This window comes from Pasteurella skyensis (genome assembly GCF_013377295.1).
GTDB classification, from domain to species: domain Bacteria; phylum Pseudomonadota; class Gammaproteobacteria; order Enterobacterales; family Pasteurellaceae; genus Phocoenobacter; species Phocoenobacter skyensis.
The window spans coordinates 2,133,846-2,191,516 of the sequence record NZ_CP016180.1 but is presented as its reverse complement, the minus strand read 5'-3'; the positions used below and the strand labels follow the sequence as shown (position 1 = coordinate 2,191,516).

52 protein-coding genes, 1 tRNA gene and 2 pseudogenes (2 of these 55 cut by a window edge) are annotated in these 57,671 nt (G+C 34.0%); 12 read left to right on the top strand and 43 right to left on the bottom strand.

Annotated elements, in window-relative coordinates; all coding sequences use genetic code 11:
* From rpoB to dprA, 17 genes are all read right to left on the bottom strand, one after another.
* Nucleotides 1-1,262 carry the 5' end (the start) of a DNA-directed RNA polymerase subunit beta gene (rpoB, locus tag A6B44_RS10580; protein ID WP_090919785.1) on the bottom strand. Its footprint begins 2,770 nt before the window's first position, so 1,262 of the gene's 4,032 nt are visible here — the first part of the coding sequence; it begins with the start codon at nucleotides 1,260-1,262; the stop codon falls past the left edge of the window.
* A gap of 309 nt (nucleotides 1,263-1,571) precedes the next feature.
* On the bottom strand, nucleotides 1,572-1,940 hold the full coding sequence (gene rplL, locus A6B44_RS10575; RefSeq protein ID WP_090919782.1) for a 50S ribosomal protein L7/L12: 369 nt from the start codon (nucleotides 1,938-1,940) through the stop codon (nucleotides 1,572-1,574).
* A gap of 65 nt (nucleotides 1,941-2,005) precedes the next feature.
* Nucleotides 2,006-2,497, bottom strand: a complete 492-nt coding sequence (rplJ, locus tag A6B44_RS10570; RefSeq protein ID WP_090919779.1) for a 50S ribosomal protein L10 — start codon at nucleotides 2,495-2,497, stop codon at nucleotides 2,006-2,008.
* Nucleotides 2,498-2,838: 341 nt separating this feature from the next.
* Nucleotides 2,839-3,534: a 50S ribosomal protein L1 gene (gene rplA, locus A6B44_RS10565; RefSeq protein WP_090919776.1), complete on the bottom strand. Its 696-nt coding sequence runs from the start codon at nucleotides 3,532-3,534 to the stop codon at nucleotides 2,839-2,841.
* A 3-nt stretch (nucleotides 3,535-3,537) separates the two neighbouring features.
* Entirely contained in the window at nucleotides 3,538-3,966 is a 429-nt protein-coding gene (rplK, locus tag A6B44_RS10560; RefSeq protein WP_090919773.1) for a 50S ribosomal protein L11, read from the bottom strand.
* 188 nt (nucleotides 3,967-4,154) lie between these two features.
* On the bottom strand, nucleotides 4,155-4,742 hold the full coding sequence (gene nusG, locus A6B44_RS10555; protein ID WP_090919770.1) for a transcription termination/antitermination protein NusG: 588 nt from the start codon (nucleotides 4,740-4,742) through the stop codon (nucleotides 4,155-4,157).
* A 1-nt stretch (nucleotide 4,743) separates the two neighbouring features.
* Nucleotides 4,744-5,157, bottom strand: coding sequence for a preprotein translocase subunit SecE (gene secE / locus A6B44_RS10550; RefSeq protein ID WP_090920093.1), 414 nt, complete (start codon nucleotides 5,155-5,157; stop codon nucleotides 4,744-4,746).
* A gap of 119 nt (nucleotides 5,158-5,276) precedes the next feature.
* Nucleotides 5,277-5,978 (bottom strand): hypothetical protein, encoded by a 702-nt coding sequence (locus tag A6B44_RS10545; RefSeq protein WP_143054805.1) that lies wholly within the window; start codon nucleotides 5,976-5,978, stop codon nucleotides 5,277-5,279.
* 12 nt (nucleotides 5,979-5,990) lie between these two features.
* Nucleotides 5,991-7,196: a hypothetical protein gene (locus tag A6B44_RS10540; RefSeq protein WP_090919764.1), complete on the bottom strand. Its 1,206-nt coding sequence runs from the start codon at nucleotides 7,194-7,196 to the stop codon at nucleotides 5,991-5,993.
* 126 nt (nucleotides 7,197-7,322) lie between these two features.
* Complete coding sequence (locus A6B44_RS10535; protein ID WP_090919761.1) at nucleotides 7,323-7,613, bottom strand: hypothetical protein; 291 nt, start codon at nucleotides 7,611-7,613, stop codon at nucleotides 7,323-7,325.
* Between the two features lie 40 nt (nucleotides 7,614-7,653).
* The gene (locus A6B44_RS10530) at nucleotides 7,654-8,175 is read right to left on the bottom strand and encodes a hypothetical protein (protein WP_090919758.1); all 522 of its coding nucleotides are present in this window, start codon (nucleotides 8,173-8,175) and stop codon (nucleotides 7,654-7,656) included.
* 11 nt (nucleotides 8,176-8,186) lie between these two features.
* Nucleotides 8,187-8,807 (bottom strand): hypothetical protein, encoded by a 621-nt coding sequence (locus A6B44_RS10525; RefSeq protein ID WP_090919755.1) that lies wholly within the window; start codon nucleotides 8,805-8,807, stop codon nucleotides 8,187-8,189.
* Complete coding sequence (locus tag A6B44_RS10520; protein WP_090919753.1) at nucleotides 8,807-10,558, bottom strand: FtsK/SpoIIIE domain-containing protein; 1,752 nt, start codon at nucleotides 10,556-10,558, stop codon at nucleotides 8,807-8,809. Before A6B44_RS10520 ends, A6B44_RS10525 begins: the two co-directional genes overlap by 1 nt.
* Nucleotides 10,559-11,056: 498 nt before the next feature.
* A complete protein-coding gene (locus A6B44_RS10515; RefSeq protein ID WP_090919750.1) occupies nucleotides 11,057-11,362 on the bottom strand; it encodes a hypothetical protein in 306 nt (101 codons plus the stop codon).
* Nucleotides 11,359-11,769, bottom strand: coding sequence for a hypothetical protein (locus tag A6B44_RS10510; RefSeq protein ID WP_090919747.1), 411 nt, complete (start codon nucleotides 11,767-11,769; stop codon nucleotides 11,359-11,361). Before A6B44_RS10510 ends, A6B44_RS10515 begins: the two co-directional genes overlap by 4 nt.
* A 194-nt stretch (nucleotides 11,770-11,963) precedes the next feature.
* Nucleotides 11,964-12,143 (bottom strand): hypothetical protein, encoded by a 180-nt coding sequence (locus A6B44_RS10505; protein ID WP_090919744.1) that lies wholly within the window; start codon nucleotides 12,141-12,143, stop codon nucleotides 11,964-11,966.
* 167 nt (nucleotides 12,144-12,310) lie between these two features.
* Entirely contained in the window at nucleotides 12,311-13,435 is a 1,125-nt protein-coding gene (dprA, locus tag A6B44_RS10500) for a DNA-processing protein DprA (RefSeq protein ID WP_090919741.1), read from the bottom strand.
* 94 nt (nucleotides 13,436-13,529) lie between these two features.
* Between dprA and def the strand changes: the two genes are divergently transcribed.
* Both def and rfaD read left to right on the top strand, forming a co-directional pair.
* The gene (gene def / locus A6B44_RS10495; protein ID WP_090919738.1) at nucleotides 13,530-14,042 is read left to right on the top strand and encodes a peptide deformylase; all 513 of its coding nucleotides are present in this window, start codon (nucleotides 13,530-13,532) and stop codon (nucleotides 14,040-14,042) included.
* A 10-nt stretch (nucleotides 14,043-14,052) separates the two neighbouring features.
* Nucleotides 14,053-14,979, top strand: a complete 927-nt coding sequence (rfaD, locus tag A6B44_RS10490) for an ADP-glyceromanno-heptose 6-epimerase (RefSeq protein ID WP_090919736.1) — start codon at nucleotides 14,053-14,055, stop codon at nucleotides 14,977-14,979.
* A gap of 97 nt (nucleotides 14,980-15,076) precedes the next feature.
* Here the strand turns inward: rfaD and rho are convergent, their stop codons facing one another.
* The gene (rho, locus tag A6B44_RS10485; RefSeq protein ID WP_090919733.1) at nucleotides 15,077-16,339 is read right to left on the bottom strand and encodes a transcription termination factor Rho; all 1,263 of its coding nucleotides are present in this window, start codon (nucleotides 16,337-16,339) and stop codon (nucleotides 15,077-15,079) included.
* 348 nt (nucleotides 16,340-16,687) lie between these two features.
* Here rho and A6B44_RS10480 point away from each other — a divergent pair, with 348 nt between their 5' ends.
* The 3 genes from A6B44_RS10480 (at nucleotide 16,688) to A6B44_RS10470 (ending at nucleotide 18,767) form a co-directional block, all read left to right on the top strand.
* Nucleotides 16,688-18,196, top strand: coding sequence for a sodium-dependent transporter (locus A6B44_RS10480; RefSeq protein ID WP_090919730.1), 1,509 nt, complete (start codon nucleotides 16,688-16,690; stop codon nucleotides 18,194-18,196).
* Nucleotides 18,196-18,297 (top strand): methionine/alanine import family NSS transporter small subunit, encoded by a 102-nt coding sequence (locus A6B44_RS10475; RefSeq protein ID WP_090919727.1) that lies wholly within the window; start codon nucleotides 18,196-18,198, stop codon nucleotides 18,295-18,297. The genes A6B44_RS10480 and A6B44_RS10475 overlap by 1 nt, the downstream gene beginning before the upstream one ends.
* Before the next feature lie 113 nt (nucleotides 18,298-18,410).
* Nucleotides 18,411-18,767 (top strand): diacylglycerol kinase, encoded by a 357-nt coding sequence (locus A6B44_RS10470; protein ID WP_090919723.1) that lies wholly within the window; start codon nucleotides 18,411-18,413, stop codon nucleotides 18,765-18,767.
* A 105-nt stretch (nucleotides 18,768-18,872) separates the two neighbouring features.
* On the opposite strand, the gene A6B44_RS10465 is transcribed toward A6B44_RS10470, so the two are convergent.
* Both A6B44_RS10465 and A6B44_RS10460 read right to left on the bottom strand, forming a co-directional pair.
* Nucleotides 18,873-19,304, bottom strand: a complete 432-nt coding sequence (locus A6B44_RS10465) for a GTP pyrophosphokinase (RefSeq protein ID WP_090919720.1) — start codon at nucleotides 19,302-19,304, stop codon at nucleotides 18,873-18,875.
* Between the two features lie 15 nt (nucleotides 19,305-19,319).
* Nucleotides 19,320-20,585, bottom strand: coding sequence for an HlyC/CorC family transporter (locus tag A6B44_RS10460; protein WP_090919717.1), 1,266 nt, complete (start codon nucleotides 20,583-20,585; stop codon nucleotides 19,320-19,322).
* Between the two features lie 293 nt (nucleotides 20,586-20,878).
* On the opposite strand from A6B44_RS10460, the gene A6B44_RS10455 reads away from it, so the two are divergent.
* Nucleotides 20,879-20,968: transfer RNA gene (locus A6B44_RS10455), tRNA-Ser, on the top strand.
* 185 nt (nucleotides 20,969-21,153) lie between these two features.
* Here A6B44_RS10455 and A6B44_RS10450 read toward each other — a convergent pair.
* The 4 genes from A6B44_RS10450 to tpiA form a co-directional block, all read right to left on the bottom strand.
* The gene (locus A6B44_RS10450; protein ID WP_090919714.1) at nucleotides 21,154-23,283 is read right to left on the bottom strand and encodes an autotransporter outer membrane beta-barrel domain-containing protein; all 2,130 of its coding nucleotides are present in this window, start codon (nucleotides 23,281-23,283) and stop codon (nucleotides 21,154-21,156) included.
* Between the two features lie 699 nt (nucleotides 23,284-23,982).
* Nucleotides 23,983-25,473, bottom strand: a complete 1,491-nt coding sequence (putP, locus tag A6B44_RS10445) for a sodium/proline symporter PutP (RefSeq protein ID WP_090919711.1) — start codon at nucleotides 25,471-25,473, stop codon at nucleotides 23,983-23,985.
* Nucleotides 25,474-25,491: 18 nt separating this feature from the next.
* Nucleotides 25,492-28,947, bottom strand: a complete 3,456-nt coding sequence (gene putA, locus A6B44_RS10440; protein WP_090919708.1) for a bifunctional proline dehydrogenase/L-glutamate gamma-semialdehyde dehydrogenase PutA — start codon at nucleotides 28,945-28,947, stop codon at nucleotides 25,492-25,494.
* A 197-nt stretch (nucleotides 28,948-29,144) separates the two neighbouring features.
* Nucleotides 29,145-29,915, bottom strand: coding sequence for a triose-phosphate isomerase (gene tpiA / locus A6B44_RS10435; RefSeq protein ID WP_090919705.1), 771 nt, complete (start codon nucleotides 29,913-29,915; stop codon nucleotides 29,145-29,147).
* 240 nt (nucleotides 29,916-30,155) lie between these two features.
* Here tpiA and A6B44_RS10430 point away from each other — a divergent pair, with 240 nt between their 5' ends.
* A complete protein-coding gene (locus A6B44_RS10430; RefSeq protein ID WP_090919702.1) occupies nucleotides 30,156-31,511 on the top strand; it encodes a chloride channel protein in 1,356 nt (451 codons plus the stop codon).
* A gap of 6 nt (nucleotides 31,512-31,517) precedes the next feature.
* On the opposite strand, the gene oxyR is transcribed toward A6B44_RS10430, so the two are convergent.
* Nucleotides 31,518-32,408, bottom strand: a complete 891-nt coding sequence (oxyR, locus tag A6B44_RS10425) for a DNA-binding transcriptional regulator OxyR (RefSeq protein WP_090919699.1) — start codon at nucleotides 32,406-32,408, stop codon at nucleotides 31,518-31,520.
* A 110-nt stretch (nucleotides 32,409-32,518) separates the two neighbouring features.
* Between oxyR and A6B44_RS10420 the strand changes: the two genes are divergently transcribed.
* Complete coding sequence (locus tag A6B44_RS10420; RefSeq protein ID WP_090919696.1) at nucleotides 32,519-33,250, top strand: glutathione peroxidase; 732 nt, start codon at nucleotides 32,519-32,521, stop codon at nucleotides 33,248-33,250.
* Nucleotides 33,251-33,338: 88 nt separating this feature from the next.
* On the opposite strand, the gene fumC is transcribed toward A6B44_RS10420, so the two are convergent.
* The 3 genes and pseudogenes from fumC to rpoZ all read right to left on the bottom strand — a co-directional run bounded on the left by fumC (nucleotide 33,339) and on the right by rpoZ (nucleotide 36,627).
* Complete coding sequence (gene fumC, locus A6B44_RS10415) at nucleotides 33,339-34,733, bottom strand: class II fumarate hydratase (RefSeq protein ID WP_090919693.1); 1,395 nt, start codon at nucleotides 34,731-34,733, stop codon at nucleotides 33,339-33,341.
* A gap of 163 nt (nucleotides 34,734-34,896) precedes the next feature.
* A pseudogene (locus A6B44_RS10410) lies at nucleotides 34,897-36,318 on the bottom strand (RelA/SpoT family protein); the annotation flags it as partial.
* Between the two features lie 24 nt (nucleotides 36,319-36,342).
* On the bottom strand, nucleotides 36,343-36,627 hold the full coding sequence (rpoZ, locus tag A6B44_RS10405) for a DNA-directed RNA polymerase subunit omega (RefSeq protein ID WP_090919687.1): 285 nt from the start codon (nucleotides 36,625-36,627) through the stop codon (nucleotides 36,343-36,345).
* Between the two features lie 183 nt (nucleotides 36,628-36,810).
* Between rpoZ and rraA the strand changes: the two genes are divergently transcribed.
* Nucleotides 36,811-37,299 (top strand): ribonuclease E activity regulator RraA, encoded by a 489-nt coding sequence (gene rraA / locus A6B44_RS10400; RefSeq protein WP_090919684.1) that lies wholly within the window; start codon nucleotides 36,811-36,813, stop codon nucleotides 37,297-37,299.
* A gap of 135 nt (nucleotides 37,300-37,434) precedes the next feature.
* The gene (locus tag A6B44_RS10395; RefSeq protein ID WP_176673520.1) at nucleotides 37,435-38,373 is read left to right on the top strand and encodes an IS30 family transposase; all 939 of its coding nucleotides are present in this window, start codon (nucleotides 37,435-37,437) and stop codon (nucleotides 38,371-38,373) included.
* Nucleotides 38,374-38,450: 77 nt separating this feature from the next.
* On the opposite strand, the gene A6B44_RS10390 is transcribed toward A6B44_RS10395, so the two are convergent.
* From A6B44_RS10390 to mnmG, 3 genes are read right to left on the bottom strand one after another with little or no spacing between them, the layout of a single operon-like run.
* Nucleotides 38,451-38,912 carry a DMT family transporter gene (locus A6B44_RS10390; RefSeq protein WP_090923483.1) on the bottom strand — a complete coding sequence of 154 codons (462 nt, stop codon included), beginning with the start codon at nucleotides 38,910-38,912 and terminating at the stop codon, nucleotides 38,451-38,453.
* Nucleotides 38,913-38,940: 28 nt separating this feature from the next.
* The gene (gene rsmG / locus A6B44_RS10385; protein WP_090923485.1) at nucleotides 38,941-39,564 is read right to left on the bottom strand and encodes a 16S rRNA (guanine(527)-N(7))-methyltransferase RsmG; all 624 of its coding nucleotides are present in this window, start codon (nucleotides 39,562-39,564) and stop codon (nucleotides 38,941-38,943) included.
* Complete coding sequence (gene mnmG / locus A6B44_RS10380; protein WP_090923489.1) at nucleotides 39,564-41,456, bottom strand: tRNA uridine-5-carboxymethylaminomethyl(34) synthesis enzyme MnmG; 1,893 nt, start codon at nucleotides 41,454-41,456, stop codon at nucleotides 39,564-39,566. Before mnmG ends, rsmG begins: the two co-directional genes overlap by 1 nt.
* Before the next feature lie 662 nt (nucleotides 41,457-42,118).
* On the opposite strand from mnmG, the gene A6B44_RS10375 reads away from it, so the two are divergent.
* Nucleotides 42,119-42,574: a hypothetical protein gene (locus A6B44_RS10375; protein ID WP_090923491.1), complete on the top strand. Its 456-nt coding sequence runs from the start codon at nucleotides 42,119-42,121 to the stop codon at nucleotides 42,572-42,574.
* A 1-nt stretch (nucleotide 42,575) separates the two neighbouring features.
* Here the strand turns inward: A6B44_RS10375 and dxs are convergent, their stop codons facing one another.
* Complete coding sequence (gene dxs, locus A6B44_RS10370) at nucleotides 42,576-44,423, bottom strand: 1-deoxy-D-xylulose-5-phosphate synthase (protein WP_090923493.1); 1,848 nt, start codon at nucleotides 44,421-44,423, stop codon at nucleotides 42,576-42,578.
* Between the two features lie 81 nt (nucleotides 44,424-44,504).
* Entirely contained in the window at nucleotides 44,505-45,314 is an 810-nt protein-coding gene (gene suhB / locus A6B44_RS10365; protein ID WP_090923495.1) for an inositol-1-monophosphatase, read from the bottom strand.
* A 143-nt stretch (nucleotides 45,315-45,457) separates the two neighbouring features.
* Between suhB and A6B44_RS10360 the strand changes: the two genes are divergently transcribed.
* Nucleotides 45,458-46,249: a glycosyltransferase family 32 protein gene (locus tag A6B44_RS10360; RefSeq protein ID WP_090923497.1), complete on the top strand. Its 792-nt coding sequence runs from the start codon at nucleotides 45,458-45,460 to the stop codon at nucleotides 46,247-46,249.
* A gap of 155 nt (nucleotides 46,250-46,404) precedes the next feature.
* Here the strand turns inward: A6B44_RS10360 and A6B44_RS10355 are convergent.
* From A6B44_RS10355 to ilvC, 10 genes and pseudogenes are all read right to left on the bottom strand, one after another.
* Nucleotides 46,405-47,310, bottom strand: a pseudogene (locus A6B44_RS10355) (IS256 family transposase, variant Zn-binding type); the annotation flags it as partial.
* A gap of 99 nt (nucleotides 47,311-47,409) precedes the next feature.
* Complete coding sequence (gene pepE / locus A6B44_RS10350; RefSeq protein WP_090923354.1) at nucleotides 47,410-48,141, bottom strand: dipeptidase PepE; 732 nt, start codon at nucleotides 48,139-48,141, stop codon at nucleotides 47,410-47,412.
* Nucleotides 48,142-48,151: 10 nt separating this feature from the next.
* Nucleotides 48,152-49,531 (bottom strand): C4-dicarboxylate transporter DcuC, encoded by a 1,380-nt coding sequence (gene dcuC, locus A6B44_RS10345; protein WP_090923356.1) that lies wholly within the window; start codon nucleotides 49,529-49,531, stop codon nucleotides 48,152-48,154.
* 178 nt (nucleotides 49,532-49,709) lie between these two features.
* A complete protein-coding gene (locus A6B44_RS10340; RefSeq protein ID WP_090923358.1) occupies nucleotides 49,710-50,717 on the bottom strand; it encodes a nickel/cobalt transporter in 1,008 nt (335 codons plus the stop codon).
* On the bottom strand, nucleotides 50,705-51,337 hold the full coding sequence (locus A6B44_RS10335; protein ID WP_090923361.1) for a DUF1007 family protein: 633 nt from the start codon (nucleotides 51,335-51,337) through the stop codon (nucleotides 50,705-50,707). The genes A6B44_RS10340 and A6B44_RS10335 overlap by 13 nt, the downstream gene beginning before the upstream one ends.
* A gap of 142 nt (nucleotides 51,338-51,479) precedes the next feature.
* Entirely contained in the window at nucleotides 51,480-53,321 is a 1,842-nt protein-coding gene (ilvD, locus tag A6B44_RS10330; protein WP_090923363.1) for a dihydroxy-acid dehydratase, read from the bottom strand.
* A 110-nt stretch (nucleotides 53,322-53,431) separates the two neighbouring features.
* Nucleotides 53,432-53,650 carry an acetolactate synthase 2 small subunit gene (gene ilvM, locus A6B44_RS10325; RefSeq protein ID WP_090923364.1) on the bottom strand — a complete coding sequence of 73 codons (219 nt, stop codon included), beginning with the start codon at nucleotides 53,648-53,650 and terminating at the stop codon, nucleotides 53,432-53,434.
* 19 nt (nucleotides 53,651-53,669) lie between these two features.
* A complete protein-coding gene (gene ilvG / locus A6B44_RS10320; RefSeq protein WP_090923365.1) occupies nucleotides 53,670-55,337 on the bottom strand; it encodes an acetolactate synthase 2 catalytic subunit in 1,668 nt (555 codons plus the stop codon).
* A 283-nt stretch (nucleotides 55,338-55,620) separates the two neighbouring features.
* Nucleotides 55,621-57,147, bottom strand: a complete 1,527-nt coding sequence (gene ilvA / locus A6B44_RS10315; RefSeq protein WP_090923366.1) for a threonine ammonia-lyase, biosynthetic — start codon at nucleotides 57,145-57,147, stop codon at nucleotides 55,621-55,623.
* 34 nt (nucleotides 57,148-57,181) lie between these two features.
* A protein-coding gene (gene ilvC, locus A6B44_RS10310; protein WP_090923367.1) for a ketol-acid reductoisomerase crosses the window boundary here: on the bottom strand, nucleotides 57,182-57,671 show its 3' end. 992 nt of this gene lie beyond the right edge of the window; only the last 490 of its 1,482 coding nucleotides appear in the window; its start codon lies off the right edge, out of view; it ends in the stop codon at nucleotides 57,182-57,184.

Sequence of the window (57,671 nt, the reverse complement as noted above, 5' to 3'; positions counted from 1 at the left end):
CTTAAAATACTTGAACCTTCCTCTCCTGGAATATCCAAAGAGCGATTGAATTTCATACGACCCACAGATGAAAGATCATAACGATCTGTTGAGAAGAACATATTATCAAATAGGCCTTCTGCTGCTTCTTTCGTTGGCGGTTCACCTGGACGCATCATACGATAGATTTCAACTAATGCACTTAAACGGTCTGTTGTGGAATCTACACGTAATGTTTCTGAAATATAAGCACCGTGATCTAAATCATTGGTAAATAATACGTCAATTTCTTTATAACCAGCAGCACTTAATTTAGCTAATAATTCTAAATTAATCTCATCATTTGCAGAACAAACAACTTCACCTGTTTCAAGGTCAATATAATCTTTTGCAGCAACTCTACCAACGATATACTCAACAGGTACTTCAATTTGGGTTACATTATCTTTTTCTAAGTTACGGATATGACGAGCAGTAATACGGCGACCCGCTTCCACATATACTTTCTTTTTAGATTCAATATCAAAAGCAGCTGTTTCACCACGTAAACGCTCTGGTACTAACGTCATCAATAATTTATTCTTTTTCACTTCAAAAGTGACGGTTTCAAAGAATAAATTTAAAATTTCTTCTGTTGTATAGCCTAATGCACGTAAAATGATAGTCGCAGGTAATTTACGACGACGGTCAATACGAGCAAATAAATTATCTTTTGGATCAAACTCAAAATCTAACCACGATCCACGGTAAGGGATAATACGTGCGTTATACAGGATTTTACCTGATGAATGAGTTTTACCTTTATCACTATCAAAAAATACACCTGGACTACGATGCAATTGCGATACAATTACACGCTCAGTACCATTAATCACAAAAGTTCCATTATTTGTCATTAATGGGATCTCACCCATATATACTTTTTGTTCTTTAATATCTTTTACTGTTCCTGCTACGGCTTCACGATCATAAGTGACCAAACGAAGTTTTACTCGCAATGGAGCGGCATAAGTTGTTCCACGAATTTGGCATTCACGCACATCAAATGTAGGTTCGCCAAGCTCATAAGAAACGTATTGTAATTCAGTGCTACCATTGTTACTTACAATAGGAAATACTGAACGGAATGCCGCTTCTAAACCTAGTTGTCCTTCTGGATCTTGTTGGATAAACTTATCGAAAGAATCAAGCTGAATTGTTAACAAATATGGAACATTCAAAACTTGTTGACGTTTACCGAAGCTTTTACGGATACGTTTTTTCTCTGAATAGGAGTACGTCATTTTTAATATCTCTAGTTATTGATTCTTAGGTTGAATTCACAATCCTGCACTCAGAAGAGGCTGGAAGTGGCATTAAAAGTAAAAATTAATTTACTTAAATTAGTACGAGGTGTCGTTTTCCAATTCAGCAAACTACAAGTCAAAAATCACTACTTATAGGGCATAAATCAGGGAAATGTAATTAGTTTTACTAATTATAATCGCACAGACTAAAACGACAAAATCTGTCCAAATTCTTTAAAGCACAAAAGGCTGATGGAAAAATCCACCAGCCATTGACTCTAAAAGAGCGTAACAGAATAATCAAAATTATTTGATTTCTACTTCTGCGCCCGCTTCTTCTAATTGTTTTTTAAGTGCTTCAGCTTCGTCTTTAGCAACACCTTCTTTTAAGGTTGCTGGTGCTGATTCAACTAGGTCTTTCGCTTCTTTTAAGCCTAAACCTGTTGCACCACGAACAGCTTTGATTGCTGCAACTTTGTTTGCACCTGCTGCTTTTAATACAACATCAAACTCAGTTTTTTCTTCTGCTGCTTCACCGCCTGCTGCTCCAGCTACTGCAACTGCCGCTGCTGCTGAAACACCAAATTTTTCTTCCATTGCAGAAATTAATTCTACGATTTCAGTTACTGATTTTGAAGCAATCGCTTCAATGATTTGTTCATTAGTTAATGACATAACAATTGTTTCCTAAAATAAAAAAGTTAATAATTGCACAACTTAATCTAGTTTAATCACTAAAATTAAGCTGCGGCTTCCATTTGATCACGAAGAGCTGCAAGAGTACGAACAAGTTTGCCCGCTGAAGCTTCTTTCATTACACTCATTAATTGAGCGATTCCTTCGTCAAACGTTGGTAATGTTGCCAAGAAGTTAGGGTCTTGGATTTTACCTTCAAAGGCTGCACCTTTAATTTCAAACTTATCGTTTGCTTTAGCAAAGTCTTTGAACAAACGTGCTGCTGCACCTGGATGCTCATTTGAAAAAGCGATAAGTGTTGGACCTACAAACGCATCTTTTAAACACTCATATTCTGTCCCTTCTACCGCACGACGCAATAATGTATTACGAACAACACGGATAGAAACGCCAGCTTCACGAGCTGATTTACGCAGTTCAGTCATTTTATCTACAGTCACACCACGAGAATCCGCGATAACTGCAGACAGCGCACCTTTGGCTGTTTCATTTACTTCAGCAACAATTGCTTGTTTGTCTTGAAGATTTAATGCCATTGGTTTTAGCTCCTGATACCTCTGCCGTTTATCTCTATAACAAATAAATATAAAGTAAGCGGTCAGATTTTTTCTAAAATTCTCAAAAATAATTTACATTACCCTTGAGGCTAAAGGTGAACAGAAGCAGAAAAAATTCTTCTATCGTTCTGACACCATCTACGCAGGAAAATTAAGAAAACACTTACAATATTTACAAATGTTTTCACCTACGGTCTTGGACGGGGCTTGAAAAAGGTCAAGCACCAACCAGAATATAGACTAAAATAGTCTAAAAGGTTGAAAATTGTAACAATAATTTCCAACCCTGTAAAGTGATGAATTTATCACCACTCAACAAATTAGAGCGCTAATGAAGCTTGATCTACTTCAACGCCAGCACCTTGAGTGGTAGAGATGCTTACTTTCTTAACGAAAACACCTTTTGCTGTTGTTGGGCGAGCTTTAATTACTGCACCTAAGAATGCTTCTAAGTTTTCTTTTAATTGCTCTTCAGAGAAGTCAGCTTTACCGATTGAAGTATGGATAATACCATTTTTATCATTGCGGTAACGAACCTGACCTGATTTCGCATTTTTCACTGCTTCAGCAACGTTTGGCGTCACAGTACCAACTTTAGGGTTTGGCATTAAACCACGTGGACCTAAAATTTGACCTAATTGACCAACGATACGCATTGCATCTGGAGAAGCAATAACAACATCAAAGTTCATTTCGCCTTTTTTCACTAATTCAGCAAGATCTTCCATACCTACGATATCAGCACCTGCTTCTTTCGCCGCATCTGCATTTGCACCTTGAGTGAACACAGCTACACGTACTTCACGACCTGTTCCGTGTGGTAACACTGTTGCACCACGTACGTTTTGGTCTGATTTACGAGGGTCGATACCAAGATTAACTGCTACATCAACACTTTCAACAAATTTTGCTGTTGCAAATTTTTTCAATAAAGCGACCGCTTCGTTGATTTCATAAGATTTAGTTGCGTCAACACCTTCTCTAATTGCTTTCATACGCTTAGTAAGTTTAGCCATTGATTAGTCCTCCACCACTAAACCCATTGAACGTGCAGTACCTTCAATAGATTTCATCATTGTTTCAATAGAAGCACCTGTCATATCCGCCGCTTTAGTTTCTGCGATTTCTTTAACTTGTGCACGAGTAACAGTACCCACTTTAGTTTTATTAGGTACACCTGAACCAGATTTAATGCCTGCTGCTTTTTTCAACAACACAGCTGCTGGAGGTGTTTTAGTAATAAAGGTGAAAGAACGGTCTGCATAAACTGTAATTACAACAGGAACAGGTAAACCTTTTTCCATACTGTCAGTTCTAGCATTAAATGCTTTACAGAATTCCATAATATTCACACCGTGTTGACCTAACGCAGGACCAACAGGTGGACTTGGGTTTGCCGAACCAGCTGCAACTTGCAGCTTAATGTAGGCTTGTACTTTTTTTGCCATTTTAATTTCCTCTTAATGGGTAATAACGCTAAAAATTAGCTTCCCGTTGTTATATAAAAATATATAAAGACCGCAAATTCTAATGAACTTACGACCATTTTTCAAGCAAAACCATAAAGATTTTGCAAAAAGACAAAACCGACCGCAAAACAAGCGGTCAGTTTTTGATAAAAATTTACAAAATTTAATTAACTCTGTTTTTCAACCTGATTAAAGGCTAATTCCACAGGTGTTGCACGACCAAAGATTGAAACCGATACTTTAACACGGCTCTTCTCATAATCCACCTCTTCCACTGTACCAGAGAAGTCTGCAAATGGACCTTCTGTAACACGAACCAACTCACCTGGTTGGAAAGTCGTTTTGTGTTTTGGCTTATCAGAGGTTTCTTGCAGACGATTTAAAATACGATCTGCTTCTTTTTGAGTAATTGGAGCAGGACGATCCGCCGTTCCACCAATAAAGCCTAATACACGTGGCACGCTTTTCACTAAATGCCACGTTTCATCGTTCATATCCATTTGTACAAGAACATAACCTGGAAAGAATTTACGTTCAGTTTTGCGACGTTTACCCGCCACATTCTCAATTACCTCTTCCGTTGGTACTAACACCTCACCAAACTGATCTTCCATTTGGTATTGTTTAATATACTCACGTAACGTAATTGCGACTCGAGATTCAAACCCAGAAAAAGCTTGCAACACATACCAACGCTTTTTGCTCTGTGTGGCTACGTCTTGCTGTTCTTGTGATTCGATTTCTACTTCACTCATTTTAGAACCTCAACTCAGTTAAAAATGTGACTAATTGAACAATGATAGAGTCCATTGCCCACAAAGCAAGTGAAACAACAACGGTAATTGCAATCACAATAAAGGTTGTTTGGGTTGCCTCTTGTCGATTTGGCCAAATGATTTTTCTTAATTCCAAACGAGATTCTTTAAAAAACCCGATCGCTTTATCCCCTTGATTGGTCATAGAAACGAATACAAGCCCTGCTAAACACAGTCCAACCATCAACAAGGTGCGAATTAATAAACTAAAATGCGTTGAAAAATAAACATTTCCAACTGCTGCTACCGCTAAAAGCGTAATAGCAATTACCCATAAAAATGTATTTACACCTTTACTTTTTAATGTGATCTCTGCTGTTTTTTCAGAGATTTTCTTCTTGTTCTTATTTGCCATATAAAACCTAAATTTGTGTAAAAGAAAAGATTGTTCAATTTTGAAAGCGTGTAATTCTACCATTTTCTACAGCGGTTGCCACGATCTTTTATCACTTTTTGCAAATTTTCATAAAAATGTTACCGCTTACTTATCATAACTTGTTCTAAATAAATATTTTCTAACACTTTAATCAACCTTAATTTTTTTTGACGACGCCATAAAATAAATTCTCTAAAAATCACAAATTCAATAAAATAAAACTGTCCGAGCGCAAGTATAAAAATGCCACCCATCATTTTAAATAGTTTCAGAAAATCATCAAAGCCACTTAAAGCATATTCCATTGATCCTGTAAAGAAAAGTGTTGCTAACACCGTGATACTAGAAACCAAAAAAGTTTGAAACAATCCAAATGATTGATAACTTTGCATTTCTTGCTCTCTCTGTATTGCATTGATCACAAACTCAATATTTTTAGGTTTTAAAAAATGAGGGTTGTTAATATGTTCTTTAAATATCTTAATATAAATCTCTTGTATTTTCTGAGGCTTACTTTTTTTAGCTGATACATAAGAATATTGTTTACTTATGATTTTATTATCTTTTTCATTTGCATAAAAAAAAGCCCCGATTATTAACCCAGCACCAAGAAGGGCGACACAAAGTTTTCCATCTGGCGATACTCCATATGCAATCAATATCAAAGAAATGATTAAAATTGAACTCACAATAACATAATCTTGCCATTCCCAATATCGCATAAATAAGTTCCAATGGCTCAATTCCCTATTTATGTGATGCAAATCTTCTATTCTGATATTTATTTCATTATTTTTCATAAAACAATCTCCCTAAAAATAATAATAAGTTATTTCAGTCAGATATGTTGCAATACCATTTTTATATTCAACTACAGAGACTTTATTTCCTTTTTGATCATATTGATAAATTAATTTTTGAGTATTGTCATTTGTTGTATTCTGATTATATCGCTCAATATTATTTCCTTTCGCATCATATTTATAAAAATAAGAAATTAAATTTCCATCAATAGAACCAACACTATAACGAGTATCATAATATGTCCGCTTAATTATATTTCTATTAACATCATATTGAGATGTTTCTTGATAGACCAATATATCCTGCTTACTTTCATTTAAATTATTTTTAATATAGTGAGATCTTTGAATCATATTGTTCTTATCATCATATTTATAAATAAACGTATAATTAATACTACCATTAGCATCATACTTTACTTGTTTGATCTGCTTTCCATAAGAATTATAAACATACTCTATTCTATAATTCTTACTTTCACCTTCTGTATAAACTACTTTCTTGTTTATCTGATTTCCATTCTTGTCATATTGATAAATTTCTTTATATTCTAAACTTCCATTATTTCTATATATATTTTTTTGGATCAAATTATTATTGATATCATAGACATAACCATACTTGTAATCTAAACCACCTTTAACATTGTATGTATTTTCTTCAATCTTATTATGATTTATATCATACTTACGTGTTATTTTAGTCAATATATGGCTATTAAGATATTGAATCTCTTCAATATTATCTCTATTAGTATTATATTTATAGCTTACACCATTATTAATATTCCCATTAATATAACGATGCTCTGCTATTTTATTTCCATTATTATCATACTGATAATATTCTTCGAATATTGGTTGATTTAATTCATCATAAACCGTTTTTTCAAGAAGATTTCCCTTATTATCAAATAGAAAGTACTCACAGTCATATAGTGAGCATAATTTCTTATCTTTGATAATTTTTCCATTTACTTCTTTTACTGTATATTTGGTCGTTGTATAAGATTTTACTTTGTCTTTTACACCATATTTTTCCCAGTCACTCTGGCTATTTCCCAAATCTTTACAATAAGAAATATTTTTAGAAAAAAGAAAAATAAACAAAAGAATTAATATATTTTTTATTGGGTTTCTCATCATTAATGTGACAGTTATTGATTGAAATAATCTTTTAGTTTTAATAAATTCAAGCGGGTAGATTCTTATCATAATTTGCAAACTTTGAAAAAGATCCGACCGCTTGTTGATCTCTTTATATAATTTATTGTTAATTATTGTCTAAATTTAAAGTATCAACTTTGTATCATACTGATTTAAAGCCCTGTATTTATACAATTAACCAACATTAGACAACTCTTGAGATAAACGCTTACTTTGTTTATCTACATAGGCTTTATTTTCAGTATGTACTTGTTGTAACAATGTTTTCATTTCACCACGAAACATTTCTTGGCGATACTCCACTTGTTTTATAAATTCACCAAAAACGGGAGTATTTTTAAGTTCATCTGTAATTGCGTCATAACCATTTGCAACACTGATAATGGCATATTCAAATTCATCTAATCGATCTCTGGTTGTATTACACCACGCTAGTTGATCTTCAATTGTTTGTTTATAACTCATCTTATTATCCTTTTTATATTATTTTACTAAATTATTAGGGTTACGCATCTCTTGCATCAATAATCATACGCTGTAAAGACTCTTGAAAACTGTCAATCATTGCTAATTGCTGACGCAGTTCATCTAACACATTTTCAACGGTTTTATCTAATCGTTCATAACGGCTGGATAATTCATTTGTATAGTCATTTGCAAAACCTACCCCTTGCATTGCTTGTACTTGTTTACCATATAAACCATTCGCTTGTTCTAATAAACTTTGGTGATGTTTAATCGCAGATTTTGCCTGCTCTAAAATATGCACTTGTTGTTCTAAATCTGTCATATTACCTCCTCTGTGTGATGAATAAATATTATGGCTAACACGCTGTCCGTCCGTGTAGCCAATATCATAACTTTTACTATAACTATCAATTGCATTATCTGATTGCCAAAGATAGTTAATAGGATTTCTTTTTAATGTGCCAAAGTGAGATTTAGGTTTTCCCTGTTTACTATCAGAAATCCCATTATCATAGCCCTCTTTGGAATAGTCACCTGTGTAGATTTTTTTGATGTTCATTTATTAAACCATTAAATATCAAAATTATTTTTAACATATTGAACTAATTCCATAAAATTAATATACTTATCCTTATGAAACTCTATATATTCTGTATTTCCATCAATTTCCTCCTTAGAAAAAGTTTCAATTTCTTTTGACGGAGTTTTAAAATCAATCCCCAATATTCTTGCGAAAATATTATTACCCCAAGACATTTTTCCTATTTTAATTTTGAATATTGATTTTTTTTGCATATAAGCAACTATCATATGTAGTAAATAAATACCTGGTGTTGAATATAATCCAAAAAATAACGAAAAAGCTCCTCTACCCACATAAGAGTCTTTCTCTACGTCTAAAATAGTATAAACGTTATAAATATCAAAATTTAAAAAATAAAATACAATAAAAGACATTCCAAAAAAAGAACCAAATACAAGTAAAAAAACTACTAAAATATTAGGTTCATAATTAAAATATTTCAAATCTTTCTCAATTACATCATCATAAAATAATTTCATTTCTTGAATTTTTTTTTCATTAACATGCGTATTCTTTTCAGTTTTGCACATTTCCTCTATTTCTGAGCAAAAACATTGATATTTATTATAATTATTAAAATTACGGTTTAACTTTGAATAAATATTCATCACTCACTCTCCTCACTTAACCAACTAGGTACTATTTCGTTATTATCCTGAATAAATATATTGTTATCATTTTTTGGTTGTGCTTGTTTTTCTACATCTTTATTTTCTACCACCGTTCCTTTTAATATTTGTGGCGTGACGATTAAATGTGGTAAACGGCTTGCTTTGATTTGTTGTAGCTTAGTTTCTATTGCAGAATATTCTTGCTCCTTTTTAGCAAGTGGTGGATTTGCTCGTCCTATTTGGTTCGCTGTTTTTATACCGCTATCGGTGTTAATTAATACTTCAAATTTATGTCTATCCAATGTTGTGGCAACATCATTTCCACTTTCAAACAGTGCGTAGGTATCGCTAATATCATTGACTTTAAATGATAACCGCAGGGCAATATGACTTAAAATATCTTTTGGTATATCAGACCCTTTTAGTGTTTGAGTTACTAATAACAGATGTAAACCATAGCTTCTCCCTTGTCGCAATAAATGATCTAAGCATTTCACAAAATGTTGCTTTTGTTTGAAATTACTTTCAAATAAGCGTTGGGCTTCATCAATAATCAGTATTTTATAAGATAATGGCGTGTTTGGATTAAGTTGGTTGTAACTTGCAATATCTTTGACTTTGGCTTGGCTCATTAACTCCGCTCGCAATTGTAATTCTTGCGTAAATTCTTCAATCATACTAATAGCAAGTGTAAAATCAGTTTCATCTAAAAAGAGTTTAACGCAGTTAGGGTGGTTTCTAAATACATCAAATTCCACTCCATTTTTATAATCCATTAAATAGAGTTGTACTTGTTGGGCCGTGTAGCGTTCAGCAATACCGATAATCAAATTATTTAACAACACCGATTTTCCTGAACCTGTACCACCAGTTAAAATAGCGTGATAGTTTTGTGAATTTGCTCCTAAACTGAAATAAATATCATTTCTTCCATCTTGGGTTTTGGCTATCGGTATTTGTAAGAAGTCAGTCTTGGTATTTTCTTTTTCACAAGCGGTAAGATTTTCAATAATATTTGCAATTATTTGGGTTTGGTTGGTATCGGCTAATTGATAATCATAAAATTCACATAGCTGACTAAATTCAAATAGATCTGTATTTAAGCTCGCTGTTTTATCTTCAATGCTTAATGTAGCAAATTTTTGTTTGATATAGCTAAGACTTTTTTCACGATTGCCTTTTAGCTCTTCATCATCTTCAATACCATTATAGAAAATAGTGTAAAACCCTGCTTTGCTCGCACTTTCAAAAAAAGATTTAATGCGTTTCACACCGATAAAATCATCAGGGTAATAATCGAGATTAATTAATAATAAGTGATAATTTTCAGGATATTGTGCAGTTTGATTATATTCAGACAGGTTAGCTATTTCAGGGGGCAATAAGTCGTGTAAGCGATGACGGGCGATTTCTTCTAACTCATCAAAGCCTTTTTTCGCCTGCTCGGTATTTGCATATAAATGATATAGCTTATGGGCTTTTAATTGCGATAAATAACGAAAACGTGGGGCTGTATCAAAATCAAAGGTATGGATATGTAAAGATTTAGGGGGCAAGGCTTGCATTAATAACAAAACGATATTTTCTATAAATTGATTACTGATTGTTTCACTCTCTTCATCATAATCAACACAAAATCCTCCTTTTTCAGAAGGAAGTAAAACAGGAATATCCTCTGTTTCAGGCACATTTTCTTTTGGTGTTAGTTCACCAATATAAATTCCCCAAGGAAACGCATATTTATTCATAAAAGCCCCTTAATTCATTATTTTTTATAATACTAAGTGTATCAAAATTTAAACTTCAAGGGCAAATATTTGTTTGATTGATAGGCTTTTATTTTCAAATTTATAGTGGATTAAATATAAAATAAAACAGTATTCGCACGTGTGAAATACAATAAAAAGCACTTACACTTCGACAGGCTCAGTGACCGTGCTTAGGTAAGTTCAGCATCAGCAACCAAGCTTCAATTTTTAATACTAATCTCAATTTAATTTACTATAATTTTTTGTGAATTTTAATTGAAATGTGACCGCTTCTTGGTTTAATATAATTCTGTATAAAAGTAGATTAGATTACCTTATTTGGTAGAGATTTTAATTAATAAACGGATATCAATATTATCGTAGGGGAGCATTAGTAAACGTAGTTTACGTATATGCTCCCGAATGCACAGGATAAAATATTTAAAAATTATTCATTTTATTTGACCCACTATCTTTTAGATTTTATAGTGTTTTGGATTACTCTATTCCTGCTTCTTTCTTATTAATATCTTCGAGTACTTTTTTTGCACCGAAAATACCGATAAGTCCAATAGGGACAAACAAGACAAAGCTAATCATCATCATAATAACGCCTGCTTTTTTCCCAGTGCTTAAAAATACTATCAGCCCAATAATGCCCAAGCCCCAAATGGATAATAAGCCAATCATTAATGTATACCCAAAACTGCCCAAAGCAGGGTCACTAGTACCTAAAACAGCAATGATAGGATTGATGATAAAGCTAGCAATGATTAGTCCATTGATTTTAGGTTTGTTATTCATACGTTACCTCTTATGTTAAGACTTCTAAATACTTCTTTCACAGCTTCTCTATCTTCTGCTCTAAACAGACTGATTGGTAATTTTAGAGGTTTTTTCTTATCAGCAATTTTAATGATTATTTTCTTTTCTTCTACTCCAATTGACTCAATTTTATCGTAGCGAATAAATGTTTTTGCCGCAAGAGGAGCTAATTTTAGTTCTAAATGTTCAGTTTGAAAGCTAGCAACAGGAATGTTTTTAGCAACAAAAAACAAACAGCCTAAAACTGTTGGCATAATAGCACTAGTAATAAGAAATGTTTTTCCTGAGGAAAGTGCTAATATTATAGAGAGAATACCACAACCAATTAGTGCATATGCAGGATATTCTAACTGCCATTTATTACGTAAAAAAATTTTTTCTTTCATAGTCATCTCTCTATTAATGATTTTGAGTTTCATTCTATCAATAGCTATTGATAAAATAAAGGAGATAAATAATTTTTAGCAATCACGCTATCTGATTGTAAAATAACATCTACTTTTACTCTGCTATTTGTGCTGTATAAAAAAGTTATTGAAATTATTTTACTATTGTTGTTGTCATTTTTATTCCTAATTTTTTAGCCCTTAATTAATGATTTTTCACTTTTTTCCGCTTGAATTTCTTTAACAATATCATCTGCGATAATATTATTGATAAAAATTTCACCTTGCTCATTAAGGGCTTTTGCTTTTCCATTTGAAATAGCATTAACCATTGAATCTACTAATTCTTGTTCATCTTTATTTAGTTTTCCCATCTTGTATCTCCTTAATCAGTCATTTAGGTTCTAACTCTTAAAATCTTCAAACCTTAAATTTTTCATAAAATATACTATGTTAATAAGATTTAGTTTTCAATTTAATATTAAAATTACACTTTAATCGATACTTAGTATTTGAAATATTGCAAATTTTTATCAAAATCCTACCGCTTATCTCTCACATATCCCCCTGAAACCTGCTTAACAATACCCTCTAATTCCAAAGTTAAAAGCTCAATCAACAAAGTTTCAATACTCATTTCACACGCTTCCGCTAAATCATCGGCACTAATCGGCTCAAGACTTAGTTTTGATAAAATTTGTTGTTGGCAAGCGGTAAGATTTGGATCATTTTTTGCAAAATTTTCTACTTTTGAATTTTCAAATAGTGTGTTTTGAATTACAGGTTTTGTGGTCGGCTGAAATTGTCGTTCGATTGCATTTAATATATCTTCTACACAATCCACCAATAATGCCCCTTCTTTGATCAACTGATGGCAACCTTGTGCATAAGGATCTTGTACGGAATTTGGAACAGCAAACACTTCTCGCCCTTGTTCTAAGGCATAGCGAGCGGTAATTAATGATCCGCTTTTAATAGTGGCTTCAACCACTAATGTACCTAATGATAAACCACTGATAATTCGGTTACGACGTGGAAAATTTTCAGCTAGCGGTGGCTGATTAGGAAAAAACTCAGAAACCAATGCACCACCCTGTTCTAAAATCTGTTCAGACAGTTTTTTATGGCGAGCTGGGTAGGTTTTATTTAAACCACTGCCTAATACGGCAATGGTTTTACCCTTTTCTTTCACCACTTGCTGATGACAAAAACCGTCAATACCAATCGCTAAACCACTGGTGACCACGATATTATTTTTCACTAATTCCGATGAAAAATGCTTTGCCCAATATTCGCCATAATGGGAATAATCACGGCTTCCTACAATCGCAATTTGTGGTTCAGAAAGCACCGCTTGATCGCCTTTAAAAAAGAGCAAGGGCGGCGCAGTACTAATTTGGCGTAATAAAAAGGGATAAGTTTCATCAAATAATGTTAGCAGATGATTATTGTCATCTTCTTGCCATGCTAAAACTTCCTCTATCTTTTTTCTATCAGGATGAAACCAACGCTGAATTTGTTTTTCGTTCCAACCTATTTGACGCAATTGTGTCTTATCATAATCACAAAATTCATTGAAATTGACTTCATTTAATAATCGCCCAATACGTTGAGCGCCAAGTTGTGGAATTTGGATTAATTTTAATAATTGTTCTATTTTATTCATTCTTTCATCCTTTGTTGTAATGGCTTTTATTTATAATCAAAAAACGTTAGAATGAAGAACTTTTTATATTAATTTTTCGATAGAGATCCCAAAAATGGCAAAATTAGATGTCGTACTTTACCCTGATGAAATTCTGACAAAAGTATGCAAACCCGTAACAGAATTTAATGATGAATTACAACAATTTATCGATGATATGTTTGATACAATGTATGAAGATGAAGGTATCGGTTTAGCAGCCCCTCAAGTCAATGTATTAAAACGTGTTATCACAATGGATATTGAAGGGGATAAAACCAACCAAATCGTATTAGTAAACCCTGAAATTATTGAAAGTAGTGGTGAAACGGGTATTGAAGAGGGGTGCCTTTCTATTCCTGGTTTTAGAGGTTTTGTTCCTCGTAAAGAAAAAGTCACAGTAAAAGCCTTAAATCGTAATGGTGAAGAATTTATTTTAGAAGCCGATGATTTACTTGCCATCTGTATTCAACACGAAATTGACCATTTGAATGGTGTTTTATTTGTCGATTATCTTTCCCCTTTAAAACGCAAACGTATTAAAGAAAAAATGGAAAAAATCAAAAAACAACTTGCTCGTAGTAAATAAGGAATAAAGAATGATTATAGTAACAGGTGGTGCGGGATTTATTGGTAGCAATATCATTAAAGCACTAAACAAAATCGGTCGTAAAGATATTTTAGTAGTAGATAACCTTAAAAAAGGCGAAAAATTTATCAACCTTGTTGATTTAGATATTGCAGATTATTGCGATCGTGAAGATTTTATTGCTTCTATTGTAGCAGGTGATGAATTTGATCACATTGATGCGATTTTCCACGAAGGAGCTTGCTCGGCAACCACCGAGTGGGATGGCAAATATATGATGCACAATAACTACGAATATTCAAAAGAGTTATTGCATTATTGCTTAGATCGTGAGATTCCTTTTTTCTATGCTTCAAGTGCCGCCACTTACGGTGGACGTACTGATAATTTTATCGAAAAACGTGAATTTGAATCTCCATTAAATGTGTATGGCTACTCAAAATTCTTATTTGATGAGTATGTTCGCAAATTATTACCAGAAGCAACTTCGCCTGTTTGTGGCTTCAAATATTTTAATGTTTACGGTCCACGTGAACAACATAAAGGTTCAATGGCAAGTGTGGCATTTCACTTAAATACCCAAATCCAAAAAGGCGAAAATCCAAAATTATTTGCAGGCAGTGAAACATTTTTACGCGACTTTGTGTATGTGGAAGATGTGGCAGATGTGAATATTTGGGCGTGGCAAAACAATATTTCAGGAATTTATAACTTGGGTACAGGGAATGCAGAGTCATTTCAAGAAGTGGCAAATGCGGTGATCAATTTCCACCAAAAAGGTGAAATTGAAACAATCCCATTCCCTGAGCATTTAAAATCTCGCTACCAAGCTTATACCCAAGCGGATATTACGGCTTTACGCAACGCGGGTTATGATAAACCGTTTAAAACCGTCGCTGAAGGGGTTAAGGCTTATATGGAATGGTTGAATAAATAAATTTCACTATTTATAGAAATAACTAAGCGGTAAGATGTTTGAAACTTTTTGCAAATTTTTTCAAATATCTTACCGCTTGTTTCGTATTAAATAAAGATTATGATCTTTTCATTATCTCAAAAAACTCATCATTGGTTTTAGCAACCATAAGTTTATCAATTAAGAACTCCATTGCTGATACTTCATCCATTGGGTGGATAATTTTACGTAATACCCACATTTTTTGAAGCTCATCAGGGGTGGTGATTAAGTCTTCTTTACGTGTACCTGATGGATTAAAGTTAATCGCAGGGAATACTCGTTTTTCTGCAATCTTACGAGACAGGTGTAATTCCATATTACCTGTTCCTTTAAATTCTTCAAAAATCACATCATCCATTTTAGAACCTGTATCAACAAGTGCTGTTGCAATAATGGTTAAGCTACCGCCTTCTTCCATATTACGAGCCGCACCAAAGAAACGCTTAGGACGGTGTAATGCATTGGCGTCCACACCACCAGATAAGATTTTACCTGAGGCTGGGGTAACAGTATTGTAAGCACGTGCTAAACGAGTAATAGAGTCTAACAAAATAACCACATCTTTTTTATGCTCAACTAAACGTTTTGCTTTTTCTATTACCATTTCTGCCACTTGAACGTGACGAGAAGCAGGCTCATCAAAAGTAGAAGCGATCACTTCTCCTTTTACCGAACGAGTCATCTCTGTTACCTCTTCAGGGCGTTCATCAATTAGTAATACAATTAATTCACACTCAGGATGGTTTGCTGTGATACTTTGAGCAATATTTTGCAGTAACACGGTTTTACCCGCTTTTGGAGGTGCAACAATTAATCCACGTTGCCCTTTACCAATAGGTGCAGCTAAATCTAAAATTCGAGCTGTTAAATCTTCACTAGATCCATTGCCTCGTTCCATTTTTAAACGAGAATTAGGGTGTAATGGGGTAAGGTTTTCAAAGAAGATTTTATTGCGAGAGACTTCAGGTTTATCATCATTAATTTTTGCAACTTTAAGAAGAGCAAAATAACGTTCACCATCTTTAGGTGGTCTAATTTTCCCCTCAATACTATCCCCTGTTTGTAAATTAAAACGGCGAATTTGACTCGGAGAAACATAAATATCATCAGGACCAGCCAAATATGAGCTGTCATTTGAACGTAAGAAACCGAAACCATCGGGTAAAATTTCTAATACGCCTTTTCCAAAAATATCTTCACCACTTTTTGCGTGTTGCTTTAAAATCGCAAAAATGATGTCTTGTTTACGTAAACGACCTAGATTTTCTAAGCCCATTTGTTCTTCAGCCAACTTTAAAAGTGCTGAGATAGGCATTGTTTTTAACTGTGTTAAGTGCATAGGAAAGATTTTCTTTAATTAAACTAAAATTTGATCGGAATATGAATCTTATTCAGAATATGGCTTATGCCAAGAATTGAGGTTGCTAAGCTTACCTTTATTTTTATTAAATTGCAAATTTTTTTATTTAGTTTTTATTGCTGTTTTCTCTAAAAGATAAAGACACGCCTCTCCAAGAAATAGTTTAAAAATAGTTTTTTAAACTAAGATTATTAGTTTTTTAGCATAAAAATCTAAAAAATAATTTTTTTGATATCTAAATTTAGGTTTACATTCTTCTTAAGATTAGGCATATTCTTAATATATTAAAAAAACTAATTTTTCATCACATTATTACAGGAGTACTTAATGTCAAACACAACAACAAAAAAACATAAAAGAGAGACGTTTAGCAATCGTCGAGCTTTTATTTTGGCAGCTATTGGTTCTGCCGTAGGGTTAGGAAATATCTGGCGGTTTCCTTATGTTACTTATGAAAATGGAGGAGGAGCCTTTATTCTTCCTTATATCATTGCACTTTTAACCGCGGGTATTCCTATTTTATTACTCGATTATGCTATTGGACATAAATATCGTGGTTCAGCGCCTTTGGCTTTCCGCCATCTTAGCAAAAAATTTGAGATTTTAGGCTGGTGGCAAGTGTTAATTTGTATTGTTATCTCTGTTTACTATGCAGTTATTTTAGGTTGGGCGGCAAGTTATACCTACTTTTCACTAGACAGTGCTTGGGGAGGTAATCCTGCCGATTTCTTCTTAAAAGAATTTACTCAAGTTGCAGATGCTGGCGTAAGCCTTGATTTTGTCGGTACCGTTGTAGGGCCACTTATTGTCGTTTGGCTTGTAACTATTTTTATTATGACACTAGGGGTTCAAAAAGGTGTATCAAAAGCATCAAATTTATTTATGCCATTGCTTTTAATAATGTTTTTTGGATTGGTGATTTATTCTCTTTTCCTACCAGGTGCAGCAAAGGGATTAGATGCGTTATTTACACCTGATTGGTCAAAACTAACTGAACCAAGTGTTTGGATTGCTGCTTATGGGCAAATATTCTTCTCACTTTCTATCTGTTTTGGAATTATGGTGACCTATTCCTCTTACTTGAAAAAAGACACTGATCTTACTGGCACTGGCTTAGTCGTTGGTTTTGCCAACAGTTCATTTGAATTATTTGCAGGAATCGGAGTATTCGCCGCTTTAGGGTTTATGGCAACAGCAGGTGGTAAAGAAGTAAGTGACGTTGCCTCTTCTGGTATTGGATTAGCATTTATTGCATTCCCTACCATTATAAATCAAGCTCCGGGTGGCGCTATTGTCGGTTTATTATTCTTTGGATCTCTTGTTTTTGCAGGTTTAACATCAATGATTTCTATTATGGAAGTAATCATTGCTGCTGTACAAGATAAATTCAGAATTCGTCGTACTAAGGCAACCTTTATAGTATCACTTCCGATGGCAGCAGTATCCATCTTACTCTTTGGAACTACAACAGGTATACCAGTATTGGATACACTAGATAAATTCGTAAACAGTTTTGGTATCGTATTAATTGGTTTCCTTTATATTGTATCAATTAGTTTAACAAAACGTTTACCTGCATTGGCGGATCATTTAAACAAAACCTCATCAACCAAAGTAGGAAAATTATGGATGGTGGTTTCAGGTATTGTTACCCCAATTGTATTAGGTATTATGTTATTTATCGAAGCGAAAAAAGTCATTATTGAAGGCTACTCTGGCTACCCACAATGGTTCTTAAATCTATTTGGTTGGGGAATGGTTATTATGTTAGGAATTGTTTCATACTTACTTTCTCGCACAGAATGGAAAAACCGCATCTTTAAGGAGGCAAAATAATGAGTTTTACAGCAATTATAATGATGATCATTGCAATTATTGTTATTTGGGGAGGATTGATTGCATCAATTATCCATCTACCAAAAGAAGAAAATAATTGATAAAAATAATTAACTATCAAACCGTTTATTTTTTAATAAGCGGTTTTTTTAACACAAAAGTAAAATATTGTTATAATATCACTCTCACATATTCCCATTGAACTAGGATAATTATGCAAAAGTACACAGGACTAACACATTTTTTTAAAGCAGCAGGCTACTCTATTCAAGGTTTAAAAGCAGCGTTTAAATATGAAGCAGGTTTTCGCCACGAAGTAGGTGTGTCAATTATAATGCTTCCCCTTGCTTTTATATTAGGTAACACAAATGTAGAAATTGCATTACTGGTTGCTTCCGTATTAATGGTATTTGTTGTAGAACTACTTAATAGTGGTATAGAAGCCATTGTTGATCGAGTGGGTACTGAATATCACGAGCTTTCAGGGCGCGCTAAAGATTTGGGTTCTGCCGCTGTGTTTATGGCAATGGTTACCTGTGGCATTGTATGGTTAATTATTCTGTTTTTTTAAGATTGGATAATAATTATAGCGGTATGATGTAAACTATTTTTTGCAAATTTTATGTAAAAAGTAAAAAATTCATTAATCGGAAATCGTGTGCCAGATACGATTTCCTTAAGATAGCGCATCTGCTCTTCCCTCTAAATATGCTGTCGCTTTTTTGTATTTTTCTAAACGGTCTAAATCTTTTTGAGTAATATTTTTAATTCGTTTAAGATTCATATTATCCCTTAAATCACTGAGTTTTACCGCTTTTGATATTTTATTTTCTTTAAGTTGTGAAAGGTATTCGCTGTAATCTTGCGATTCTTTTTTAGTGACAAGATCGACGGCTTTTATAATGTCTTTATCAAAATAGTTTTCTAAATACCTCAACGTATAATCGCTGTCTTCAACAACATCGTGCAACAATGCAACTATCTTTTCTTTGTATCCTTTAACTCCAAACATCACCCTAATTGGATGGGTTATATATGGCTTTCCAGCTTTATCAAACTGCCCTTTATGAGCATTTAAAGCAATCAAAAAGGCTCTTAATAATTTCATATATAACCCCCTGTTTTATGACTTTGATAATGTTTCTACCCTTGCTTGTTTTACCATATTGTCTGCTACTTCTAATACCGTAACTTTTAAATTATAAAACGTAAATTGCGTATCTTCATCGGGAATTTTTTCCAAATGTTCTATAATTAAACCATTAAAAGTACGAATTTCATCGGCGGGCAATTTCCAATTAAAGAGTTTATTCAAATCTCGTAAATTTGCAGACCCTTCAATAATAACAGAACCATCAGATTGCTGTTGTACTTCTTGTTCTAAAGATGGCGAAGTAGAGGTTGTAAACTCACCAATAATCTCTTCTAAAATATCTTCTAATGTAATTAAACCTTTAATATCGCCATATTCATCCACCACCAGCCCAACACGCTCTTTATTCGCTTTAAAATTGATAAGCTGTGCTGTTAATGGCGTACCCTCTGGAATAAAATAAATATTATCTAATGCACGAACCAGAATTTCCTTACTAAACTCATTTTTTTCAAGCATAAAACGAAACACTTCTCGTACTCGTAACATTCCAAGCACATTGCTGTCTATGCTTTCTTTATAAATAACAATTCGTCCATGAGCAGCCCCTTTAAGCTGACGCATAATGGATTTCCAATCATCATCAATATTAATACCATCAATATCATTTCGAGGCACCATTACATCATCAACAGTCGCTTTTTCTAAATCCAAAATAGACACCAACATATCTTGGTGTTCTGTTGAAATAAATTTCCCCGCTTCTAATACCACACTTCGCAACTCTTCAGCACTTAAACCACTTCTATCTTTATGTTTAATACGTAATAATTTAAGTAATGAACCAATGATAATATTCATTAAAAAAATCAAAGGCGAAAGTAATTTTTTCAGTGGAGTAAGGACATAACTTGCAGTAAAACCCACTTTTTCAGGATAAATAGCCGCAATGGTTTTGGGAAGAATTTCAGAAAAAATTAACATAATCAATGTTAAAAGTCCTGTTGCTATGGCAACACCAGCATCACCTGAAAGACGTAAACCAATCATCGTCGCAAGGGCTGAGGCAACTATATTAACAAGGTTATTACAGATTAAAATTAAACTTAATAAAATATCCGTTTTAGCCAATAATTTTTCTGTTTTAATTGCTCCTTTATGCCCTTTTTCGACAAGGTTTCGCATTTTATAACGATTTAAAGACATTAAAGCAGTTTCAGAACTTGAAAAGAATGCTGAAAGAAAAAGTAACAGAACAAGAGCAATAAACAAACTACTCAGGGGAATTGTGTCCAAAATTAAGATCCTATATTAGTTAATCAATAAACGATTTTTGCAAAATTTAATAAAGATGTTACCGCTTACTTATATTTTAAATTATATGAATTTATATTCAACAATCAAGGCTATCAATTGTACTCAAAATAATACCTGAAATGGAATAAATTAGCACATATTTTCCATACTATAAACGATAAAATTGTTTTAGAAAAAGCTATATTGATGAAAAACAGCGCAAATAAACATTTTTTTTGTTTTATCACTTGACGAATTTTTACAATCTCTATATCATTCAACACGTTTTCAACGGAGGAATGGTCGAGTGGTTGAAGGCACCGGTCTTGAAAACCGGCGAGGGTTTAAATCCTCCGTGAGTTCGAATCTCACTTCCTCCGCCATTAATTCTAAACCACTGATAGTTATTATCGGTGTTTTTTTATGCCTAAAAATTAATTATCAAAATCCCAAAAGTTCCCCTAAACAGCATTCACTAAAATTTGGAAAGCGTATAGAATCAAAAACAAGAGACAGCATTAACTGTCTCTTGTTTCTTTTTAAGCTTTATTAACTATCAAACAGCTAATTAAAACCCATAACTAATCAACGCATTTGCTGAGGCGCCACGACGTTTACCGAAGTTACCTGTCGCACCTAAGTTGATACTGAGGTTTTGACTAGGAGTGAAAGTCACACCAAATTCAACAATACCTGTGTTGCCTTTTAAGCTAGGAGATGGCATATCAAGCCCTAATACGGTGCCTGTTGCTTTTCCTTTTGCCTCATTTTCCCACGCTAAGGTTGAATACAGTTTGGTTTTATCACTTAATTGATACTGCATTTTTGCCCCTAATTGGGTTCTTAATGAACGTACGCTATCAAATTTGAAGAGTGAGCCTTCAATGTGTTGCTGTTCATTGCTGAGGTAGGTGTAAAACACTTTACCATAAGGGGTTAAGGTGAAGGCGTCACTGAGTTGTGCATTATAGCCTAACCCAAAATTAGCCCCTGCATAAGCCCGTTTGGTGGTAAATTTCACCTCTGTTGCCACAGTGTTTGAACCCTCAAAATCATCGCTGTTGTAGGTGGTTTGGCTGTGTCCTAAACGTAGTCCGCCCTCTACAAAGAAACGATTAAAGGCTTGTTTTAACGTTGCTCCAATACCGTAATATTTGGTATCACCCTCTGCCGTTACAGTGGTGTCTTTAATATCATTTTCACTGTCATAAGAGCCAAAACCCGCTTCAACATAGGTGCCAAATTGGAATTGTCCTGCTTGACGTCCAACACCCACTAATAGATTGGTGCCTTTCACATCAATATGAGAGCCCGTTTCTGTACGATATTTACCACCACGAATTGCACCAAAGGTTTTGATACCATCATATGGTGTAAGCTGAGTCATTGCTGAATCCACTAAATCAGCACCATTATTGATAAAGTTTAACCCCGCTAAACCACTTTCAAGAAGGGACTTGGTTTGTGGATGTACTGTGCCAGCTGTCGAACCGCCCGAACTGCCACCTGAACCACTGCTTGAATTAAACCCAGATTTGGCTTTTGCGATTAAGGTTTGGTTGTCTTGTTTTTCAAGTTCAAACACATATTTCACTGCAATGCCTTGCATTCCAGTTACTGTATTCGTCAGGGTAGCATCGGTTTTTAATTCGCCTTGCTCTTTTTTAATTAAAACAAGTTTATCGCCATCTTTTAACAAAGAGGTATTTCCTTCTACTCCCACACCAATTTTAGTACCTGTAATATCAGTATCCTTATCAGTGCTTAAGGTTAAGAAAGAGCTATCCTTAGGAGTATCTTCTTGCACAAAAAAGCGTAAATTTTCAAAGTGAGCAATATTTTTAACTTTTAAATCTGTGGTATGTAGGTTTAGGGTATTGCCTGTAGTGCTATCAGCTGTACCTTCCTCATCTATTCCGCCAAATAATATGGTTTTTTCGCCAAATTTTGGGCTACCATTAATGGTCAAAGTATTGTTGATAGAATCACTACCATAAATATTATAACCACCTGAAACTAGTTCAGAAAGTATAGTACCACCATTAATAATAATGGTATTATTACCCGCTCCTTCAGAACTCTCTGATCCAATAATGTTTCCATTAATAGTACCTCCATTGATGGTAACGGAGTTTTCTTTTGCTGTGCCACGTCTACCACTACCACCCATTACATCTCCAACAGTACCACCATTGATAGTGACGGAGTTTTCTTTTGCAGTGCCACCTATACTAATACCACCCATTACATCTTCTCCAACAGTACCACCATTGATAGTAACGGTATTTTCTTTTGCTGTGTCATTTATACTAAAACCACCAATTACACCTTCAATAACAACACCACCGTTGATAGTAACAGTATTATTGCTCACCTCTTTGGCATTATGGAAGGCGCCCAAAACATTACTAATACCTGTTGTTGGCGAGTTCTCAACAGTGACTTTATTACCTGTCACACTTTTGGTGCCTGTACCACCACTCTCTAGAGGGGGAGCTAATGCATTATTAACATCGATAATGGCACCTAAATCTGGTGAGCAGTTACCATTGATATCGCAAGAGGCTTCGTTATTAGGTAGCGCATAAGCCGTTGTATTTAAGGCAAGAAAAATCGCACAAGAGAGTGCAGAAGGGGTAATAGTTCTACTTAACTTATTGATTTTATTATATTTATAAGCGGGGGGGGGTAGAACCATTTTTGAATAAATTATAAAGAGTTTTCATTGGTTTTCTCCTTTAGTTGGTTGTTTAAAAAAAAGACCCTTTTCAATATTATGCCTGTTTATTTAAAAAGTCAAAAAATAATCAAATAAAGCGGTATGATTCACACAAAAATTTGCAAATTTTTACGTGAATGTGACCGCTATGTTTTATTTATACCAACCACCTTTTCAAAAGACACCACTTGCTAAGCTTGTCGAAGTATTAGGTATCTATGCTCTGAACTTGCTCTGTGCGCGTTTTCTTATACTTCGATATTTCGACAGGCTCAATAACCGAGCTCAGTAACCGAAAACGGGAAACTGAAGTGAGGAATGTTGCTGAGTCGTCACAAGACACCGCTTGCTGAGCCTGTCGAAGCATTAGGTGTCTATGCTCTGAACTTGCTCTGTGTGCGTTTTCTTATACTTCGATATTTCGACAGGCTCAATAACCGAGCTCAGTAACCAAAAACGGGAAACTGAAGTGAGGAATGTTGCTGAGTCGTCACAAGACACCGCTTGCTGAGCTTATCGAAGCATTAGGTGTCTATGCTCTGAACTTGTTCTGTGCGCGTTTTCTTGTACTTCGATATTTCGACAGGCTCAATAACCGAGCTCAGTAACCGAAAACGGGAACATTGAGCACGGAATCAACCAAACACCTGTCACTGAGCTTGTCGAAGTATGAGGTATTTAAGTACTTATATTAAATTCTGCTACTGCTTTATCAAATTGTTCCACAACTTGTGGATTAACCGTGCTAAATATTGACGACGTTAGCGTGATAAAAGAACACATTAAGAAACCCGGTATAATTTCATAAAGATTAGCAAGATCGACCCAACCTAAATATTGTATTAGCGGCTTCCAAGCAACGACAGTAATTGCTCCTGATAACATTCCCCAAAGTGCCGCTGTTGAACTAATATTACGGTTGAATAGGGATAAAATAACTACGGGTCCAAATGCCGCACCAAATCCCGCCCAAGCATAAGAAACAAGCCCCATTACTTTGGAATTTGGATCTTGTGCAATAATAATAGCGACAACGGCAATAACTAATACCATTAATCGTCCAACCCAAACCAGCTCTTTACTTGACGCTGCTTTACGGATAAATCCTTTATAGAAATCTTCAGTAATTGCAGCTGAACACATTAATAATTGAGCGGATAATGTACTCATTACTGCCGCCAAAATAGCAGAAAGTACAATCCCCACAATCCAAGGGTTAAACATTAATTTCGATAATTCAATAAAAATCGTTTCTGAATTTTCTAATTCAATATTATTTGCAGAGAAATAAGCTAAACCAAAGTAGCCCACCGCAACTGCACCACCTAGACATAAAAACATCCAACTAATACCGATATGGCGAGCTCTCTTTAATGATTTCAGTGAATCTGCTGCCATAAAACGGGCGAGAATATGAGGTTGCCCAAAATAGCCTAATCCCCAAGCCAATGCAGAAATAACACCAATACCAGAGACATTATGTAACCAATTAGAATAAGGAATATGCGTTACTGCGGATTTTACTGTTAGTGCAGTATTAATTTCTTCCCAACTCAAATTAATTAAAACCATTACTGGAGCAAGTAATAATGCAAAAAACATCAATGTTGCTTGAATGGTATCACTCCACGAAACAGCCAAATAACCGCCAATAAAGGTATAAGTGATCGTTGCTAATGCTCCCAACCAAAGTGCGGTGCTATAGTCTAATCCTAAAAAGCTTTGGAATAATTTGGCGCCTGCAACAACACCTGATGCACAGTATATAGTAAAGAAAAATAAAATAATTGAAGAAGAAATTATTTTTAACGCTTTCTCTTGTTGAGGAAAACGTTGTGCAAAAAATTCAGGTAAAGTTAATGCATTCTGATAACTTGCCGTAAAAATACGTAATCGACCTGCAACCACGCGATAATTTAAGTATGCACCAATAGTTAAACCGACGGCTATCCACGCTTCTGAGAGACCTGAAACAAAGATCGCACCCGGTAACCCCATCAATAGCCAACCAGACATATCCGAAGCCCCTGCTGACATTGCGGTCACAAAACTACCCATTTTACGCCCACCCAAAATATAATCATCAAAATTATCAGTGGAACGATAGGCATAGATACCTATACCTAAAATAATAACGAGATAAAGTCCAAAAGTAATATAAATTTGCATAATAAGTTTTCCTTTTTTTTATTGTTCTTGTGCTGCCATTAAAGACGCATTTCCGCCTGCTGCGGTGGTATTTTCACTACGAGAAAACTCATCATAAAGAGGCATTAAATCTTGAGTTTCTCTCCAATCATAACATTTAAAAATAGCGGGGCTATTTTGGGCTACCCAAAGGCGTTGCTCTTTCGTTATATTTTCTAAATAAACCCCTTTTTGACAATGCCCTAAGGTTTTTGCTACTCGAATATTATCAAGGTTTAATTTAGCCAATGGATGTTGTGGTTCAACTAACACACTAAAACCTGCAGCTAATAATTTTTCTGTGGCTTGTTTTGCTTGTTCTAATGAACCATCAAAAATAGCCACTTCACAAGGTAAATAGGCTAATGAATTATCTTCACCTGTAATACTCTCTAATAGCGGTTTAGCATTAGCTAAAGCCATTTCATCGCCAAACTGACTATAATATTGGGTTGTTTTGGTTAAGCGTTGTAGGTAGAATTCCCCTCCTGCTTTTGGTCCTGTTCCTGACTGGCTATGTCCACCAAAAGGCTGAACCCCAACAACCGCACCTACAATATTTCTATTGATATAAAAATTACCGCAATTTAGATGTTTTTCAACAAAATCCATCTGCTTATAAATTCGGCTATGGCAACCTCCTGTTAGTGCATATCCTTTTGCATTGACTTCAGCTAGCACATTAGCGAGGTTCTCTTTTTTATAGGTAACGATATGTAAAATAGGTCCAAAGACTTCTCGTTCTAGTTGTGCCAAGTTATCTAATATATAAACAGCAGGTGCGACAAAATGCCCTTCTTTAGGGGATTTAAGTTCTACATAACGCTGTGCTATTTGACGCATTTTCATTTTGTGATTGTCTAAATTTTGTAGTGCTTCCTTGTCAATAACAGGACCAACATCAGTGGCAAGTTGTGTTGGGTTTCCTACTTTTAACTCTTTCATTGCCTCACATAGCATTGAGTAAATTTTATCGGCAACATCTTCTTGTAATAATAAAATACGTAATGCAGAGCAACGTTGTCCTGCTGAATCAAAAGCAGAGTTTAAGACATCTGCAATCACTTGTTCTGCCAGAGCAGAAGAATCAACCACTAACACATTTTGTCCACCTGTTTCTGCAATAAAAACAGGATCATTATCTGTTTGTGCTAATTGTTCATTGATCAGTTTTGCTACTTCCGTTGAACCAGTAAATACCACTCCATCAAAAGGTTGTTTTACCAATGCTGCACCAATATCACCCGTGCCTAATACTAATTGCAATGCACTACGAGGTAAGCCTGCTTGGTAAAATAATTCAACTGCAGCAGCGGCAATTAATGAAGTTTGCTCAGCAGGTTTTGCTATCACCACATTCCCTGCTGCCAAACTTGCGGCAATTTGCCCTGTGAAAATCGCTAATGGGAAGTTCCAAGGAGAGATACATAAAATCTTACCTCTCGGCTCAGCAAGTTTACCCAATTGAGCCAATTTTTCTAACTGAACCGCATAATAACGTAAGAAATCCACAGCCTCTCGTAATTCTGCAATAGCATTTGGTAAGGTTTTACCTGCCTCTAAAATGGCAATTTTCATTAGTAATGCTGCATTCTCTTCGTAAAGATTGGCGGTTTTACGTAAAATATCTGCTTTTGAGGTAGCATCAAAATTATTCCACTCGGTCATCGTTGCACTTCCAAAAACTTGTTCTACTGCGTCTACTTTTAAAAATGAAACCTCACCGACTTTACTAGATAGATCCGCTGGATTAAAAACAGAATGACTTTCGTGGTGAATAGTTTTATTTGCAAAATTTACTAAGGATGTAACCGCTTCAATTTGTGCATTTTCAAAACCTTGCTCTAATTGTTCAAGGGTAAATTCATTGGTTAAATCAAAACCTTGTGAATTTTTACGATCACTAAATAGTTCTAATGGTAATTTTACCGCCTTGTTTCGCTCACCTTGAGATTTTTCATAAAGTTTCCAAGGTGGTGTCACTAACTGTTCTGCGGGAATGGTTTCATCGATCAGTTGATGTACAAAAGAGGAATTAGCCCCATTTTCTAATAAACGACGCACTAAATAGGCGAGCAGGGTTTCGTGTGTACCAACAGGAGCATAAACACGAACTAAGCGGTCAAAATTCTCTTTTCCAACCACGTTGTCATATAAATTCTCACCCATTCCGTGTAGGCATTGAAATTCATAATTTTTATCTTTACCTAATTCATAAATCGTACATAAACTTTGTACGTTATGGGTCGCAAATTGTGGATAAATCACATCTTGAGCCGTTAATAATTTTTTAGCACAAGCAATGTAAGAAATATCGGTATGATTTTTTCGAGTATAAACAGGGAAGCCTTCTAATCCTTCTGTTTGTGCCCATTTAATTTCACTGTCCCAATATGCTCCTTTTACCAAGCGGATCATTAAATAACCTTGTTTTTCACGGGCTAATTCAATTAAATAATCAATCACTTTAGGGCAACGTTTTGAATAGGCTTGAATAACAAAACCTATTCCTTTATAGCCTTTTAATTCTGGTTCATCTAATAATTTTTCAACTAGATCTAAAGAAAGTTCTAAGCGGCTGGCTTCCTCAGCGTCAATATTAATACCAATATTGTATTTTTTACCTAACAACATTAGTTGTTTTAGTTTTGGGTAAAGTTCGTCCATAACACGATCATATTGCGAACGAAAATAACGTGGATGAATGGCAGAAAGTTTTACTGAAACGCCATTTGATTGAAAAATATCTTTATCTGCAGAATCTCTACCAACGGCTTCGATGGCATTAATATAATCTTGAAAATACCGCTCGGCATCAGAAGCTGTCATTGCTGCTTCACCTAGCATATCAAAAGAGAAACAAAATCCTTTCTCAACACGTTTTTTTACTCGATGAAGGGCATTGTTAATATCTGTTCCTGTGACAAACTGAGCACCTAAAATACGCATTGCTTGTAGCATTGCGAGTCGCATAGCGGGTGCAGATAAACGTGCAAAACTACGAGTTAACGCATTAGAAAGGGTTTCTTCATCAAAACTACCGCTTAATTTTTTACCCAGTAACAAACCGTAGCTAGCTGCGTTAATAAAGATAGAAGAAGATCGCCCAATATGACTTTGCCAATTGCCCTCTTTTAATTTATCGTGAATTAATTCATCTTGTGTTTCTTCATCTGGAATACGTAATAATGCTTCCGCTAAACACATTAATGCTATTCCCTCTTCATCACCCAATGAAAACTCTTGCATTAAAGCATCAATGCCATAGCTATTCTTCTTAATATTACGCACTTTATTAATTAAATTTACGGCATTTTTTTGAATGGCATTTTCTTGCTCGGGAGTAAAAGTTAAGGTTTCATATAACTGATCAACCGCTTTTTTTTCATCAATGCGATAATATGAAGTGATATCACGACGTAATTGACTATATTTTTTAGAAAGAGAAAAAGACATAACACACCATTCCTATTTATTTTGTAAAAACATTGTAAAAAAATAGCAATTAAAGTGTTAATAGTAAACTACAAATTATAAATTTTGTGAAATTATCTGCAACTTTAGAAAAATCAAGCGGTACGATTATCAAAAAAATTTGCAAATTTTTGTAATAATCGTACCGCTTGTAGTAGGGCTATTTATTTAGAAATAAATTAACTTTTTGCTTTTTCTGCTGCTTTAACAATTACTGCAAAAGCATCTGCTTTAAGTGAAGCTCCACCTACTAACGCACCATCAATATCTGGTTGTGTAAATAGGTCTGCTGCATTTGAATCATTTACTGAACCACCGTATTGGATAATTACTTGATCTGCGACTGCTTGAGATTTTGCAGCGATATGATCACGGATTGATTTGTGAATTGCTTGAGCTTGCTCAGGAGTGGCAGATTTACCTGTTCCGATTGCCCAAATTGGTTCATAAGCAATGATTGCACCGTTAAATGCTTCTACACCTAAAGTATTTAAAACTGCATCAATTTGACGTTGGCAAACTTCTTGCGTTTTTCCTTCTTCGTTTTCTTGTTCCGTTTCACCGATACACAATACAGGCACTAAACCCGCTTCTTTTAACGCACCGAATTTTTGTGCTACAAATTCATCACTTTCTTTGTGGTATTGACGACGCTCAGAATGACCGATGATAATGTATTTTGCACCAAAATCTTTTAACATTTCAGTTGAAATATCGCCCGTGAATGCACCAGATTGTTTTAAATCCACATTTTGTGAACCTAATGCAATCACAGATTGACCGGTTAGTGCCGCTTCAGCTTCAGCTAAATACATTACTGGTGGTGCAATTGCGACATCACAGCCTTTCACTTCTTTTAATTCTGCTTTTAAGCCTTCAACTAATTGTTTTGTGAATGCTTTGCTACCGTTTAATTTCCAGTTACCCATTACAAGTGGACGACGTGCCATTTTTTTCTCCTAATAATAATTAATAAAAAACTGTCTAACTATATCAAAATTTTACTACTTTTTTAATTTTTTTGTAAATTTAATAATCTAATTAATAATAATTTTATTTATTTAAGATCTAAATACAAAAAAACAAAGATCTTTTTAAATAAATTTTTTAAAATTTTGGTATAAATCAAAGTAAATAGTGTTATTTTTGAGTTATTATTAGCTAATCACATTTTATTTTTTATTTTACCTATGTTCATTGCAAAAAATTTACATTTTTTAAGACATAAATTGATTCAAACAACTCGTTTATCACGAAAATCATTGGATTTTCTGTGTTTATTAATTGGATCAGTCATTGTTTCTCTAACATCTTTAGGCTTTGCAAAACTCGCTGATTTAGGGCTTGAATTAAATATTTGGTGGGTTAAACGTTATCCTTATTTAGCTTGGATAATTTTGCCATTAGGGTTAGCTTTTCTGACTTGGGCAACAAAACGATTTGCACCAAATGTAGCTGGAAGTGGTATTCCTCAAGTAATTGCTTCCATTAAATTACCTTATACTCCATTTAAAACACACTTAATTAAGTTAGAAACGTCTCTTTTAAAAATTCCTTTAACATTTTTAGCAATGCTAATTGGAGCAAGTGTTGGTCGAGAAGGTCCTTCTGTTCAGGTTGGAGCCGCAGTGATGCTTGCATGGGGAAATTTTTGTCGTAAACATAATTTGGCATTTAAGGGAATGTGTTTTAATCAACTTATTGCCACAGGAGCTGCGGGTGGCTTAGCTGCTGCATTTAACGCTCCTCTTGCTGGTGTTATTTTTGCGATAGAAGAACTTGGACGAGGAGTAATACTTCGTTGGGAACGTCGAGTATTATTTGGTGTTTTAGCCTCTGGTTTTATTTTTGTTGCTATTATGGGAAATAACCCTTATTTCTCAAATTATAGAGGAATTAATTCTGCACCAAATATGTTAATGTGGGTATTATTATGTGCTGTCATTAATGGGATATTAGGAGGGATTACAGCACGAATGATTGCAAAAGGTCCTGCTGGCTATGTACCTCCATTTCTACGAGGCTGGGTTCGTCGTAATCCAGTGGTTTTAGCAGTACTACTAGGTATTATTCTAGCTGCATTAGGCGTATATAGTGATGGTACAACTTATGGAACAGGTTATTCAGTAGTAATGTCAATGTTAAATGATTCTCCAACAGATATTACTGCTGATGGCATAGGTATATTAAAAATATTAGCAACCATTTTTACTTATTGGACTGGTATTGCTGGTGGTATTTTTTCTCCAGCATTAACGATGGGAGCTGGAATTGGATCCGACATTTGGGCATTAACTGGGGGTATTGTTGATGAGCGTTTATTAGTATTGCTCTCAATGTCTGCTTTTTTAGCCGCACTAACACAATCCCCTCTCACCGCAGCAGTAGTGGTAATGGAAATGACGGGTAGTCAATCAACAATGATTTGGGGAATAATGGGATCTCTCATTGCTTCTGTTGTTTCTCGTCATTTTTGTCCAAAACCTTTTTATCATTTAGCGGCAGGGCGTTATCGTCAACAAATGCAAGAATTGAATAATTCTTAAATAAATTTACAAATATTTTTCCATTATTTGTGCTATTTCTTTTGCTAATCGCTCATATCTTACTCTTAAAGGTGAACCTGGACGATAAATTAGCCCTATTTTTCTAGAAGGTTGTGGTTTTTCAAAAGGAATATAATGTATTTGTTTATCTAATTTTGATTCCATTGCTAATTCAGGCATTAAAGTCATTCCCATATTTGCTGAAACCATATTTCTCAATGTCTCTAAACTTTTTGCTTTAAAGTGTTTATCTTCTTTTCCTCCAACAGATAAACAATAACTTAATGCTTTATCTCGCAAACAATGACCATCATCAAGTAATAACATCTCTTTTTCGGATAATTCTGATAATGCGATTTCTTTCAAATTTGCCCATTTATGTTTATTTGATACGGCTAATTGTATTTTTTCTTCAAAAATAGGTACTTCAATAAAAGGTGTGGTTTCTTGACAAAATGCTAATAATCCACAATCTAACTGCCCTGTTTCCAATTGTTGTACTAATTCAGCCGTTTGAAGCTCATAAATATATAACTCTAACTTAGGAAAACTTTTAGATAAAAAAGGCAAAATTATTGGAGATAAATAAGGAGCAAGTGTTGGAATAATACCAATATGAAGAGGCCCTGACATATCTTTACCCTGATTATTTGCCATATCTTTAAGCACTTTAACTTCTCGTAAAATAACTTTTGCTTGTTCAACTAACATTAAACCCGCTTGGGTAAAGAGTACTTTACGACTTGTTCTTTCAAGTAATATCGTACCTAATTCATTTTCCAATTTTTTAATTTGACCACTCAATGTGGGTTGACTTACATTGCAAGAATCTGCTGCTTTACGGAAGTGTTTAAACTCTGAAAGAGCGATTAAATACTCAAGATCTCTAATATTCATAGAAATACCCTATAAAAACCTATTGATACAATAGGCGACATTATGACATAAATAGGTGTAAAATAGTCAATAGTTTTTAACAAAACACCTCAATAAAATAGGAGAAAATTATGTCTTTACAAGATATTTCAGGTCAAAAAGTACCTCAAGTTACATTTCACACACGCCAAGAAGATAGCTGGGTTGATGTAACTTCAAATGATATTTTTGCAGGTAAAACTGTAATTTTATTCGCATTACCAGGTGCATTCACACCAACTTGTTCTTCAACTCACTTACCTCGTTATAACGAATTATTTAGTGAATTTGAAGCATTAGGTATCGATGATATCTATTGTTTATCTGTAAACGATACTTTTGTAATGAATGCGTGGAAAGCAGATCAAAATGCAAAAAATATTAAATTCCTACCAGATGGAAGTGGTAAGTTTACAGAAGCAATGGGAATGTTAGTAAATGAAGATGGTATCGGTTTTGGTAACCGCTCTTGGCGTTATTCTATGCTTGTAAAAGATGGAGTAATTGAAAAAATGTTCATCGAACCACAAAAACCAGGTGACCCATTTGAAGTATCAGATGCAGATACTATGATCAAATACTTAAAACCAGATTGGAAAGCAAAACAATCTGCATCAATCATCACAAAACCAGGTTGCCCATATTGCACTAAAGCAAAAATGTTATTAGAAGAAAAAGGTATTGCTTACGAAGAAATTATTTTAGGTCGTGATGCAACAATAACATCTGTTCGTGCTATTACTGGTCGTGCAACAGCACCTCAAGTATTCATTGGTGGACAACACATTGGTGGATTTGACGATTTAGAAAAATATTTTGCATAATTGCAAAAAGTAAGTCAAAAGTAACCGCTTAAAAAAATCCCTTACTAAAATAAGTAAGGGATTTTTATATGAATAAATAAGTTTAAAACTATTTCAAACTTCCAACCATATCTTCAGGACGTACCCATTCATCAAATTGTTCAGAAGTTAATAAACCTAAGTTAATTGCTTCTTCTCTTAGTGTTGTGCCATTTTTATGTGCCGTTTTCGCAATTTTCGCTGCATTTTCATAACCAATATGCGGATTTAATGCAGTCACTAACATTAGTGAGTTTTCTAATTGCATCTTAATACGCTCAAAGTTTGGTTCAATACCACTTGCACAATGCTCATCAAATGATAAACACGCATCCGCTAAAAGTTGTGCTGATTGTAAAAAGTTAAACGCCATTACAGGTTTGAATACGTTTAATTGGAAATGACCCTGTGAGCCAGCGAATGAAATAGTCGTATCGTTACCTAACACTTGTGCTGCTACCATTGTTAAGGCTTCACACTGGGTTGGGTTTACTTTACCTGGCATAATTGATGAACCTGGTTCATTTTCAGGAATTAAAATTTCACCAATTCCACTACGAGGACCTGAAGCTAATAAACGTACGTCATTTGCGATTTTAAATAATGACATTGCGATTTGTTTTAACGCACCATGTGTTTCTACGATTGCATCGTGACTAGCTAAGGCTTCAAATTTATTTTGTGCAGTTACAAATGGTAAACCTGTAAATTGTGCAATATATTCTGCCACTTTTACATCGTAACCTTTTGGTGTATTTAGACCTGTACCCACTGCTGTACCACCTAATGCTAATTCACTTAAATGTGGCAAGGTATTTTCAAGAGCCTTTATACCAAATGAAAGCTGTGCTGCGTAAGCTGAGAACTCTTGACCTAAGGTTAATGGTGTTGCATCCATTAAGTGGGTACGACCGATTTTCACTACATTTTTGAATGCGTCTGATTTATCCGCAAAGGTTTTTTGTAACTGTTTTAATGCAGGAAGTGTATGCTCAACCACTTTTTTGTATGCTGCGATGTGCATTGCTGTTGGGTAGGTATCATTTGAAGATTGTGATTTATTCACATCATCATTTGGGTGAATAACACTTTTTTCACCTAATGTTCCACCATTTATGACGTGAGCACGGTTTGCTACCACTTCATTCACATTCATATTTGATTGTGTACCAGATCCTGTTTGCCAAATAACCAGTGGAAATTCACCGTTTAATTGGTTAGCTAAAATTTCATCACAGGCTTTGGCAATTAAATCACGTTTTTCAGTTGGTAATACACCAAGATCGCAGTTTGCAAAAGCAGCTGCTTTTTTCAAATAACCAAAAGCTTCTATAATTTCTTTTGGCATAGAGGCTTCTTCACCAATTTTAAAGTTATTACGTGAACGCTCAGTTTGAGCAGCCCAATAACGATTAGCAGGGACTTTCACTTCACCCATAGTGTCGTGTTCAGTACGAAATTCCATAGAATACTCCTTCAATTTATAAAAATATAGTAATCTGGAAATGGTATCACTGCATAAAGAAGAAAGGAATAATATAATAGAAGTTTTCTGATATAGATCACAAATTCAAAGGGTTATTTTTTACAAAATTTTACCACTTATTTTTTTATTGCTCAGTTTGTATTTTAAGGGCGTGTCTAATTTTAGAACGTGTTTTTGCACTCACCACAAAATTCAGCCATTCTTTTTTTGGAGTATGTCCTTTTTTTGTTTTAATTTGAACTGTTTGCCCTGTTTTTAAAGGCTTAGATAATGGATAGGGATTACGATCAACAATAGCTGCTACACAACTATCACCAATATCAGAATGGAGTGCATAAGCAAAATCAATGGCTGTTGCATTTTCAGGTAATTCAATAATTCTACCTTTTGGAGTAAAAATATAGATATCATCAGAAAAAAGATCAGATTTTACATTTTCAATAAATTCTTCTGTATTTTCAATACTTTGTTGTAATTCAACAATACTTTGTAACCATTTGTTCACTCGTAACTGTACACTAGTATGAGAATCATCTTTATAACTCCAATAAGCAGAAACGCCCATTACTGCCATTTGATCCATATCTTTAGTGCGGATATGCGCTTCAATAGGCATACCTTTATGTCCAAACATTGAAGTATGTAAAGATTGGTAGCCATTAGGTTTTGGAATAGATATATAATCTTTAATTAAGGTTGGACGAGGTTTATATAATGAATGTAATAAACCTAATGTTCTATAGCAATTATCTATATTATCTACAACAATTCTAAAAGAATAAATATCTAAGATTGATTGAAAATGCTGATCTTTTTGACGCATTTTTTGATAGAGGGTATAAATATTTTTTTCACGCCCATATACATAGCCTTGAATATTTGCCTTATCTAATAAACCTTGAATTTCATTTGAAATGGTTTCAATCAAGCGTTTACGATTTTCTCTCGCATACTCTACTGCCATTTTTAATACTTGAAAACGGTGTGGATATTGAGCTTCAAAGCAAAGATCTTCTAACTCACGTTTGAGATTATCCAATCCTAAACGATGAGCAAGAGGAGTATAAATTTCAAGGGTTTCTTTTGCTATACGACGACGTTTATCAGGACGCAATGCACCTAATGTTCGCATATTATGCGTTCTATCTGCCAATTTGATTAAAACAACTCGAATATCTTTAGTCATTGCTAAAACCATTTTTTGGAAATTAGCAACTTGAGCTTCCTGACGAGTACGAAATTTTAATTTATCTAATTTTGAAACACCTTGAACAATTTCAGCAACACTTATACCAAATTCACTCGCTAATTCTTCTTCAGTATAAGGTGTATCTTCTATTACATCGTGCAGTAGTGCAGCCATAATAGCTTCGTGATCAAGTTTCATTTTTGCAATAATAGAAGCAACAGCAGCAGGGTGATAAATATAAGGTTCACCACTTGAACGAAACTGTCCCTCATGTGCATCACGAGCCACAATAAAGGCTTTTTTTACTAATTCAATTTTATCCGCAGGTAAATAAGTTTGTATAATCTCATTTAACTCTTCAAAAGCTTCAGCCAAATACACTATTACACCTAAACTTAGTTAAATATCTGTAGGTTTAATATCTGTTAAAAAAGAGATCGCTTCTTTCTCAGCTTCTTCTTTTTGAATAGCATCACTATTTTCAAATTGATCCATTAATTCATTATTAATTAGACCTTCTTCTATTTCTCTTAATGCAATTACTGTTGGTTTATCATTTTCTAATTCAACCAAAGGTTCACGGACATGAAGCTGTAATTGTCTTGCACGGCGAGAAGCCATTAATATTAAATCAAAACGATTACCAACTTTATCTACCGCACCTTGTACCGTTACTCGAGCCATATATTATTTACTCCAAATATTATTATATAAATTTTATAGAAAGGGCTTTTGATTATACTACAATATTAAATTCTATTACAGTAATAAACAGCCATCTGCAAAACAAAATTTGTAAAAAGTTGAGTTATTAAATAAAGAGATCTATACTGCTACATAAATTCATCTATTTTTATAGGATTCATTATGAATATCGATACTTCTGTACTTTGTGATCTTTATGGCGATCAACTTGATGTTGTAGAACCAATGTTTTCAACATTTGGAGGAGATAGCGCCTTTTCTGGACAAATAACCACTGTTAAATGCTTTGAAAGTAACGGACTTATTGCCGATGTTTTACAAGAAAACGGTAAAGGACGTATTTTACTTGTTGATGGTGGAGGTTCTGTAAGAAGAGCATTAATCGATGCTGAACTTGCAACAACCGCCGTTGAAAATGGCTGGGAAGGTATTATTGTCTATGGTGCTGTACGCCAAATAGATATTTTAGAAACTCTTGAAATTGGTATTCAAGCCCTTGCTCCAATCCCAGTTGGATCAGAAAATAATGATATTGGTGAAGTGGATACCCCTGTTAATTTTGGTGGTGTGACTTTCTTCCCTGAAGATTATGTTTATGCAGATCTAACAGGTATTGTTCTATCAGCAGAATTATTAGAATTAGACCTGTAAAACTTAACTATTTCAATAAATCCAAGCGGTCAGATTATAATAAAAATATCAGATTTACCGAATAACCGTAACACTTCCATAAAAAGAAAAGTCAGTTAGAATATACGTTGACTTTTCTTGACGGAGATAAGTGTTATGTATAAACAACTGACTTTAGAACAAAGATACCAGATTTCTTACGGATTGCAACATAAACATAGTTATAGACAAATAGCTAAAGTTGTTGGCTGTAGTGCTACAACTATTTTTAATGAGGTAAAACGTAATACAGGCACTAGAGGTTATAATCCTCGTGGTGCGAATAAAATGTGTCGTCAAAGACATCGTAGGAAACGAAAGAAAATAACAATCACACCTCAAGTTTGGTCTATTATTTATTTTTACTTAAAGAAGAGATTTAGTCCTGAACAAATTTGCTATACAGTTTCTAAAATTAAAGAGCTTGGCATTAGCCCCAGAGGTATTTATGCATATATAAAACGGCATTTTCATCGTAAAGATGAGGTTTATAAATATCTACGGCGAGGCAATAAAAAATATCGTAAAAGAAGTAAGTCGGTAGGAGCAATCATTAGAAAAATACCCAATAGAGTATCTATTCATGATAGACCTAAAGAAATAGAAACAAAAGAAGAATTGGGGCATTGGGAAGCAGATACAATACAAGGAAAAGGGCATCATACAGGAATATTAACTTTAGTTGAGAGAAAAACGGCTTATACAGTAATTGTAAAATTAGAAGGTAAAAATGCCCGTTGTTTAGCAAAGCGTTGCATTAGTACTTTATTGCCTTATAAAGAAAAAGTTAAATCAATAACTTTTGATAATGGTGTTGAATTTTTCTCTCACGAAAAGATAGCAAATGAGTTAGAATGTAAAACCTACTTTGCAGATCCTAATAGTCCTTGGCAAAGAGGATTAAATGAAAATACAAATGGATTAATCCGTCAGTATTTTCCAAAAGGAACTGATTTAAAATCAGTTGCACAAGAGGAATTAGATATAGTGGAAAGAGAGCTTAATCTTCGTCCTAGAAAACGACGAGGATTTCACTCTCCTTCTGAGTTATTTTAAGTGGTGTTACGGTTATGAGGTAAATGTACCATTTGTAAATTTTTACGTTAATCTAACCGCTTCATTTTTATTAGATATTAACCTAATATTCTTTTACCAAAAAAGTAAATAAATAATCCAATCCCTATAATTATAAATCCTATAAATTTCCATAAATCAAAGGATTTTATACTCATTCCAATTAAGCCATAATGATCAATAATAGCTGCACTGATTAATTGCCCAATAATAATAAAAAAGAGCATATTTGTAATACCAAGTTTAGGTGAAAGAAAAATTGTTGTAAAAACCACAAAAGCACCTAAAGCACCACCTAATAGTTTCCAATATTCTAATTTATAAATAATAGATAAAGAATTAAATAAATCTGTTTTCCACAAACAAATAAAAAAGAGAACAATAGCACCTATAAAAAAGGATATAAATGCAGATATAATACTCTCACCACCTAAAGAAAGTGCTAACTGAGTATTGATAGCTGCCTGTATTGCTAAAACAATTCCTGCACAAAAGGCTATTAAAATAAAATATAAAAACATTTAATCCTTTTTTATTAAAGATAACTATTTAAGTTAATTTTTTAACTAAAAGTAAATGACGCTCTCCTATTAATTCAGGTACGTCTAATGAAATAATATTCTCCACTTTAAAATTATCAGGTAATTCAGATACTTCATCTTTATTATAAATCCCTTTTAAGGCATAAAATTGACCTGTTTCACTCGGTAAATGTTCACACCAATGCACCATATCATTTAAGGATGCAAAAGCACGGCTTAGCACGCCATCAAAGCCTTGTTCAGGTTGATATTCTTCTACACGAGATTGCACAGGCGTCACATTTTTAATCCCAAGCTGTAATAAAACTTGCTCAATAAAACGAATGCGTTTACCCAGCGAATCTAGTAATACAAATTCTTTATCCGGATTGATAATCGCAAGGGGAAGACCCGGTAATCCTGGTCCTGTTCCCACATCAATAAAACGAGAGCCTTCAAGGTGTGGGCTAACCACTAAACTATCTAAAATATGCTTAATCCACATTTCATCAGGATCACGTACTGATGTTAAATTATAAGCCTTATTCCATTTATCCAATAATGCCACAAATTTAAAAAGTTTTTCTTTTTGATCCGTTGAAATTTCAAAGTTAAGTTCATTCAACAAAGCTTCTGCTTTTGCAAAATTCATTACAAATCACCCCGCTTAAGCATTCCTTGTTTTTTTAATGATACCAATAAAATAGAAATAGCCGCAGGTGTTACCCCTGAAATACGAGACGCTTGTCCTATTGAAACAGGTTTATGTTCTACTAATTTGGTACGCACTTCATTCGATAAACTTTCTACTTTGCTATAATCAAAATCTGCTGGAATTTCTGTGTATTCGTGGCGTTTTTGTTTCTCAATTTCTGCTAATTGATGCTCAATATAACCTTGATATTTAATCGAAATTTCCACTTGTTCCGCCGCTTGTTTATCTTCAATAGCAGGGGAAAAAGCATCTAATTGGGTTAAATTCTGATAGTTCACTTCTGGACGACGTAATAGATCTTCGCCACTGGCTTCACGGGTTAAAGGCGTTTTAACCAATTCATTTACTGCTTGTAAATATTGTGATTTTGGGTGGATCCAAATCTGTTTTAGACGCTCACGCTCTTTTTCAATATTTTCCATTTTTTGATTAAATCTCGCCCAACGAACCTCATCAATCAAGCCAAATTTATGAGCAATCGGCGTCAAGCGGATATCCGCATTGTCTTCACGTAGCAATAAACGGTATTCCGCACGAGAAGTAAATAAACGATACGGTTCTTTAGTTCCAAGTGTACATAAATCATCAACCAATACCCCCATATAAGCCTGATCACGGGTTGGATACCAGCTCTCTTTACCTTGCACCTGTAACGCCGCGTTAATCCCTGCTAGCATTCCCTGAGCGGCAGCTTCTTCATAACCAGTCGTACCATTAATTTGCCCTGCAAAGAACAAACCTGCAATCGCTTTGGTTTCTAAGGTTGGTTTTAAATCACGAGGGTCAAAATAATCATACTCAATCGCATAACCTGGTCGCATAATGCGTGCATTTTCCAACCCTTTCATTGAATTAACTAATTTTTGTTGCACATCAAAAGGCAAACTGGTTGAAATACCGTTAGGGTAAATTTCAGTTGTGGTCAAACCTTCTGGTTCCAAGTAGATCTGATGGCTATCACGATCCGCAAAACGCATCACTTTATCTTCAATAGACGGGCAGTAACGTGGTCCAACACCTTCAATCACGCCAGCATAAAGTGGACTACGATCTAAGCCCGCACGAATAATATCGTGAGTCTGTGCGTTAGTGTGCGTAATATAACAAGAGATTTGTTGTGGGTGTTGATCCACATTGCCCATAAAAGACATTACAGGTAAATTTTGATCGCCTTTTTGCTCGGCTAATACGGAAAAATCTATGGTTCTCGCATCAATTCTTGGTGGCGTACCCGTTTTTAAGCGATCAATTCTTAAATTCAGATCATGCAAACGATCCGATAAACTATTTGACGCAGGATCGCCCGCACGACCACCCGCATAATTTTCCATTCCAATGTGGATCTTACCTTTCAAAAACGTTCCTGCCGTTAATACAACGGAACGAGATTTAAAAGTTAAGCCCATTTTCGTTACTGCACCGACCACACGATCATTTTCAACAAGAATATCCACCACTTCTTGCTGAAAAATATCTAAATTTTCCTGATTTTCAAGGGCTGTTCTTACGGCTTGACGATAAAGTACACGGTCTGCCTGAGCACGAGTCGCACGTACTGCAGGCCCTTTACTGCTATTCAAAATACGAAATTGAATACCAGCAAGATCCGTCGCCTTTGCCATTAACCCACCCATTGCATCAATTTCTTTTACAAGGTGACCTTTACCAATTCCACCAATAGCTGGGTTACAAGACATTTGCCCTAGTGTATCAATATTGTGTGTTAATAATAAGGTTTTTAATCCCATACGAGCAGGAGTAAGTGCCGCTTCGGTGCCTGCGTGTCCCCCACCAATCACAATGACATCGTATATTTTCTGATAAATCATATTTTATATTTAACCTTTAAATTTATTATTTTTTAAATTCTTAATTTAGAAGATCATTCTACCTGAATTTTTGAGATCTTAAAAAAGCTATTTTACAAAAAGTTTTTAAGGAAAAAACAGTAATCTAATTAATATAAGATCTTTATATATAGATCTTTATTATTATAGTAATTAGTAACGCCTTTTTTTGTTGATAACAGAAAATAAAATAGATAGATCATAAAGTTAAGGGATCCTAAGATATGTTTAAAAATAAAAAATTTATAGGATCTTTCTTGTGTATAACCTATATAGTTATACACAGATAAAATGACTTTAAAAGTTATTAAATAATAGATCTATCTTTAAACACAGTTTATATACGTAGTTATCCACAGTTTAAGTGCCTAAAAAAGCATCTTTTTAATAGAACTACGGGAGTATTTAATAAGCAAAATGGATGCTATATACTCTCTTAATACACTGAATTAAATTATCTATAAAAAAATAATATATTATGTAACATTGATTATAGAACAATGGGCGTATATATTATATACAAACGGAGGGTTGCTAGTGATATTTCTAGTATCAATATAGCGGCAAGATCTTTTTGATTTTTTGCAAATGTAGATGATAAAATTAAATAAATAAAAAAATAAATAAAAAAAAAGGATAGATTGATGAAAAAAATATTTTATATCATAGTATTACAACTGCTCTATTCCACACTATTAGTGGCTACACCACTACAATATGATAATTTACAAAAACCTATTATTAAAAAGTTACCTTTATATTTAGTTGATAATAATGAAAAAAAATATATTAAAATTTTTTATAATCCAATGCTAGCTATCAATCAAGAGCATACAGAAGAGATGAGAGAATTTGCAGAATATTTAAAAAAGCATCCTATTCCTTTTTTCCAAAAAGAACCTAATATGCAAGAGTTAAATAATGAGAGGTCTGAACAATGTATTAATATGGCTGGTATGTATCAAATGAAGAGTACAAATTTCAATGAGCCTAATGAGAAAGTAGTTGCTCTTCTGAAAAAATTACGACCAATGAAAAAAGAAGAACGAGCAATGTATTGTACTCGTCTTCTAATAGAATGGATTAAAAATCAAAAATAGCTTATAGATAATTATTAATAGATCTTTCAATTCCTTCTGGATCAAGCCCTAAATCTGCATAGCTTTCATCTTGGGTAGCTTGTGGAATAAACTCATCAGGAAGACCTAATATAACAAGCGGTACGATCTTTTGTATTTTTTGCAAATATTCATTCACCGCACTACCAGCCCCACCTTGAATAGCATTTTCTTCTAGGGTCACTAACAGCTCGTGAGAATTAGCTAACTCACCAATCATTGTTTTATCTAATGGTTTCACAAAACGCATATCAACAAGGGTATAGTTATACTTTTCTGCGACTGTTTTAGCACTTTCTAAATGAGTTCCAAAATTTAAAATAGCGACTTTTTTACCTTGTTTAATTAGATTTGCTTTACCTATTTCTAAACTTGTTAATTTTTGTAGTTCAACATCCTTTATATTACCACGCGGATAACGAATAGCCATTGGGGAATTGGATTGATAAGCGGTATAAAGCATTTGTCGCATTTCATTTTCATCACTTGGGGTCATTATGGTTATATTTGGAATACAACGCATAAAACTTAAATCAAATGCTCCTTGATGGGTTTGTCCATCTGCGCCAACAATGCCTGCACGATCGATTGCAAAAATAACAGGTAGATTTTGAATAGCGACATCGTGAATAACTTGATCGTAAGCACGTTGTAAAAAAGTAGAATAAATAGCAACTACTGGTTTATAACCTGCAATGGCTAAACCCGCTGCAAAAGTCACGGCGTGTTGTTCGGCTATGGCAACATCAAAATATTGTTTTGGAAAACGTTTTGAAAATTCCACCATTCCGGAACCTTCACGCATTGCAGGGGTAATACCTATTAATTTAGGATCATTTTGAGCTATTTCACATAACCAATCCCCAAAAATATCTGAATAAGTTTTGGTTGTTTTGGATTGAGGTAATTCACCGTTGTTTGGATCAAATTTTGGCACACCGTGAAAACTAATAGGATCTTTTTCAGCAGGTTTATACCCTTTCCCTTTTTTGGTCATAATATGTAGTAATTGAGGACCTTTTCGGTTACGCATATTTTTAAGGGTATTAATAAGTTCTTCAATATCGTGTCCATCAATTGGACCAATATAATTAAATCCTAGTGTTTCAAAAATCGTACCCACAGGGGAAATAAAGCCTTTCATATGCTCTTCGGTTTTACGCACAAATTCTTTGATCGGCGGCAAACCTGAGAGAATTTTTTTACTGCTTTCACGGAAGGTGGTGTAAAGCTCGCCTGATAGAATACGAGCGAGATGATTATTTAACGCCCCAACATTTTCAGAAATCGACATTTCATTATCGTTTAAGATAACTAACATATCATTATGCAATGCCCCTGCGTGATTAAGTGCTTCAAATGCCATCCCCGCAGTCATTGCACCATCACCAATAACACAAATAGTTTTACGTCCTGCATTCTCTTTTTCAGCGGCAATGGCTAAGCCTAAGCCTGCACTGATTGAGGTGGAAGAGTGTCCAACACTCAACACATCATAAGGGCTTTCTTCACGCCACGGAAAAGGGTGTAAACCATTTTTTTGACGAATAGTGTGCATTTGCTCACGGCGACCAGTAAGAATTTTATGGGGATAGGCTTGATGACCCACGTCCCAAATCAGTTGATCAAAAGGGGTATTAAAAATGTAGTGTAATGCAACGGTTAGCTCAACTACCCCTAAACCAGAGGCTAAATGTCCACTTGTTTGGCTAACAGATTCAAGAAGATAGCTTCGTAATTCATCACAAAGCTCTGGAAGTTTATCTTTTGAAAGCAAACGTAATTCATCAGGCGAATCTATTTGGCTTAAAAGGGGATAATTATTTTGCATAATATTATTCTTTATATTAAGCGGTATGATCTTTTAATTTTTTTGCAAATTTTTTAAATAATGTTACCGCTTATTTAAGGTTTATTTTTTTAAATCGTCTGTTAAAACAGGTTTGATACTGTTTAGAGTTTCTTTTACAACTCGTGAATTACCAGCAATAATGTTACCAGAGGTTAAATAATCTGTACCACCGACAAAGTTAGTCACCAAGGCACCAGCTTCACGTACGATTAAATCACCAGCCGCACAATCCCAAGGTTTTAAACCAATTTCAAAATAACCATCAACACGAGCTGCAGCAACATAACATAAATCTAAAGCAGCAGAGCCAGTTCGACGTAAATCGGCAACACCATTATTCATTAATGCTTCAATCATATTTAGATGAGTAGATTTATGTTTAGGTGTTTTAAAAGGAAAACCAGTTGCTAAAATAGTACCAGTTAAATCACGGTTATTATTTACACGTAAACGAAATTCATTTAATTTTGCCCCTTCACCACGTACACCAGTGAAAAGTTCATTACGGATAGGATCATAAACCACACCTACGGTTGTAACACCATTTTCACGAATTGCGATAGAAACAGCAAAATGAGGGAAACGATTTACAAAATTGGTGGTTCCATCTAATGGATCAATAACCCACTGAACACTACTATCTTTACCAACTTGTAAGCCCGATTCTTCACCAACAACGGAATGGTCAGGATAAGATTGATGTATAGTTTCAATAATAGCCTGTTCAGCTGCTTTATCAATGGCTGTTACATAGTCATTTGTACCTTTTTGAGCAACTTCAGTATCTTTAGGCGACTGCTCATAGCCTTTTATAATAATATTTCCTGCTTTTCGTGCTGCACGAATAGCAATGTTTAACATAGGATTCATAATTCCACCAGATAGATTTTAAAGAACATTGTAGGGAAACCATTATAGAGAAAGAATGTAAGGAAATAAAGGTATAAAATAATGCAACTAAATAAAATTTCTGCTAAAGTTATTCCTATTTTTAATCCAATATAAAGGTATGTATGCAAAATATTCAAGTAACAAATGAAATTTTAATTAAAATTTCAAGAGTTTTGTCTCGCTTATTTGGGAATATAGTCAAAACCCTAAGTTATCCATTTCATTGGATGTTTCCTAAAAAACGGTTTGTTATTCCTACATTTAGTCCCGCTAAAATAAAAAATAAAAATTTTGCTAAAATTCCTAGAATTATTTGGCAAACTAATTATAGTAACTTAGTAACTTTGCCCGTTTATTGCAATTATTTGTTCAATCGTCTTTTATCATTAGATTACGACTATTATTATGTTAGTACGGAAGAAAGAGAAATTTTTATTAAAGAAAATAGTGATCAAGCCTCTTTTGATGCCTATTCTCGTTTAACTGATGGTGCTGCACAGGCTGATTTTTGGCGTTTATTTGTATTGTATAAGAAAGGTGGTATTTATATGGATATTGATGCTCACTTGATTTGGAATTTATCTAGTATTGTTAAAGATAACTATAATGAAGTACTTATAACAAGACGAAATAAATATACCAATTTCTTTTTAGCATCTAAGCCAAATAATGAGTTTTTAAAAGATACTTTAGATATAATTATTGATAATATTGAACAGCGTCGTATTGATGGTGGAGTTTTTCATCTAACAGGACCTACAACATTAAATACTGCTCTTGAAGGCAAACAAGTAAATACAAGGTTAGATAGGTTAACTTGTATTCAAGGTACCTTTACTAATGAATATTTTCAATATATAGATAAAAAATTAGGTAAATGGAACCATAAAAAGAATGAAGATTTGTTAAAGTAATAAAAATTCCCCAAATAATGAATATTTGGGGAATGAGTAAATTTTAAGAAAGATCTAACCGCTTATAAATGGCATAGTAGACAAAATAGTTGGTAATTTTGAGGAGCTATGCCCATAGTAGACAAATGAGTTGGTTTTTATTATTTTATAAATAATTACCAACTCCTTTTATTTAGAAAATCTTTTATAAACATAATCTTATGGTATTTGGTCAAACCATTATGATTAGATAGTTTTCGTTTAAGTTCTCCAAATAAACTTTCAAGCCTATTTGTTGTTTTTTCTATATTTAATTCAGGATATTTTTCAAAAGTAAATAAATAATCCATATTATATTTTAAGCTCCTGTAAGCACTTCTTATATTACGATGTTTAAAAGGATATTTACCCTTTTCATTTATTTTATCGGAGCGTTCATTTAAATATTCTTTATGTTTTAAATACCAATAATGTAAATTAATATAGAACTCGTTTTTAGAGCTATTTTTTAATGTTTTAACTAATATTTTTAGCTCTTTTCCCGCTTCAGATTTAGGGTTCCTTGTTAATTTCCTTATTACATTTGCTATTTGATGAAATTGGCAAAGTTGTGCAGGCGTATTTAAAAAATCTCTTAATAATCCTCGTCTTCCATCACAAGTAATAGATTGAATAATATAGCCTTTTTCTCTTAATTTATTCATTGCTAATAGATAATAAAGATTTTTTTCTGTTGTCACAATTTGATGATAAATTACCTTCTTTGATAAAGTGTCCATAAAAACGAGAACACCAAAATTTCGACCAAAGAAAGTGGTATCCATCATTAAGTTCAATTTATTATTTTGTGGGATATTTAATGGCGTTTTAGGGGCTTTTAAAACATATCTTTGAATAGTTCTAACAGAGCAATTATATTTAATTGCTAGTTGCTTATAGGTTTGTTTACCTTCTGTGTAATCTAGCCAAATTTGGCTTGAATTTAAGGATTTTTTGAAGGTAAAAGTTTTATTACAAATAGAGCATTTATAACGTTGAACATTATTTTGGGTACCATATTTGTGAATATTCGTTTTATGACAAAAAGGACAAGTTTTTTATTCATTTTCAAAAAAGTGGGCTAAAGCACAGTAATATAAAGCTTTAACCCATTTTTTACCAACTATTTTGTCTACTATGCCTTATAAATTAACTTGCATAAAGCGAGTCATATCCGTTTCCGTGAAATTTTGTTTTTCTTGCCCAAATTTAAACCAAGTATAAGGTTTGTTATTTGGTGCATTGTAGGTTAATCCTTGTTTACTTAAATGTAACCAAGTACCTTCAGGAATACCTATCACAGATTTATGCGGGTTTTGAATACAAAATTCTGCAATACGTTCATCACGTGTTTCACCCATATGATTTTCAATACTTGCATCAATATAATGAGCATTGATATGGAATGGTAAGAAGCTTAGCGATGATGTGATCGCGGCATCAACAATACACATATCATTTGTAGTACACATATTTGGTGAGCAGATTACCGAACCTGCACTCCAACCCACATAAACAGCATTTTTATTTAATACTTTGTCACGAATAGGCTCAATTAAGCCATTATCGTGTAAGCATTTGTTTAAGTGCCACGTATTACCACCACTAACCATAATGGCATCGGCTTCATAAATAGCTTGCACAGGATCAGCAAACTCGTGAATACCTTTGATTTCTAAGCCTTCTAATTCAGCAAGGGAATCCTTAACACTTTGTACTCGTTCATCATAAGTTAAACGAATAACTGCATAAGGAATAACCACCACTTTTTTTACTTTTTGCTCTTTAAAACAAGGAATAATAGCAGGTAGTGCATATTCAAGTAAAACTTTTGATGTTGGCAATTTTCCATTACTTAACATAAAAATATTCATTTTAGATCTCCTAGAAAGTCATAATACTAACAAGGGTTGAAATAATAATACCACCAAGCATTGGGATAGCAGTACGTTTTGCTAAAGCAAATGGAGACACATTAGCAACCCCTGCGATCGCCACCATATTTGGTGCAATAGGTGAAATATTACGGCTTAAACCTGCCACAAATTGCATTGGCAATAACATCATAACAGGAGCAATTCCCATTTTAGCTGCAATTCCCGGTACTAAGTTTGCAAAAGAGAAGAATGCCGCATTACCTGAACCCATTAATACAGAAGTCACCATAATAATAGATACCATCACAATGGTCATTGCGACGGGTCCAAAGCCTGCTGTTTTAGCACTTTCAATAATAATATCAATTACACCAATAGTTTTAAGACCTTGAGCAAAAGTTTGACCTGCTACGATAAAGGTTACAACATTCGCAAATTGTTTACCCATTCCATCAAAGAATATTTGTACAGAGTTAACCACTTTTTTCGCATTGCCAAGTGTAAAGTATTCAAATAATAATGCGATAACAATAGAAACTAACATTGCGGTAGTGACGTCCATTTTTATGCTACTAATAGTTAATTTATTAAACATAAAAATAAGCACTAAAGGAATAATTGGTAATATTGCGTAAGAAGTAGGGGCTTTTTCTAAATCTTGCTGTGTTTTTTCATCAACTTGAACATCTTCTATATTATCGCTATGTTGATAATTTTCAGCTTTATCAAAATATTTTTGAACAACAATATGTAAAAATGCAATAACAGCTAAAGCTGCAACAGCCACTAAAATTTGGTAATTAACTACATATTCAACTACATCAATACCGATTAATTCAGCAGCAAAGTTTACATTCCCTTGAGCAGGTCCCATTTCTACCGCAACTGCAGTTGCAATAGGGGCGCAAGCAGTGAGAGGGCTTAAGCCAACACCACGCATTAATGGATAAAGAGTTACCATTAAAAGCACACCTAATCCTGATGCACTGGTGATGAAGATAGATAAAAATTCACCTACAAAAAAGCAGAGAGCCATAAATAAATAAGGCATATGTCTCACTCTTTCAAGCGGTTTTGTTAATACTCTAACCAAAGAAGCGGAAGCACCAATTTCGTGCATATAGAAAGCAAACCCAGCGATTGCCATAATTTTCAATCCTAATCCAGCACTTTGGGAAGAGAAGGTTATTTTAATAAAGTGGAAAATATCTAAAAACGTTGAGCCTGTTGATTTACCTTCAGGTAATGGAAGTCCTTTGCCTAATAGGATAGAAGCAAGCATTAGAATAATACCGCCAAAAATAAGTATTGCTTGGGCTTTGTAGCCTTTTAATACAAAGTAAGCAACAACAGACGTAACAGCTAGAGCAACAATAATTTCTAACATAATATTAGTCTCCATAAATTTAAAATTTAAATTTTCTAAATTCCTTGAAAAGTAAATAAAAATTATCCTTATTTGTTTTTATTATAAACATATTTATGTCTATTTCCTCACAAAAAATATCAAATTAAAGCATAATAAACATTATCTTATATTATTTGTTTCTAAGGTGTTAATGATGTTATCTAAATATTTTATTATTGATAAAAGTATCTAAAAAACTGCTATGTAACAATGTAATACCTAAAATGATAATAGAAACTGCAGCAATAATTTTTAATCCAATTATCACTTTTTTACCTGTTTGTATGGATATATACCACTTACTTAAATAAATGGCTTTATTGCGAGCAAACAATACAATAAGTGCAAATAAAGTTAAGGTAAGCCCTGTACCAAAAGCCATTGCTAATGCAGAAATAATTCCCCAATAGTACAAATCTAGGGTATAAGAAAAAAACAGTACTAAAATTGCACCTGAACAAGGACGACTGGCAATGCTTAAAATAATCATTAATTGTGCTTTCCAATCTTTTGCCTTTGCTAATTGATTTGCATTAGGTAAATGCTGATGACCACAACCACAATTTTCAGTATGTTGATGAGGTTGTGAAGCAATTATTGATAATTTTTGAGTTTTAAGCGGTACGATTTTTGTTATTTTTTGCAAATTAAATGTAACTGGTTTTTTATCTGTATCGTATTGTTTCTTTAATGTTACCAATGTCGTTTTCAACCAATATAATCCAAATAAAATCATTACAATAAAACTACCTCGTTCAAAGAGTTTTACGGTATCGTTAAAGTAATGACGAGAGAGCGTGAAAATTACTACAACAATGGATACCAATATAATTGCTACAATACCTTGAGCAAAAGATGAAAGTAATGTGAGACGTATTGCTTGAGTAAGTTTTGTTTTTTCAAAAGAAAGATAACTACTTAAAATAAATTTGCCGTGTCCCGGTCCTAATGAGTGAAAAACACCATATAAAAAACTCATATAAATCAATATCCAACCTGCTTGTGGATTATTTTTTATTTGAAGAAGAGTATGTGATATTTCTTGATTAAAAACTTTTTGCCATTTTAAAATTTTAAACAATAAATAAGGATATATTTCATAAATTGCAAAAATAATTAAAAATCCAATCGCTAGTAACCCAAGTTTAAACATTATTTTTTGCATATAATGGCAACCTCTTGAGCAAATTGAGCTCCTAATGATAAATTTTCATCAGGGTTATCACTTTTATCTAAATTGGAAGCGTATTCTTTAAGATCCGCATTTATTTGAGGTTTTTTTAATTCTAATTTACAAAGGCGATCAACATCACTCAGTAACAAGGCATTACTATCTTCATAATTCATTGAAATATAATAACTTGGTTCATAAGTAAACAGTTTAAAACGTCTATTTTTAACTTCTTGAGGGTTAGTTAAGTAAAATGTAATATGGAAAATAACTTGGTTATTTTTAATTTCAAAATAAGTATTTTTAGGTTTTGTTGTATATTTTATAGGCTGATTGTTTTCATCATACAAGTAACTAAAATAATGATTAGAAATAGCCGTATTTTGCATATCTTTGGTTATTTCTTTTCTTGTTTCAAGTTTATTTTCACTGACTTTCATTTCATAAATTAACGAGGAAGACGCCATTTCGTCAAGTGTCCATTCCATTTGAAAGCCAATGAGTTTTCCTTCTTCAATTAACACATTATTTTTCATATCAATCCACGAATGTGGGTGAGCAGAGCAGATAATAGAAATAAAAGAGAAAGTGAGTAAAATTAAGATTTTTTTCATTACGTATTCCTATAAATTAAATCCTTATTAATATTATGGCTATTATAAAAATAAAAAGGAACTAAGCAACTTATTTTTTATAATCTACTTATTTCTAAGTTGTTTAAACAAGTTGTTTTATTCCTTTGATGAAAAATTTTTATTAGTCAGGTAATAAGGCTTTATTACGTACTGCTCCTTTATCCGCTGATGTGGCAAAATGTCCATAGACTTTCAATGCAAAAGAAACATCACGCTGACGATTTTTAGGTTTCCAACCTTTACTATCTTGCTCTATTCTACGTTGTTGTAACTCTTTATCAGACACTTTTAATTCAATAGAGCGGTTTGGGATATCTATTTCAATAATATCCTCATTTTTAACTAATCCAATTACACCACCAGAGGCAGCTTCAGGGGAGCAATGCCCAATGGATAAACCAGAAGTTCCACCTGAAAAGCGTCCATCTGTTAATAATGCACAAGCTTTTCCTAATCCCATTGATTTTAAATAACTAGTTGGATATAGCATCTCTTGCATACCAGGACCACCCTTTGGTCCTTCATAACGAATAATAACGATATGTCCTGCTTGTACTTTTTTACCTAAAATAGCGTCTACCGCTTCTTCTTGGCTTTCAAAAACAATGGCTTTACCACTGAATGTCCAAATAGATTCATCAACACCTGCTGTTTTTACAATACAGCCATCTTGAGCAATATTACCGTAAAGGGTCGCTAATCCTCCCTCTTGGCTGTAGGCAAACTCTTTAGAGCGGATACAACCATTTTGACGATCATCATCAACACTATCCCAATGGCAATCTTGTGAAAAGGCTTTAGTAGTACGAATACCAGCAGGACCTGAACGGTAAAATTTGTGTAGTGCTTCATCTCTATTAAGAATAATATCGTATTGATTTAATTGTTCTTTTAAGGTTAAATCTAATACTGTTTTTGTTTGATTATGTAATAAACCTGCTCTGTCTAATTCACCTAAAATTGCCATTACACCACCCGCTCGATGGACATCTTCCATATGGTATTTTTTTGTATTGGGGGCAACTTTAGAGAGACAAGGAACAATACGAGAAAGGCGATCAATATCACGCATAGTAAAATCAATTTCAGCTTCTTGCGCTGCGGCTAATAAATGGAGTACGGTATTGCTTGATCCTCCCATCGCAATATCTAAACACATTGCGTTTTCAAAGGCTTCACGAGTTGCAATAGCGCGAGGTAACATAAAGGTATTATCATTATTATAGTATTGGTTACACATTTCAACAATTTGGCTTCCTGCTTTTAAAAACAGTGATTTACGATCTTTATGAGTTGCTAAACAAGATCCGTTACCAGGTAAACTTAATCCTAGAGCTTCTGTTAAACAGTTCATTGAATTGGCGGTAAACATACCAGAACAAGAACCACAAGTTGGGCAGGCACTACGCTCAATAATATCGACATCAGAGTCGGAGACATTTTCATCGGCACTTTGAATCATCGCATCGACTAAATCTAATTTGATAATTTGATCAGATAATTTGGTTTTCCCCGCCTCCATTGGACCACCTGAAACAAAGATAGTCGGAATATTTAATCGCATTGCTGCCATTAACATTCCTGGGGTAATTTTATCGCAGTTTGAAATACAGACCATTGCGTCAGCACAATGGGCATTGACCATATATTCCACACTGTCTGCAATTAAATCACGAGAAGGTAGTGAATACAGCATTCCGTTATGCCCCATTGCAATACCATCATCAACAGCAATAGTATTAAATTCTTTTGCAACCCCACCTGCCTTTTCAATTTCTGTTGCAACTAATTGTCCCATATCTTTTAAATGAACGTGACCGGGTACAAATTGGGTAAAAGAATTGACTACCGCAATAATGGGTTTTCCAAAATCATTTTCTTTCATTCCTGTTGCTCTCCATAAAGCTCTTGCTCCAGCCATATTGCGACCCTGTGTACTGGTTGCTGAACGTAATTTAGGCATTTTTATATTTACTCCACATCTTATAATAAAAGGAAGCGGTAGGTTGTAATCAAAAATTTGCAAATTTTTGTATTTATCTAACCGCTTAAATCAAACAGTTTTAATAATAATTAGTTTAATTTTAGTACATCAGGTAATTTAATTAATTGATTTTTTAATAGATCAATGGCTCTTTCACTTTGTACAGTTACGTTAAAGTTCATAATATCTGCGTTGTTTTCAACATTTAAGGTAACAACGTCAAATCCTCGATGACGAATAACTCGTAATAAACGTTCAATGGATTCAGGGCGTTTATTGACTTGAATAGTTAATGGATAATGTTGCATTTTCACTCCTTTTTTATTATTAATTATCAGATTCAATCATTTCTAAATTGCATTTATTTGGTGGTACGAGAGGCCATACATTTTCTCCATTAGGAATACAAATATGCAATAAATAGGCTTCTTTACTTTGTAACAAACGATCAATTGCATCACTCACTTCACTGGCTTTTTCAATACGTTCACCTTTTATATCAAAAGCACTCGCTAAGGTCACAAAATCAGGATTATCATCTAAAATTGTTTCGCTATGACGAGCGTCAAAAAATAATGTTTGCCATTGACGAACCATACCTAAGCGTTGATTATCTAATAACACTATTTTGATAGGGGTATTTGCTCGCTTGATTGAACCCAACTCTTGTACGTTCATCATAAATGAGCCATCACCAGAGATTAAAATAACATCATCATTAGGGCGTGCTTTTTTAGCCCCAATAGCTGCGGGTAAGCCAAAACCCATCGTACCAAGTCCTGCAGAAGTAATGTAATTTTCAGGTGCATAATGCTGCATATGTTGAGCAGACCACATTTGATGTTGTCCTACATCTGTTACTACAACGGCATTGTTATTTTTTCTTTGAGATAAGGTATTTAATAAAGCCCAAGGATCGATATCCCTTTCTCCTTGATTATCTTGATATTGGAAATCATATTGTGATTTTAAATAAAGTACTTTATCACTCCATTGTTCAATTAAAAGAGGTTGTTTTGTGACAGATAATGTCAATTCATCAACAGCTTGAATTAAGTCACCTTTTAATTGAACATCAGCTTGACGTAGTTTATTTATTTCTGCTGCATCAATATCAATGTGAATAACTTTAGCTTCTGGAGCAAAGGTATCAAGTTTACCTGTAACTCGATCATCAAATCTCGCACCACATACAATTAATAAATCACAATGATGAACAGCATAATTAGCGGCTTTAGTGCCGTGCATTCCTAACATTCCCATATAAAGAGGATGATCAGGTGGTATGACGCCTAAACCTTTTAAAGTAGCAACAGAGGGAATATTTGCAAATTTTATAAAAGATCGTACCGCTTCAACCCCTTTTGCCATTCCAACGCCTCCACCCACATAGAGTATTGGTTTTTTTGCTTGGTTAATGAGCTGTTTGGCATAAGTTAAATTTTCAGCTTGTTGACATTTTGGCTCTTCTTTTTCTAAACAAAATGCTTTTGCGGTGGTTTCAGCTACTTGAATATCTTTTGGAATATCAATCAAAACAGGACCAGGACGACCACTTTGAGCAATTTTAAAAGCCTCTGCTAATACTTGAGGTAATTCTTCGACATTTTGTACAATAAAGCTATGTTTAGTACAAGCAAGAGAAAGTCCTATTACATCAACTTCCTGAAAAGCATCTGTTCCCATTAATGATGATCCTACTTGCCCTGTAATAGCGACCATAGGAATAGAATCTAATAAGGCATCAGCTAATCCAGTAATTAAATTTGTTGCACCCGGTCCTGAGGTAGCAATACAAACGCCTACCTTATTTGATGAACGAGCGTAGCCAATAGCTGCCATCGCTGCACCTTGTTCATTACGGCAAAGTAGATGTTTTAAACCTGAATCATAAAGAGCATCATATACTGGCATTATTGCTCCACCAGGATAGCCAAATATGGTTGTGACTTGATGTGCTTTTAAACATTCTATTATTAAGTTTGCCCCATTCATTTTCCCACCTATTTCTGTATTTTAAATTAGTTATAAAAAAACCCTCGTTATGTTAACGAGGGTTTTTGCTAAAATTATGTGTTTGTACTATCTATCTAATTTTTTACAAAACCACTCGCACCTCGTAGTGAAATAATCACGACAAGGAGCAGAATAATGTTAATGAAACGATAGTTAGTTGACATATTAAATCCAATTATTTTTATTAAAAAGTTGTGTTCTTTATTTAAACACCTCTATAAATAACATATTTTTTACGCAAATCAAACTGTTTTTTATGTTTTTATCGTAAAAAATAGTGATAAGCGACACTATCACTGACTTTTTTATAGCGATAACCTAAAGCATCTAGATGTTTATTAAATAAAACCTTGTCATTTTCATCTAATACAAAAGCAACTAAAATATCACCATAATCCACACCGTGAGTACGATAATGGAATAACGAAATATCCCAATAAGTACCTAGTGTTTGTAGAAATTTTAGTAATGCCCCTTTTTGCTCTGGAAACTCAAAAGAGTAGAGTGTTTCGGATTTTATGTTAGGACTATGACCACCGATCATATAACGAATATGGGTTTTAGCGGTATCATCTTCAGATAAATTTGCAACTTTATAACCATTATGTTCTAAATTAGAAATAATGGCGTCCGTTTCCACTTCATCTTTCACTCTCACCCCAACAAAAATACAGGCATTATTATCATCAGCGTGACGATAATTAAATTCGGTAACTCGATGATCGCCCAATAAATGACAAAAACGCAAAAAACTTCCTTTTTTTTCAGGAATAGTGACAGCTAACAAAGCTTCCTGTTTTTCACCAAGTTCACAACGCTCAGAAACATAGCGTAAAGTATGGAAGTTTAAATTTGCACCAGAAAGAACACAAGTAAGGGTTTCATTTTGAATATTATTCTGTGTAACATATTTCTTTAATCCTGCTAATGAAACAGCCCCTGAAGGTTCAGGTATAGCACGAACATTTTCAAAGATATCTTTCATTGCAGTACAGATTTCATCAGAACTAACCAAAACAACGTCATCTAGATGTTTCTGACAAAGGCGAAAGGTTTCATCTCCAATACGTTTTACAGCCACACCATCAGCAAATAGACCAACACTTTCTAAGTCTATAGGTTTACCTACTTTTAGTGCATTATAAAGGCAGGCAGAATCTTTTGACTCCACCCCTATTACTTTTACCTCTGGTAACATCTTTTTTATAAAAACAGCAATCCCCGCAGCAATCCCGCCTCCACCAACGGGAACAAAAATACGATCAATATCGGCATTTTGTTGTAATAGTTCTAATCCAATAGTTCCCTGTCCTGCAATAACTTTTTGATGATCAAAAGGAGGGATAAAAGTCATATTCATTTCTTTAGAAAGTTGAATGGCTTTTGCTTTTGCTTCGTCAAAGTTAGCCCCGTGTAGCAGAACTTCACCACCAAAGCCTTTTACAGCATCAATTTTAATGGCTGGTGTGCTTTCTGGCATAACAATAATAGATCGAATATTTTGATATTTCGCAGAAAAAGCAACACCTTGAGCGTGATTACCTGCTGAAGCGGCAACCACACCTGCTTTTTTTTGTGCATCAGATAATGAAGAAATCATTGCGTGAGCACCACGTAACTTAAAACTGTGCACTGCTTGACGATCTTCTCGTTTGATAAAAATACGATTATTCAAGCGTTCAGATATTTTTTCCATTTTTTGTAAAGGGGTAACCTGAACTAAATCATAAATATTAGAACGCAATACAGCTCTTACATAATCGGTACTTGAAAATAAGGGGGATGTCATTTTATCTCCAATATATTATAATTTGTTATATTGTTTAGTTATTAGATGCAATACGTTGCATATCAGTCATATAACTACGTAATTCTTTACCAATAAATTCAATTGGGTGTTGGCGAATAGCATCATTTACTGCATTCAATGTTATATTATCAATTTCTATTTCTGGTGTAGCTTCACCTAAGTCACCTTTTACTAAAGTTGGTATAATATATTGTTCAAATAGAGGAACTGCAGCATTAGCAAATAAATAGTTACCATATTCAGCCGTATCAGAAATAACAACATTCATCTCATACAAACGTTTACGAGCAACCGTATTCGCAATTAATGGTAATTCGTGTAACGATTCATAATAAGCAGACTCTTCATAAATACCTGTTGCAACCATAGTATCAAAAGCTAATTCAACACCCGCTTTAATCATTGCTACCATAAGAATGCCATTATCAAAGTATTCTTGTTCAGTAATCTGAATGTTACTGCCATCAGGTGCATTTTCAAAGGCTGTTTTCCCTGTTTCTTCA

Excerpts from the sequence above, each read along its gene's own strand:
- A6B44_RS10510 (WP_090919747.1), bottom strand. The coding sequence starts at position 11,769 with ATGAAAGAAAAAATTTTTTTACGTAATAAATGGCAGTTAGAATATCCT.
- ilvG (WP_090923365.1), bottom strand. The coding sequence starts at position 55,337 with ATGAATGGGGCAAACTTAATAATAGAATGTTTAAAAGCACATCAAGTC.
- A6B44_RS10470 (WP_090919723.1), top strand. The coding sequence starts at position 18,411 with ATGCAAAAGTACACAGGACTAACACATTTTTTTAAAGCAGCAGGCTAC.
- A6B44_RS10525 (WP_090919755.1), bottom strand. The coding sequence starts at position 8,807 with ATGAATATTTATTCAAAGTTAAACCGTAATTTTAATAATTATAATAAA.
- A6B44_RS10360 (WP_090923497.1), top strand. The coding sequence starts at position 45,458 with ATGCAAAATATTCAAGTAACAAATGAAATTTTAATTAAAATTTCAAGA.
- rho (WP_090919733.1), bottom strand. The coding sequence starts at position 16,339 with ATGCACTTAACACAGTTAAAAACAATGCCTATCTCAGCACTTTTAAAG.
- ilvA (WP_090923366.1), bottom strand. The coding sequence starts at position 57,147 with ATGACATCCCCCTTATTTTCAAGTACCGATTATGTAAGAGCTGTATTG.
- A6B44_RS10430 (WP_090919702.1), top strand. The coding sequence starts at position 30,156 with ATGTTCATTGCAAAAAATTTACATTTTTTAAGACATAAATTGATTCAA.
- rplA (WP_090919776.1), bottom strand. The coding sequence starts at position 3,534 with ATGGCTAAACTTACTAAGCGTATGAAAGCAATTAGAGAAGGTGTTGAC.
- fumC (WP_090919693.1), bottom strand. The coding sequence starts at position 34,733 with ATGGAATTTCGTACTGAACACGACACTATGGGTGAAGTGAAAGTCCCT.
- A6B44_RS10375 (WP_090923491.1), top strand. The coding sequence starts at position 42,119 with ATGAAAAAAATATTTTATATCATAGTATTACAACTGCTCTATTCCACA.
- A6B44_RS10340 (WP_090923358.1), bottom strand. The coding sequence starts at position 50,717 with ATGCAAAAAATAATGTTTAAACTTGGGTTACTAGCGATTGGATTTTTA.
- ilvM (WP_090923364.1), bottom strand. The coding sequence starts at position 53,650 with ATGCAACATTATCCATTAACTATTCAAGTCAATAAACGCCCTGAATCC.
- tpiA (WP_090919705.1), bottom strand. The coding sequence starts at position 29,915 with ATGGCACGTCGTCCACTTGTAATGGGTAACTGGAAATTAAACGGTAGC.
- A6B44_RS10540 (WP_090919764.1), bottom strand. The coding sequence starts at position 7,196 with ATGATAAGAATCTACCCGCTTGAATTTATTAAAACTAAAAGATTATTT.
- oxyR (WP_090919699.1), bottom strand. The coding sequence starts at position 32,408 with ATGAATATTAGAGATCTTGAGTATTTAATCGCTCTTTCAGAGTTTAAA.
- A6B44_RS10420 (WP_090919696.1), top strand. The coding sequence starts at position 32,519 with ATGTCTTTACAAGATATTTCAGGTCAAAAAGTACCTCAAGTTACATTT.
- secE (WP_090920093.1), bottom strand. The coding sequence starts at position 5,157 with ATGGCAAATAAGAACAAGAAGAAAATCTCTGAAAAAACAGCAGAGATC.
- A6B44_RS10395 (WP_176673520.1), top strand. The coding sequence starts at position 37,435 with ATGTATAAACAACTGACTTTAGAACAAAGATACCAGATTTCTTACGGA.
- A6B44_RS10535 (WP_090919761.1), bottom strand. The coding sequence starts at position 7,613 with ATGAGTTATAAACAAACAATTGAAGATCAACTAGCGTGGTGTAATACA.
- A6B44_RS10505 (WP_090919744.1), bottom strand. The coding sequence starts at position 12,143 with ATGGGAAAACTAAATAAAGATGAACAAGAATTAGTAGATTCAATGGTT.
- pepE (WP_090923354.1), bottom strand. The coding sequence starts at position 48,141 with ATGAATATTTTTATGTTAAGTAATGGAAAATTGCCAACATCAAAAGTT.
- A6B44_RS10530 (WP_090919758.1), bottom strand. The coding sequence starts at position 8,175 with ATGAACATCAAAAAAATCTACACAGGTGACTATTCCAAAGAGGGCTAT.
- rsmG (WP_090923485.1), bottom strand. The coding sequence starts at position 39,564 with ATGAATTTTGCAAAAGCAGAAGCTTTGTTGAATGAACTTAACTTTGAA.
- rplL (WP_090919782.1), bottom strand. The coding sequence starts at position 1,940 with ATGTCATTAACTAATGAACAAATCATTGAAGCGATTGCTTCAAAATCA.
- suhB (WP_090923495.1), bottom strand. The coding sequence starts at position 45,314 with ATGAATCCTATGTTAAACATTGCTATTCGTGCAGCACGAAAAGCAGGA.
- dxs (WP_090923493.1), bottom strand. The coding sequence starts at position 44,423 with ATGCAAAATAATTATCCCCTTTTAAGCCAAATAGATTCGCCTGATGAA.
- A6B44_RS10475 (WP_090919727.1), top strand. The coding sequence starts at position 18,196 with ATGAGTTTTACAGCAATTATAATGATGATCATTGCAATTATTGTTATT.
- ilvD (WP_090923363.1), bottom strand. The coding sequence starts at position 53,321 with ATGCCTAAATTACGTTCAGCAACCAGTACACAGGGTCGCAATATGGCT.
- A6B44_RS10480 (WP_090919730.1), top strand. The coding sequence starts at position 16,688 with ATGTCAAACACAACAACAAAAAAACATAAAAGAGAGACGTTTAGCAAT.
- A6B44_RS10390 (WP_090923483.1), bottom strand. The coding sequence starts at position 38,912 with ATGTTTTTATATTTTATTTTAATAGCCTTTTGTGCAGGAATTGTTTTA.
- dprA (WP_090919741.1), bottom strand. The coding sequence starts at position 13,435 with ATGAATAAAATAGAACAATTATTAAAATTAATCCAAATTCCACAACTT.
- rplK (WP_090919773.1), bottom strand. The coding sequence starts at position 3,966 with ATGGCAAAAAAAGTACAAGCCTACATTAAGCTGCAAGTTGCAGCTGGT.
- A6B44_RS10545 (WP_143054805.1), bottom strand. The coding sequence starts at position 5,978 with ATGAAAAATAATGAAATAAATATCAGAATAGAAGATTTGCATCACATA.
- rplJ (WP_090919779.1), bottom strand. The coding sequence starts at position 2,497 with ATGGCATTAAATCTTCAAGACAAACAAGCAATTGTTGCTGAAGTAAAT.
- A6B44_RS10335 (WP_090923361.1), bottom strand. The coding sequence starts at position 51,337 with ATGAAAAAAATCTTAATTTTACTCACTTTCTCTTTTATTTCTATTATC.
- putA (WP_090919708.1), bottom strand. The coding sequence starts at position 28,947 with ATGTCTTTTTCTCTTTCTAAAAAATATAGTCAATTACGTCGTGATATC.
- A6B44_RS10515 (WP_090919750.1), bottom strand. The coding sequence starts at position 11,362 with ATGAATAACAAACCTAAAATCAATGGACTAATCATTGCTAGCTTTATC.
- rraA (WP_090919684.1), top strand. The coding sequence starts at position 36,811 with ATGAATATCGATACTTCTGTACTTTGTGATCTTTATGGCGATCAACTT.
- def (WP_090919738.1), top strand. The coding sequence starts at position 13,530 with ATGGCAAAATTAGATGTCGTACTTTACCCTGATGAAATTCTGACAAAA.
- A6B44_RS10450 (WP_090919714.1), bottom strand. The coding sequence starts at position 23,283 with ATGGTTCTACCCCCCCCCGCTTATAAATATAATAAAATCAATAAGTTA.
- mnmG (WP_090923489.1), bottom strand. The coding sequence starts at position 41,456 with ATGATTTATCAGAAAATATACGATGTCATTGTGATTGGTGGGGGACAC.
- A6B44_RS10520 (WP_090919753.1), bottom strand. The coding sequence starts at position 10,558 with ATGAATAAATATGCGTTTCCTTGGGGAATTTATATTGGTGAACTAACA.
- dcuC (WP_090923356.1), bottom strand. The coding sequence starts at position 49,531 with ATGTTAGAAATTATTGTTGCTCTAGCTGTTACGTCTGTTGTTGCTTAC.
- rpoZ (WP_090919687.1), bottom strand. The coding sequence starts at position 36,627 with ATGGCTCGAGTAACGGTACAAGGTGCGGTAGATAAAGTTGGTAATCGT.
- nusG (WP_090919770.1), bottom strand. The coding sequence starts at position 4,742 with ATGAGTGAAGTAGAAATCGAATCACAAGAACAGCAAGACGTAGCCACA.
- putP (WP_090919711.1), bottom strand. The coding sequence starts at position 25,473 with ATGCAAATTTATATTACTTTTGGACTTTATCTCGTTATTATTTTAGGT.
- A6B44_RS10465 (WP_090919720.1), bottom strand. The coding sequence starts at position 19,304 with ATGAAATTATTAAGAGCCTTTTTGATTGCTTTAAATGCTCATAAAGGG.
- rfaD (WP_090919736.1), top strand. The coding sequence starts at position 14,053 with ATGATTATAGTAACAGGTGGTGCGGGATTTATTGGTAGCAATATCATT.